At 51.5% G+C, this 50,481-nt stretch carries 45 protein-coding genes and 1 pseudogene; 4 read left to right on the top strand and 42 right to left on the bottom strand.

Features of this window, described 5'->3' with window-relative positions:
* From mutL to POTG_RS19620, 10 genes are all read right to left on the bottom strand, one after another.
* Window positions 1–1,086 (bottom strand): DNA mismatch repair endonuclease MutL (gene mutL, locus POTG_RS19665; protein WP_157273527.1); only part of this gene is annotated, 1,086 nt, incomplete at its 3' end.
* A gap of 371 nt (window positions 1,087–1,457) precedes the next feature.
* Window positions 1,458–4,313: a DNA mismatch repair protein MutS gene (gene mutS, locus POTG_RS19660; RefSeq protein WP_009226587.1), complete on the bottom strand. Its 2,856-nt coding sequence runs from the start codon at window positions 4,311–4,313 to the stop codon at window positions 1,458–1,460.
* A gap of 74 nt (window positions 4,314–4,387) precedes the next feature.
* Window positions 4,388–5,908: a putative amidoligase domain-containing protein gene (locus POTG_RS19655; protein ID WP_412836942.1), complete on the bottom strand. Its 1,521-nt coding sequence runs from the start codon at window positions 5,906–5,908 to the stop codon at window positions 4,388–4,390.
* Between the two features lie 145 nt (window positions 5,909–6,053).
* Entirely contained in the window at window positions 6,054–6,599 is a 546-nt protein-coding gene (cotE, locus tag POTG_RS19650) for an outer spore coat protein CotE (RefSeq protein WP_016312022.1), read from the bottom strand.
* Window positions 6,600–6,663: 64 nt separating this feature from the next.
* Window positions 6,664–7,659 carry an aromatic acid exporter family protein gene (locus tag POTG_RS19645; protein WP_009226584.1) on the bottom strand — a complete coding sequence of 332 codons (996 nt, stop codon included), beginning with the start codon at window positions 7,657–7,659 and terminating at the stop codon, window positions 6,664–6,666.
* A 384-nt stretch (window positions 7,660–8,043) separates the two neighbouring features.
* A complete protein-coding gene (locus POTG_RS19640; protein ID WP_009226583.1) occupies window positions 8,044–8,535 on the bottom strand; it encodes a hypothetical protein in 492 nt (163 codons plus the stop codon).
* 273 nt (window positions 8,536–8,808) lie between these two features.
* Window positions 8,809–9,555, bottom strand: a complete 747-nt coding sequence (locus POTG_RS19635) for an ABC transporter permease (RefSeq protein ID WP_085982556.1) — start codon at window positions 9,553–9,555, stop codon at window positions 8,809–8,811.
* A gap of 90 nt (window positions 9,556–9,645) precedes the next feature.
* Window positions 9,646–10,425 carry an ABC transporter ATP-binding protein gene (locus POTG_RS19630; RefSeq protein WP_009226581.1) on the bottom strand — a complete coding sequence of 260 codons (780 nt, stop codon included), beginning with the start codon at window positions 10,423–10,425 and terminating at the stop codon, window positions 9,646–9,648.
* 34 nt (window positions 10,426–10,459) lie between these two features.
* Window positions 10,460–11,461, bottom strand: a complete 1,002-nt coding sequence (locus POTG_RS19625) for an ABC transporter substrate-binding protein (protein ID WP_036646375.1) — start codon at window positions 11,459–11,461, stop codon at window positions 10,460–10,462.
* A gap of 198 nt (window positions 11,462–11,659) precedes the next feature.
* A complete protein-coding gene (locus POTG_RS19620) occupies window positions 11,660–13,177 on the bottom strand; it encodes a carboxypeptidase M32 (protein WP_009226579.1) in 1,518 nt (505 codons plus the stop codon).
* Window positions 13,178–13,319: 142 nt separating this feature from the next.
* Here POTG_RS19620 and POTG_RS19615 point away from each other — a divergent pair, with 142 nt between their 5' ends.
* Genes POTG_RS19615 through POTG_RS19605 form a run of 3 tightly spaced genes read left to right on the top strand, consistent with a single transcriptional unit; the run spans window position 13,320 to window position 15,490 of the window.
* Window positions 13,320–13,643 carry an iron-sulfur cluster biosynthesis family protein gene (locus POTG_RS19615; protein WP_009226578.1) on the top strand — a complete coding sequence of 108 codons (324 nt, stop codon included), beginning with the start codon at window positions 13,320–13,322 and terminating at the stop codon, window positions 13,641–13,643.
* A gap of 41 nt (window positions 13,644–13,684) precedes the next feature.
* Window positions 13,685–14,257: a beta-class carbonic anhydrase gene (locus tag POTG_RS19610; protein ID WP_009226577.1), complete on the top strand. Its 573-nt coding sequence runs from the start codon at window positions 13,685–13,687 to the stop codon at window positions 14,255–14,257.
* 54 nt (window positions 14,258–14,311) lie between these two features.
* Window positions 14,312–15,490: a MalY/PatB family protein gene (locus POTG_RS19605; RefSeq protein WP_036646379.1), complete on the top strand. Its 1,179-nt coding sequence runs from the start codon at window positions 14,312–14,314 to the stop codon at window positions 15,488–15,490.
* 68 nt (window positions 15,491–15,558) lie between these two features.
* Here POTG_RS19605 and POTG_RS19600 read toward each other — a convergent pair whose 3' ends face one another.
* The 5 genes from POTG_RS19600 to POTG_RS19580 all read right to left on the bottom strand — a co-directional run bounded on the left by POTG_RS19600 (window position 15,559) and on the right by POTG_RS19580 (window position 19,801).
* Window positions 15,559–16,374: an ABC transporter permease gene (locus POTG_RS19600; RefSeq protein ID WP_009226575.1), complete on the bottom strand. Its 816-nt coding sequence runs from the start codon at window positions 16,372–16,374 to the stop codon at window positions 15,559–15,561.
* Window positions 16,371–17,399, bottom strand: coding sequence for a daunorubicin resistance protein DrrA family ABC transporter ATP-binding protein (locus POTG_RS19595; RefSeq protein WP_009226574.1), 1,029 nt, complete (start codon window positions 17,397–17,399; stop codon window positions 16,371–16,373). Before POTG_RS19595 ends, POTG_RS19600 begins: the two co-directional genes overlap by 4 nt.
* A 124-nt stretch (window positions 17,400–17,523) precedes the next feature.
* On the bottom strand, window positions 17,524–18,264 hold the full coding sequence (locus tag POTG_RS19590; RefSeq protein WP_009226573.1) for a class I SAM-dependent methyltransferase: 741 nt from the start codon (window positions 18,262–18,264) through the stop codon (window positions 17,524–17,526).
* 35 nt (window positions 18,265–18,299) lie between these two features.
* The gene (locus POTG_RS19585; protein ID WP_009226572.1) at window positions 18,300–18,989 is read right to left on the bottom strand and encodes a glycosyltransferase; all 690 of its coding nucleotides are present in this window, start codon (window positions 18,987–18,989) and stop codon (window positions 18,300–18,302) included.
* A 122-nt stretch (window positions 18,990–19,111) separates the two neighbouring features.
* Window positions 19,112–19,801: a glycosyltransferase gene (locus tag POTG_RS19580; RefSeq protein WP_009226571.1), complete on the bottom strand. Its 690-nt coding sequence runs from the start codon at window positions 19,799–19,801 to the stop codon at window positions 19,112–19,114.
* A 232-nt stretch (window positions 19,802–20,033) separates the two neighbouring features.
* Between POTG_RS19580 and POTG_RS19575 the strand changes: the two genes are divergently transcribed.
* Window positions 20,034–20,744, top strand: a complete 711-nt coding sequence (locus POTG_RS19575; RefSeq protein ID WP_028537770.1) for a GT-D fold domain-containing glycosyltransferase — start codon at window positions 20,034–20,036, stop codon at window positions 20,742–20,744.
* Between the two features lie 38 nt (window positions 20,745–20,782).
* Here the strand turns inward: POTG_RS19575 and POTG_RS25265 are convergent, their stop codons facing one another.
* From POTG_RS25265 to POTG_RS19435, 27 genes and pseudogenes are all read right to left on the bottom strand, one after another.
* Window positions 20,783–20,989, bottom strand: coding sequence for an ATP-binding cassette domain-containing protein (locus tag POTG_RS25265; protein ID WP_442852593.1), 207 nt, complete (start codon window positions 20,987–20,989; stop codon window positions 20,783–20,785).
* A 289-nt stretch (window positions 20,990–21,278) separates the two neighbouring features.
* Window positions 21,279–22,550 carry an MFS transporter gene (locus POTG_RS19565; protein ID WP_050769821.1) on the bottom strand — a complete coding sequence of 424 codons (1,272 nt, stop codon included), beginning with the start codon at window positions 22,548–22,550 and terminating at the stop codon, window positions 21,279–21,281.
* 117 nt (window positions 22,551–22,667) lie between these two features.
* On the bottom strand, window positions 22,668–23,507 hold the full coding sequence (locus tag POTG_RS19560; RefSeq protein WP_009226567.1) for an ABC transporter permease: 840 nt from the start codon (window positions 23,505–23,507) through the stop codon (window positions 22,668–22,670).
* Window positions 23,504–24,688: an extracellular solute-binding protein gene (locus tag POTG_RS19555; protein ID WP_009226566.1), complete on the bottom strand. Its 1,185-nt coding sequence runs from the start codon at window positions 24,686–24,688 to the stop codon at window positions 23,504–23,506. The genes POTG_RS19560 and POTG_RS19555 overlap by 4 nt, the downstream gene beginning before the upstream one ends.
* Window positions 24,689–24,704: 16 nt before the next feature.
* Window positions 24,705–25,745, bottom strand: coding sequence for an ABC transporter ATP-binding protein (locus POTG_RS19550; RefSeq protein ID WP_009226565.1), 1,041 nt, complete (start codon window positions 25,743–25,745; stop codon window positions 24,705–24,707).
* Between the two features lie 30 nt (window positions 25,746–25,775).
* Entirely contained in the window at window positions 25,776–26,600 is an 825-nt protein-coding gene (locus POTG_RS19545) for an ABC transporter permease (protein ID WP_009226564.1), read from the bottom strand.
* 5 nt (window positions 26,601–26,605) lie between these two features.
* Window positions 26,606–27,640 (bottom strand): LacI family DNA-binding transcriptional regulator, encoded by a 1,035-nt coding sequence (locus POTG_RS19540; protein ID WP_009226563.1) that lies wholly within the window; start codon window positions 27,638–27,640, stop codon window positions 26,606–26,608.
* The gene (locus tag POTG_RS19535; RefSeq protein ID WP_009226562.1) at window positions 27,637–28,380 is read right to left on the bottom strand and encodes a glycerophosphodiester phosphodiesterase; all 744 of its coding nucleotides are present in this window, start codon (window positions 28,378–28,380) and stop codon (window positions 27,637–27,639) included. Before POTG_RS19535 ends, POTG_RS19540 begins: the two co-directional genes overlap by 4 nt.
* 16 nt (window positions 28,381–28,396) lie before the next feature.
* Complete coding sequence (locus POTG_RS19530) at window positions 28,397–29,419, bottom strand: CehA/McbA family metallohydrolase (RefSeq protein WP_009226561.1); 1,023 nt, start codon at window positions 29,417–29,419, stop codon at window positions 28,397–28,399.
* Complete coding sequence (locus tag POTG_RS19525) at window positions 29,419–29,886, bottom strand: hypothetical protein (RefSeq protein WP_028537764.1); 468 nt, start codon at window positions 29,884–29,886, stop codon at window positions 29,419–29,421. The genes POTG_RS19530 and POTG_RS19525 overlap by 1 nt, the downstream gene beginning before the upstream one ends.
* Before the next feature lie 242 nt (window positions 29,887–30,128).
* Entirely contained in the window at window positions 30,129–30,929 is an 801-nt protein-coding gene (locus POTG_RS19520; protein ID WP_036646369.1) for a hypothetical protein, read from the bottom strand.
* A gap of 289 nt (window positions 30,930–31,218) precedes the next feature.
* Entirely contained in the window at window positions 31,219–33,876 is a 2,658-nt protein-coding gene (locus POTG_RS19515) for a discoidin domain-containing protein (RefSeq protein ID WP_036646366.1), read from the bottom strand.
* Window positions 33,877–33,990: 114 nt separating this feature from the next.
* Window positions 33,991–35,661, bottom strand: coding sequence for an extracellular solute-binding protein (locus tag POTG_RS19510; RefSeq protein WP_009226558.1), 1,671 nt, complete (start codon window positions 35,659–35,661; stop codon window positions 33,991–33,993).
* Window positions 35,658–38,030: a helix-turn-helix domain-containing protein gene (locus POTG_RS19505; RefSeq protein ID WP_009226557.1), complete on the bottom strand. Its 2,373-nt coding sequence runs from the start codon at window positions 38,028–38,030 to the stop codon at window positions 35,658–35,660. The genes POTG_RS19510 and POTG_RS19505 overlap by 4 nt, the downstream gene beginning before the upstream one ends.
* A 252-nt stretch (window positions 38,031–38,282) precedes the next feature.
* Window positions 38,283–39,413, bottom strand: coding sequence for a glycoside hydrolase family 88 protein (locus tag POTG_RS19500; RefSeq protein ID WP_009226556.1), 1,131 nt, complete (start codon window positions 39,411–39,413; stop codon window positions 38,283–38,285).
* Between the two features lie 45 nt (window positions 39,414–39,458).
* Window positions 39,459–40,340, bottom strand: coding sequence for a carbohydrate ABC transporter permease (locus tag POTG_RS19495; protein WP_036646363.1), 882 nt, complete (start codon window positions 40,338–40,340; stop codon window positions 39,459–39,461).
* 10 nt (window positions 40,341–40,350) lie between these two features.
* The gene (locus POTG_RS19490) at window positions 40,351–41,274 is read right to left on the bottom strand and encodes an ABC transporter permease (RefSeq protein WP_009226554.1); all 924 of its coding nucleotides are present in this window, start codon (window positions 41,272–41,274) and stop codon (window positions 40,351–40,353) included.
* Between the two features lie 61 nt (window positions 41,275–41,335).
* The gene (locus POTG_RS19485; protein ID WP_009226553.1) at window positions 41,336–42,991 is read right to left on the bottom strand and encodes an extracellular solute-binding protein; all 1,656 of its coding nucleotides are present in this window, start codon (window positions 42,989–42,991) and stop codon (window positions 41,336–41,338) included.
* 582 nt (window positions 42,992–43,573) lie between these two features.
* Window positions 43,574–44,611 (bottom strand): Gfo/Idh/MocA family protein, encoded by a 1,038-nt coding sequence (locus POTG_RS19475; RefSeq protein ID WP_009226552.1) that lies wholly within the window; start codon window positions 44,609–44,611, stop codon window positions 43,574–43,576.
* A 13-nt stretch (window positions 44,612–44,624) separates the two neighbouring features.
* Window positions 44,625–45,593, bottom strand: a complete 969-nt coding sequence (locus POTG_RS19470) for a sugar phosphate isomerase/epimerase family protein (RefSeq protein ID WP_009226551.1) — start codon at window positions 45,591–45,593, stop codon at window positions 44,625–44,627.
* 25 nt (window positions 45,594–45,618) lie between these two features.
* Window positions 45,619–46,329: a ThuA domain-containing protein gene (locus tag POTG_RS19465; RefSeq protein ID WP_009226550.1), complete on the bottom strand. Its 711-nt coding sequence runs from the start codon at window positions 46,327–46,329 to the stop codon at window positions 45,619–45,621.
* An 18-nt stretch (window positions 46,330–46,347) separates the two neighbouring features.
* On the bottom strand, window positions 46,348–47,421 hold the full coding sequence (locus tag POTG_RS19460) for a Gfo/Idh/MocA family protein (protein ID WP_009226549.1): 1,074 nt from the start codon (window positions 47,419–47,421) through the stop codon (window positions 46,348–46,350).
* Window positions 47,422–47,583: 162 nt separating this feature from the next.
* Window positions 47,584–48,450, bottom strand: a complete 867-nt coding sequence (locus POTG_RS19455) for an AraC family transcriptional regulator (protein WP_009226548.1) — start codon at window positions 48,448–48,450, stop codon at window positions 47,584–47,586.
* A gap of 181 nt (window positions 48,451–48,631) precedes the next feature.
* Window positions 48,632–49,384, bottom strand: coding sequence for a sugar phosphate isomerase/epimerase family protein (locus POTG_RS19450; RefSeq protein ID WP_009226547.1), 753 nt, complete (start codon window positions 49,382–49,384; stop codon window positions 48,632–48,634).
* A 338-nt stretch (window positions 49,385–49,722) separates the two neighbouring features.
* A pseudogene (locus tag POTG_RS24995) lies at window positions 49,723–49,827 on the bottom strand (TetR family transcriptional regulator); the annotation flags it as partial.
* A gap of 114 nt (window positions 49,828–49,941) precedes the next feature.
* Window positions 49,942–50,169: a hypothetical protein gene (locus POTG_RS19440; protein ID WP_009226545.1), complete on the bottom strand. Its 228-nt coding sequence runs from the start codon at window positions 50,167–50,169 to the stop codon at window positions 49,942–49,944.
* Between the two features lie 35 nt (window positions 50,170–50,204).
* Window positions 50,205–50,456: a hypothetical protein gene (locus POTG_RS19435; RefSeq protein WP_009226544.1), complete on the bottom strand. Its 252-nt coding sequence runs from the start codon at window positions 50,454–50,456 to the stop codon at window positions 50,205–50,207.
* Between the last annotated feature and the right edge of the window lie 25 nt (window positions 50,457–50,481).

Here is a 50,481-nt window from a genome sequence, read left to right as displayed (position 1 = left end):
CGTGCCTAGAGGCGGCGCGAGGAAGTGGAACTGCTCCTGGATCACGGAGCGGTTCGGGCCTTTCCCGATCGTCTGACGCACGACTTGCGGGATCAGCACCTGCCCGGACAGCACAGCGCGCACGCTGTTCTCCACAAAACTGTTCAGCTCCGGCTCCTTGCTGAAGCGCACCTCCAGCTTGGACGGATGCACGTTCACGTCAACCAAGGATGGGTGCATCTCCAGCATGAGCACCACTAGCGGATACCGATTAATCGGCAACAGCGTGTGATACGCGCGCAAAATCGCCTGATGAAGCCCTTGATTCCGGATATACCGGCCGTTCACAATCGTCGACATGCCCGAGCGACTGGACCGCGCCAAATCCGGACGCCCAATATACCCCGTCACCCGGTAATCCAGATCCTCCGCTTCAATCGGCACCATTCCTTTGGAGGCATTCACGCCATAGACGGCCGCAATGACCTGCAGCAGATCGCCGCCTCCCGGGCTTTGCAGCAACGTATTGCCGTTATGCCGCAACGTAAAAGCAATCTCAGGATGAGCCAGCGCCTGACGATACATCGTATCAGAGATATGCCCCAGCTCGGTCTGGATCGTCTTCATATACTTCAGCCTTGCCGGTGTATTGTAAAATAATTCCTTGACCACAATATCCGTTCCTTGCGGGGCAGCGATGTCCTCATTGAGTTTCAACGAGCCGCCTTCGATTTCAATCACCCGCCCGAGCCCGGAATCGTTGCTTGAAGAGACCAGCCGAACCTTGGCGACCGCCGCGATACTGGGTAAGGCTTCACCGCGGAACCCGAGGCTCCGGATCTGGAACAGGTCGCGTCCAGAGGTAATTTTACTTGTCGCATGGCGGTAAAACGCTGTTTCACAATCCTCCGGTTCAATCCCCGAGCCGTTGTCGGTCACGCGGATCAGCTGCATTCCACCCTCTTCAACGGCGACCTCGATTTTGGTAGCCCCTGCGTCAATGGCGTTCTCCACCAGCTCCTTGACCACCGAAGCCGGGCGCTCGACCACTTCCCCAGCGGCAATCTGGTTAGCGATATGCTCGTCTAATATTGCGATTTTTGCCATAGCTATTCCCTCCCTCCTTGTTTGACCGATCTTACGAAATCTGGACAAATCTATATGAAATTTCATATATATTCCCGAAAAAAACGACCAAATCGCCGTTTCTATTCGAAATTTCATACATAATCCGGGGCATGTCCGGGATTTCGCTCCAATCTATTCGATTTTTCATATACATTCCGCTAAAACCGCGGAACTGAACTTCATTCTATTCGAAATTTCATACACAATGGCACCGAGCGGACAGTTTCCCAAGCCGTGGTGGTGCCCATGCATAGATATCATCATACATAAACCGTTTGGTTCCTCAAAATCATCGTACAACGTTGCCCCTGTTCCGTTCTGTAACTGACTTCCTAGTATCTACCGTACGTTTACAAATCCTTCGCCTTCATCTTCAGATCATTGACCAGCTGCATAGCCTGCAGCGGTGTCATGTTCACCAAATCGGCATTTTTAATCAGGTTAATGATCGTACGTGTTGCCGGATCTTCCGGCGCCTGAGCGGCTGGCTTTGCTTGAACCAGCGGCTCATCGTCGCCAAACATCGAAAGCTGCACGACCGGGCCAACTTCACCGGCAAGCGGCTCAGCCGTAGCCGCAGCTTCCATCTCAGCCACAGCCTCTGTTGCTGCCGAAGCTGCAGCAGCATCCGCTGAAGCCGTACCCACAGCTGTTCCTGCAGCTGCTGCCGTTACCCGCACAACTTGATCGTTCTGCTCCTTCGTCACAAGCGGCTGAGCCGCCAGCGAAGAAGCTGCGGCTGTTGCAGCCACATCCACCGTTGCTGTCCCAGAGGTTAAACCAGCCACCGCAACGCTGCCCCCGTCCGCCAACGGACTTTTCTCCTCCAGCTCTTTCAGCAGCCCGTACGCCCGGCCGATGATCTCATCCGGCAGGCCGGCCAGCCGCGCGCAGTAGATGCCGTAGCTGGTGTCGGCCGCGCCGGGGATCAATTTGCGCAGGAAGTGCACCTTGTCGCCGCTTTCCTGCACCGCCATGCTGTAGTTATTCAGCCCGCGAAGGCTGTGCTCCAGGTAAGCCAGCTCATGGAAATGCGTCGACACCAGCGCCTTGCAGCCAATCCGGTCGTGGACGTATTCGATCACGGCCTGCGCAATCGCCATCCCTTCGCTGGTCGAGGTGCCCCGGCCCAGCTCGTCGATGATGATCAAGCTGCGCGGGGTGGCCTTTTCCGTCATGATCTGAATATCGGCCATCTCCACCATAAAGGTGCTTTGCCCGCCAATCAGATCGTCTGCTGCCCCAATCCGCGTGAAAATGCGGTCGACCAGCGGAATCTCCGCTTTGGCCGCCGGCACAAAGCTGCCGATTTGCGCCAGGATCGAAATCAGCGCAACCTGCCGCATATACGTGCTCTTTCCAGCCATGTTAGGACCCGTGATCAGCAGGATGCTCGCCTCGTCCTTGCGGAGCTCCGTACTGTTGGCGATAAATGCTGTATCCTTCATCACCGCTTCCACCACCGGATGCCGGCCTTGCTCCACAATGAAATCGTAGCCGTCGGTCAGCTTCGGCTTCACAAAGCTGTTGTCCGAGGCTACCTGCGCCAGCGAGCGCAACACATCGATTTCAGCGATTTGCTCAGCCAGCTTCTGCAAGCGAGGGATATCCGCAGCGATCCGTTCACGCAGCTCGTTAAACAGCGTGTATTCCAGATCGACCATCTTCTCCTCAGCTTCGAGAATCAGCGCTTCCTTCTCCTTCAGTTCCGGGGTAACAAAACGTTCTGCATTCGCCAGCGTCTGCTTCCGTTCATACCGCCCTTCCGGCAATGCAGACAGATTGGCGCGCGTCACTTCGATATAATAGCCAAAAACTTTGTTGTAACCGATCTTCAGCGATTTGATCCCCGTTGCTTGCCGTTCAGCCGCTTCCAGCTCGGCGATCCAGCGTTTACCGTTAACGCTGGCTTCGCGAAGCTCGTCCAATCTTGCATGATACCCAGCCTTAATAAGGCCTCCATCCCGCACCGACACCGGCGGTTCGTCAGCGATCGCTGCATCAATCATGTCGGCCAGATCCGCACACTCATCCATTGCCGAAGCAATCCGCTTCAACGTGGTTGAGGCCGAGTCTGCGCACAGCGTCTTGATCGCCGGCACCTGAAGCAGCGACGTTTTGAGGGCGACCAAATCCCGACCGTTCGCATTGCCGAAGGCGACGCGTCCCACCAGCCGCTCTAGATCGTAGATGTCCTGCAAAGCGCCGCGCAAATCCTCGCGCAAAATAAACGCGCTGTGCAGATGCTCCACTGCCTCCAGACGTTCCTCGATCCGCGTCTTCTGCAGCAGCGGCTTGTCGATCCAGCGCCGCAACAGCCTGGAGCCCATTGACGTTTCCGTGCGGTCAAGCAGCCACAGCAGCGATCCTTTTTTCGAACGCTCGCGAACCGTCTCAACCAATTCCAGATTCCGTCGTGTAAACGGGTCCAAAATCATAAAATGCTCCGGCTCATAAGCCGATATTTTCGTAAGTTGTCCCAGCGAGCGCTTCTGCGTCTCGCTTAAATAACCGACCAGGACAGCGATATTGTCCCGCCGCTCCGGCTCCAGACGAATCCATTCGGCCTCGCCAAACAGCGATCGTGCCGTATCTTCCTTCGCTTTCGCCCAAGGCGTATACACGACGGGCTTGCTCAGCGGAGCAGCTTGTCCCGCAATCCAATCCAGCAGTTCCTTGTCCCCGATGATTTCCGCCGGGTCGTACAGGCCAATCTCGTCGCGCAGCCACTCTTTGTTCGCCGGCGCCGACGTCGCGTACAGCTCCCCCGTGGACAGGTCACAGGCAGCCAGAGCCATCATCCCCTGCCGTTCAGTGACCGACACGATGTAGTTGTTCGTCCGTTCGCCGACGGTTTTCCCTTCCATGATCGTCCCCGGGGTGATGACCCGGACGATCTCACGCCGAACCATGCCTTTGGTTTGCGACGGGTCCTCCATCTGTTCGCAGATCGCAACTTTGTATCCTTTTTCAATCAAACGATGAATATAATTGTCCGCCGAATGGTAGGGAACACCGCACATCGGAATTTTCTCTTCGGCGCCCCCGTCCCGCCCGGTCAGTGTAATTTCAAGCTCCTTCGCAGCCAGGATTGCATCCTCAAAAAACATTTCATAGAAATCGCCCAGCCGGAAAAACAGAAACGCATCCTGCGCTTCCGCCTTAATCCGTAAATACTGCTCAATCATCGGCGTGTAGGTAGCCATGATTCCCCTCCAATTAACCTAAGCACATTCAGGTCTTTCATAGAATCCTATTATACCAGAAAAGGGCAACCCGGTTATGAAGGATTTTGCAATTTCCAGGCGGGGCGAATATCCGCAGATTCGTCCCAGACATAGCCGGACTGAATGGCATTCAGTAAAGGTTCGATATATCCCTGATATCGCGTATAGTCGGGAACTTCATGGATATCGGCGATCAGGCGGGGTAACGCTTCGCGAAGCGGTTGCTTTCTGCCGGTGTAAAACGCCGTCCAAACCGCCTCCTTCTCCAACGGTCGTGCCTTTAAGCGTTCCGCATGCTCGATAATGAAGCGCGCCAATGCCACGACCCCTTTGGTGACGAGCGGAGAGATTAGGAAGCTAGGTAAGGTGCGATATTCGAAGCCGCCGTACTCCTTGAACCGAAAATCGCCGAGAAACCCGTACTTCGGTCTACGTGGCGCACTTCGGGGATCCTCCAGTAGAGCTAGCGGCAGCGCCAGGTAATTGTCGAGCGTCCGCAGCAACTCTGGAGTTAACGACACTCCGCTGAAATGCAGGTGTCCGCCCAACGGAAAACCGCGTTGCGGCATCGCCCCCGCCTGCCAGATCAGCCCTTGATCTTCGATGGAAGCTCGGGCTTCATGAAATGCGCGCAGCAAATGAACGACAACATCGCGCGGTTCCTTGCCGGGGCGCGGCCTTAGCTCTGCCAGCGGAAATATCCGCTGCCCGCGATATCGCAACACATCGCAGCCCGCTTCCCCATGAAAGTGCAAGAAACGGGAAGCCGGAATCACTTTCCCATGGGCACGATCAAACAGCAAAAACTCGGGGTCCATCCCAATCAACCGCTCTGTCGGTGAGTCCAGCAGCTTCTCCTGTTCCTCCAGGGTAACTCGCATCGCCTGGGCAATGGCCTTGGTTGCCGCGCTGCCGAGGTCCGAGATCGGGGTGATGGAATCCACCGTAAATTTCCCCTCTTCCCCGGCCGAGATCACCACTTCACCAAAATCAAGTCCCACGGCGTATAGCGCCCGAACCGCCGTGTTCCTCAGGCGTTTATAAAGCGGTGACTCCGGGGACAAGGCTTCCCCCAAGAGCGGGAGCGTTAGCCCCGCTTTACCAAGCGGACGTACCTCCCAGGCCCGCAAGTGGAATACCGTAACGGCATAGCGGCGGAGATATGACGCAGTAGTGCTTGCAGCTGTTTGAGCGGTTCTTGCCTCAGGCGTTGGCTTCAGCCCAGCGGTTTCGAGCCGGCGCCGCCAGTCTTCCAGCGAGTGTGTCGGCCGTCCCAACACGATTTCCTGGACCCGGCCGCCCCAATACGCTTCCTCACGTCCGTAGTAAATCCATTGGGAATCGTCTGCAGCGGTTCGTACGAGCCGCCTTCCCGAAGCGGCACCTGCCCCCGCTGACTTCCTGCCGAAACTCGAAGATGTACGCAATAACGCTCTGCTGGATGATTCCGGTCCTTTCAACACCCGGTAGGGTCCGCCCAAACGTTCCAACGCCTGCAGCAGCCGAGCTTTAAATGTGCTGGAGCCCAGACGCATTTTTAGTACGAGGTGCTCATCCTTCACCACTGAGTTCATCCCCCGTCTTCGATAGAGGTATTATTCAAAAATAAAAACAAAAAGAGGGCAGCCGCCCTCTTCGACGACGCCCCTGCCGCATATGCTACAGTGTACACTGAAACTGTTGATACTTACCCCTTTGCCTACTTGCTTCCTGATCGAATTACAGTTCGTCGTCGAGGAGATCCGGATCCAAATCTTCATAATCGCCGAGCTCGGAGCCGAAATCGTAGTCCTTGTCATCAATGCCGCTGTTCGGCACGACCAGCACGTTCAACTTCGTTTCGGCAACCAGTTCCACCGCGAATTCGCGTTCCACCCGAATGGATACGCGGCCGTCTCCCGATACGGTGGCTTCGACGGTGCTCGGTTCCTGCGTGGCTTCTGCGGACACTTCCACCGTCGACGAACGGTGTCTGGAATCCAAGTAGTTCAGCGGTACATTCTCAACATACGATACCGTTTCTTTAGCGACCTCGGTCTGCGAGTTCTTGTCGTACGAATACCAGATGTTAATATCGTAAGTACCAATAACTTCAATTCCGTCTCCCGCTGCGACCGCTTCGTACTGGTGGTTGATGATCCAGGCCCCCAGGATGCTCGACGGTTTATGAGGGGGAGTCACGGTATGTGTTACGGTAGAGAACTTACGACCTTTGCCGCAGATCGCTTTCGTGATGATCTCTCTACTTTGATATTTCAATGACATGTTAGAACCTCCTCCATACATCATTCAATACAAGTGTATGCAGGACATTCGTCTAGGGTGACAACTATTTTATTGACGCCTGTTTTCGTTTTGCTCCCCGTTTTTCCGCGATTCGTGGAATGGGAGCCTTGTTTTTTTTGGAGACAGCTAGATATAAGGAAAGTTCTCGGCATAACTGCAAAATGGCTGAACGCATTTCAAATTCCTCACGGGTTGAAGGCATTTCCATTTTCTTGAACTCCTCCTCCAGCTCCGTAAGCATCTGCTCCGTAATCCCCGTATATTCCTCTTGATTTACGTCCACGCTAAGCCGGTCAAACAACACGGCCACAAATTCGCCTTGCGGGATACGTTGATACACTTGCGAAATCAGCTCCAGCATCCCTTCGATCCGGCTTAACTGCTCTTTGCGCATGATAAAATACGCCGTCCACGCCTCGTTGGGCGAGATCATCTGGTTCTCGGCTGCCCGTTTCGCGAGCGCATAACCCTCGTCGATCTTTCGGGCCGCATCGGTGATCTCCTTGCCATCCCATAAGCGGTAGGGATCACGCAACGAAGCGGCAATCTCCTGAAATATGCCGGAAAACAAAGCATCCACCTCACGCCGAGTTTCCAGCAGCTTGTCTTCCGTTTTGGGCATGTACAGAAAATTGACAACCATGGCCGAACCCAACCCAATGATCAGCAGCTCCACCTGGATTAACAGCACGTGCCAGGAGATCTCCCCGCCGCTAAATACGCGGAACACGACAACGGAGCTGGTCACAATCCCTTCCTTGAAGCCCGCGCGAGCGATCAATGGGAAAGCGACGAGGATGTAAATGGCCAGCACCCAAATATGAAACCCAAGGAAGTAGAAGATGCCAAAAGCAAGCAACAACCCCAAAGTTGAAGCAAAAAAACGTGCCGTTATCGATGCCAGGCTGCGCTTGCGGGTGACGTCGACCCCTAAAATCGCCAGCAGTCCCGCCGAATTGGCACCAGGCACCCCTAAGGCATCCGCAATAAATATTGCCATTAGCGTGGCAATGGCCGTTTTGATGACTCGAAAACCCATGAATTCTCACCCTTTTTGTCGAAAGCGATCTATGAAAATATCCTACTTGATTTTCGGAATCCAAACAATCCCATTTCTCCTGATCTGATCGAACGGGATCATGCTGCAAAGCGGCCTTGCACAACAATGATCCGTGAAATCCTCATTCGAAATTCGAATGGTCGCAGGCCGTTTTGATCACCGACCACGGACCGGCAGGGTAACGTCAACACAAGTCGGACTCCAAGAGCTGCAAAGACTGTCCCTTGCTTGAGGAGTGCACCTGAACAAGCAAAAGGGCCTGACCCTACATGCCTGGCACAGGACAGCAAAGAAGAAGATCGCCAACTACCTGACCAAGCTGGCCGGATAGGGCGATCTTCCTGTTTTCTTAAATAATTAGAATCAGAACTGTCTTGCATTGATATTAAGATTGTATTTATCCCCAGTTTTATTATAGATATAAACTTCCCAATCTCCGGATAATCCATTACCTAACATATCTTCAAAGCTTATTGTTTTTTGACTTCCTACCTTTAATTCATAACCATCTGTAATTTTCAGACCATTACGGCTGATATCAATAAAGACAGATGAAGAAGCATTATTTTTAACCCAAACGTTCAAATAGATACCATTTTCGGGCGCTGTAGTAAATTTACCAGTATATGCCGAAGAACCTGTATGAGTGACATTATTAATGAGATGCGCATCCATTGGATAGAACATGTTGTCATCAATAATTGTAGGTTTAATGTTTGATACTTCTTCCGTAGCTGACAATGACACCACAGATTGAGCGGATACCGGAGCAACATTTTCAGACGCAGATGCAACCGGGGCAAGAGATAACAAAGCCGATGCGATCCAAACAGCTGATACCTTTGTTTTCTTCACAGACTTGTAAACCTCCGAAAAAAATTCAAATTTATGTAAATAAACGGTTTGTGTAGATATCATACAATATTAGCCAATTATGATGGTTACATTTTTTTCATTTTTAAGAAACCGAAGTTTATATTTTTCTATATTTCCCTCTTTTTTCTTAGTTTTGAGTTGTTTATTGACCAGTGAACTTGTTCCTAACGCGATAATTCAACATATGCCAGCCCCCGGTGCGCTTATTTTGACTTTTGATTTCCTGATAATGGGGAAATCTTGTAGGGAGCGTTACCGCTCCCTCACCAGCTTCCTTTCGATATAGACGACCAACTGATACATCGCCGTCGCCACGATGGCGATGATGACCAGGCTCGACAGCACAAGGGTGAAGTTAAACACTTGAAACCCGTAGACGATCAGGTAACCGAGCCCGATTTTGGCAACGAGGAACTCCCCGACGATGACGCCGACCCAGGCCATCCCTACGTTCACCTTCAACGTAGACACGATGGTGGGGAACGAGGCGGGCAGAATCGCCTTCATAAACACGGCGCGCCGCGTGCCGCCAAACGTGCGGATCACCTTGACCAAGTTCGCGTCCACCTCATTGAAGCTGTTGAACACGACCAAGGTGGTTACAATCACGGTGATCGACAGCGTCGTAACGACGATGGCGGTAAAGCCGGCGCCGAACAGGACGATAAAGATCGGGCCGAGCGCCACCTTCGGCATGCTGTTGAATACGACCATATAAGGGTCCAGTACGCGGGAGAGAAACGGCGACCACCAGATCAGGACGGCCAACAAGGTGCCGATCAGCGTCCCAAGCAGAAAACCGACTGCCGTTTCCCCAACCGTCATCGCCAGATGCGGCCATAATTCCCCGCTGACCGCATCTTTGACAATCTGCTGTCCAACCTTGGACGGGTAACTGAAGATCAGCACATCGATCCATCGCAGTCGGCCCGCGAGTTCCCAAAGTCCGACGAACAACACGAGGATCAAGGCCTGAACGCCCACCACGTAGTTGCTCATCCGCCGCTTGCGCTTGCGGTGCAGTTGCCATTTCTCCTGCAGCCAGGCTTCCTGAGGGGTATTCGGTTTGGTTCTGGGCTGTGCCAAGAGCTATCCCTCCTCCCTTTCTGACGTTTCCAAGTCCCGCCAGATTTCATGGAACAGTTCGTTGAATCCCTCGGCTTCCCGGGCGTAGAACGGCTGCGCGTTTCGGATCGCCTCCGGGATCTCGTACATGCTGCGAATTCGCCCTGGTCTGGGGGCCAGCACGATCACCCGATCGCTGACCGCGATCGCCTCCGATAGATCGTGGGTCACCAATACGCCCGTTTTCTTCCGCTGCTTTAGCGTCCCCCACACCAAATCCTCCAGCTGTAGCTTCGTCTGGTAGTCCAGCGCTGAGAACGGCTCATCCAGCAGCAGCAGCTCCGGATCGGTCGCCAGCGTTCGCACAAGGGCCACCCGTTGGCGCATTCCGCCCGACAGCTGATGGGGATACAATTTCGCGGTATCGCCGAGCCCCATTTCGGCCAGCAACGCCCGCGCGTGCTCCACACTTTCCGGCGTTAACCTTCCGGTCAGTTCCAACCCCAGTACGGTATTGCTCAGAATCGTCCGCCACGGGAACAAGTAATCCTGCTGCAGCATATACCCCACCTGCGGGGTGGGGCCCGTTACCGGTTTGCCGTGCAGGAGCACCTCTCCCCGGGATGGGGCCAGCAGACCAGCCATGACGGAAAGAAGCGTGGTCTTTCCGCAACCGCTGGGACCAACCAAACTGATGAATTCGCCAGGCTCTACCGCTAAATTCATCCCTTGCAAGGCGAGGACGGCCTCCCGGTCCGTCACGTAGACCAGATCTAGGTTTTTCAGTTCCACGACAGATGGCAAAAGCGCTCACGCTCCTTTTCCGTTCACGTTCATGTTATTTGACGGATTTGACGGCTTGCTCGGCAAAGCTGTTATCCACCAGCTTATCCGCTTCCACCCGTTCATTGAGTTCTCCGGCGCTTTCCATCACGTCAAGCAGGTTGTTCCAGGCGTCCTCCGCCAAAGCCGGCGTTTCTGCATAGCTTCCCTGCTCCTGATACCGCTTGATCGAGCTGACCAAGATCTCCATGTCCGTATCTTTAAAATAAGGCGCAACCGTCTCGGCAATTTCTTCCGGCGTATGCGATTGAACCCAGCGTTGGGCTTTATGAATCGCATTCGTAAACTTCTGGACGATTTCCGAATGATCCTTGATATAGCTCTGCTTGGTCATAAATACCGTATAGGGCAGCCTGCCGCTCTCCGTACCAAAGGAAGCGACGACGTATCCTTTCCCTTCCTTCTCCACGATGGAGGCTTGGGGTTCAAACAGCTGAACGAATTGTCCCGTTCCCGATATGAATGCAGCCGTGATGTTGGCGAAGTCCACATTCTGGATTAACTCCAGATCCTGATGTGGATCGATCCCGTGCTTGCGCAGGGTGAACTCGCCCGCCATTTGCGGCATGCCTCCCTTCCGTTGACCCAGAAAGACGCTCCCCTTCAACATCTCCCAATCAAATTCGGCGGAGTCCCGGGCAACCAGGAAGGTACCGTCGGTTTGCGTCAATTGAGCGAAGTTGATCACGGGATCTGTGGAGCCTTGCTGATACACGTAAATCGACGTCTCGGCTCCGACCAACGCCACGTCGATGGCCCCCGACAGCAATGCCGTCATCGTTTTGTCACCACCCGCCGTTGTTTGCAGCTCCACGTCCAGTCCTTCTTCTTTAAAGAAACCTTTTTCCAATGCGACGTACTGAGGGGCATAAAATACGGAACGGGTGACTTCCCCGATTTTGACCTTTTGTGCTTTGCCGCTTCCTCCACAAGCGCTTAGCGCTGCGGTCAGGAGGACGATGAGCGCGATCCATAACCCCTTTCTTACGTTGTTCATGCCATTCACCTCTCCTTCTAAATGGGGTTTCATAGCCAATCGATGTCTAGCGGTTGGCCAGAAGATACACTAAATACTATGCGATGGCCTAACAAAAGGTTAAGCCGTGCCGGGGCGTTCCAAGTTCGATGTACGAAAAAAAGCTGCCCCTAAGAGCGGATGAATCCGCCTTAGGGGCAGCTTTCGACCGGCATCGCTTTAGATGCCGTAAATGCTTTTGAATTTCTGTTCTAGATAATCTGCGAGATAGTCCGGGTTTAACTCTTCGCCGGTGACCGCAAGGATCAGCTCCGACGGTTTCCGGCTCTTGCCGTATTTGTAGATTTTGTCAGTCAGCCATTCCTTGATGGGCTGGAAGTTGCCTTCGGCGACGAGCTCTTCAAATTGCGGCAGCTCTTTCCGCAGCGTATTGGCGATTTGGGCAGCATACATGTTGCCAAGCGCATAGGATGGGAAGTACCCAAACAGACCGGCCGACCAGTGTACGTCCTGCAGAACGCCAAGCCCGTCGTTAGGCGGAGTCAAGCCGAGATAGTCGCGGTATTTCTCATTCCAGACTTTCGGCAGCTCGCTGACCGGCAACCCTTCATTAAAGAGCATCTTCTCAATCTCATAACGGATAATAATATGCAAGTTATAAGTCAGCTCATCCGCTTCAATCCGGATTAAGGAGTTCTCTACACGATTGATGCCGCGGAAGAACTGCTCCGGCGTAACCCCTTGAAGCTGTTCTGGAAAATGCTGCTGCAACTCGCCGAAATACCGTTGCCAGAATTGCAGGCTGCGCCCAACGAAGTTCTCCCAGAAACGGGACTGGGACTCATGGATCCCCATCGACGTTCCTTGGCCCAGCGGCGTTCCAGCCAGCTCTTTCGATACGTTCTGCTCGTAAAGCGCATGCCCGCCTTCATGCAAGGAACTGAAGATGGCACTGGCGACATCATCCTGCTTGTAGTTCGTAGTGATCCGCACGTCGCCATGGTTGATCGTGGTTTGGAACGGGTGAACCGTTTCGTCAATCCGTCCAGCTGCAAAATCGTAGCCGATTTGTTCGAGCAGGAACCGGCTAAACTTCGCTTGCTGCTGGTTATCATACAGCTGGTTCAGGAATGGAGCTTCCGGCTTATTCTTCGCTCCAGCTACCGCCTCAACCAAGGGAACGAGTCGATCGCGTAGCTGGCCGAAGACCTGGTCGAGTTTCTCGGTAGTCAGGTCCGGTTCATACATATGTAGTAACGTATCATAACGCGTAGCCTTCGGACCCCAGTAGTCGATAAACTCCTGAATCTTTGCCACGATTTTCGTTAAATAAGGTTCAAAGCCGGCGAAATCGCTGTTCTCCTTAAAGTCTTCCCACACCGTTTCGGCATGGGCTGTCAGCTCCGTATATTCGCGGAATTTCTGTGGCGGAATCTTGACGCTTCGGTCGTATTCCTCCTGCACATCGAGCACCATCCGGCGCTTCACATCATCCAATTCCTCCAGGACGGCAGGCTGGTTCAAATAAGCTAAGTACTCGCCCATCTCGGCTGACGTTTGCAGCTTAAAAGCTTCCGTGGACAACAATCCGATGGTCGCTGCCCGGGTCTCCGCCCCTTTGCGCGGTGCACCGGTGCGTAAATCCCAGTTCATCAGCGCGACCGCTTCCCCGTATGCATGAATCTTCTGCAGAAGCTCCCGAAAGAGCTCCCATTTCTCAACCGTTTCCTGTTTCATGACAACTCCCGCCTTTACTGGTGAAATATAGTTGCTACTCTTGATGATACTTTTAACTAAACGTATAATCAAATTTTAAGTAGACGAATTCGTTAATTTTTATTGAAATTTTATTTTGATGTAAAGGAGTTGCCTCTTCCTTATGAAAATCACGCTTAACGCAACGGCCAAAAAAATGATCGACGACAAGTTAGCTGGCCAGCCTGGCTTGCTCCGCCTCGTCTACGATACGGAAAACTGCGGCTGCGGCATGAGCGGTGTTCCCGTACTGAACATCGTATCCGAACCGGGTCCATATGATATTCCCATGGACAATGAAGCCTACCCATTTTGGATTGACAAAATGCAGGCTGTTTTTTTTGAAGAGGAGCTGTCCTTGAAAGGGGAAGAAGCAACCGGGACGTTCCGCTTGGATGGGCCGTCCCAGTTTTACAAATCCAATATTCCATTGGTAGACCGCCGGTAATTCGCCGTATTCGTGCCAACAACAAACAAGGAGGTAGTAACATGAATCAATTGCAGTCGATACTGGAGTTCAACCGTAAATTTGTCGAGGAGAAGGAATACGAGAAATATGTAACGGATAAATTTCCTGAGAAGAAAATGGCGATCGTGACCTGTATGGATACGCGGCTCGTCGAATTGCTCCCGAAAGCGATGAACCTGCGCAACGGCGATGTGAAGCTGATCAAGAACGCCGGCGCAATCATTTCCCAGCCTTTTGGGAGCGTCATGCGTAGTCTTCTCGTTGCGATCTACGAATTACATGCCCAGGAAGTATTCATCGTTGGTCATACCGGCTGCGGTATGGCTGCGCTCAATTCGGACCGGATGATTGGCTCCATGCGGGAACGGGGTATCAGCGACGACACGTTGAACACGATCGAGAATTCCGGCATCAAGCTAAACAAATGGCTGCGCGGTTTCGATAACGAGAAGGAAGGGATCATTCGGACCGTCAATATCGTTAAGAGGCACCCGCTCCTTCCTGCAGATGTTCCTGTTCACGGGTTGCTGATTGATTCCACGACAGGCGAGCTGGAACTGATTATCGACGGGTACCAGCCTCTTCCGAAATAAGCCCGACACGACTAGAGATAACCTGCATCTATGGGAAAGGAAAGGAACAAAGAGATGACGTATAATTTCGACGAACGTGTGCCGCGGAGAGGAACCTACTCCGAGAAATGGGATCTTGGAAAGGAGCTGTTTGGGAATCCGGACGTATTGCCTTTGTGGGTAGCGGACATGGATTTCCGTTGTGCGCCGGCCATTGTCCAAGCCGTCACGGAACGGGCCAGGCTGGGGATTTACGGCTACACCTCCCGGCCCAAAGAATACCTGGAGGCTATCACCGGCTGGCTGGAGCGCCGGCATGGCTGGAACGTTCATCCGTCCTGGTTGACCGACACTCCAGGCGTCGTGCCTGCGCTCAGCGTAGCCGTTCAGGTATTAACCGAACCGGGAGATCGGGTTATCCTGCAATCCCCGGTCTATAATCCGTTCTATGATGTCATTCGCAATAACGGACGCGAAGTTGCCGAAAATCCGTTGGTTCTCGAGGATGGACGTTACCGGATGGACTACGATCATCTGGAATCGTTGATGCAAGGCGGCGCGAAGCTGATGCTGCTGTGCAGCCCCCATAATCCCGGCGGACGGGTCTGGACCCGTGAGGAGCTGGAACGGGTTGGCGAGCTGTGCCTGAAATATGGAGTGAAGGTCGTCTCGGACGAAATTCACTGCGATTTGGTCTTCGCCGAATACCGTCATGTGCCGTTTGCATCGTTGTCTGAACCCTTTGCCGGAATCACAATTACCTGCGCGGCTCCTTCCAAGACGTTTAACATCCCTGGCCTCGCGACGGCTTATACGATCATTCCAAACGTGGCCATCCGCAAACAATTTGCCGAACGGATCAAAGCGCAAGCCATCGGTTCGCTGAACTTTTTCGGTCCTACGGCGACCATCGCAGCGTATACGCAAAGCGAGGATTGGCTTGACGCCGTCCTAGCCTATATTCGTGCCAACCGTGACTTCGCCGTCGCTTATCTCGCCGAGCATCTGCCAGCGGTGGCCCCCGTTCTATCCGAAGGCACTTACTTATTATGGGTGGATTGCCGTGCACTGGGATGGAAAAAAGCTGAGATGAAGCAAGTGATGTATAAGGAAGCCAAAATCGCCTTCACGGAAGGCTCCATCTACGGCGAGAACGGCGAAGGATTCCTGCGGATCAACCTGGCTTGCCCACGCTCGTTGCTGGAAGAAGCACTGGAGCGTTTCTGCGCAGCAGTTGCCGCTCATCAAGCCTAATCGCTGGGAACGAAATAACCAGCGAAAACACTCAAGCCGGAAGACCTCTCGTCTTCCGGCTTGTTTTTTTAAGTGCGACGCATGTAAGCGCGGACCGTAATCGGTGCAAAAACCGCTACAATAACGGCTGCTCCGATAAGAGAGCTCAGCATATCTCCACCAATGGTTCCATGATTCACCAGCTCCCGAACCGCTGTCACCAAATGCGAAATCGGATTGATGTTGGCAAACCATTGCAGCCATTTTGGCATCGTTTCAACCGGAACAAACGCATTGGACAGGAACGTCAACGGAAACAACACGATCATCGATATCCCTTGTACGCTGGATGCGGTTCGCGCGATAACGCCAAAGAAAGCAAAGATCCAGCTAACTGCCCAAGAACAAACGATCACCAGCAGCGCCGCAAGAGCGACATAACCAAATCCCCCATCCGGACGAAAGCCCATCATGTATCCCATAGCAAACGTCAGGACGGTCGCAATCGTATAGCGGACCGTATCGGCCAGCAAGGCTCCGGCCAATGGCGCGATCCGAGCAATCGGCAGCGACTTAAAGCGGTCGAAAACGCCCTTCTCCATATCCTCGCGCAGCTGTACTCCGGTAACGACAGAGGTGGAAATGACGGTTTGCACCAGAATCCCTGGAATAATGACCGGCAAGTAGCTCATCACATCCCCCGAGATCGCCCCGCCGAAAATATACGTAAACATCAGCGTGAAAATAATCGGCTGGAGCGTCACGTCAAATAGTTGCTCCGGTGTCCGCTTGATTTTTAACAATCCTCGATACGCCATGGTCAACGAGTGACGAAGCGATTGACGGAAGCTGGTTTGATTCTTTAATGGCCGTGCGGCCTTAGCGTTAACAACCGTGTTGCTCATGCGATTACCCCCTTCTGATCAAGAACATAAGCCTGAGGACCTGCGGTGTTCTCTTCAACGCCCCGCCCGGTCAGTGTCAAAAAGACTTCGTCCAACGTTGGTTTCTGAACGCTTAATTCCGCCAAATCCACATCCGCTTCGCGCAAGGCGATCAAGAGGTCGGTCACCAGATCGGCCTCCGCCATCGGGGCGGTAATTTTTCCTGCCTCTGCTGTGAGGGTGGAAGGCACTTTCAGCACCTGCTCCACAATGCGGCGAGTTTCTGCCAAATGAAGTGGATTCTTAATTCTTAACTGCAGCGACGAGGCTCCCACCGAGGTCTTTAACTCGTCGACAGTGCCTTCTGCGATGACCTGCCCGCGATCAATCACGGCGATCCGGTCTGCCAGTTGGTCGGCTTCATCCAGATACTGGGTGGTTAACAACACCGTCGATCCGGTCGCAACAAGACGGCGAATCGTATCCCACATCTGCGACCGCGTTCGCGGATCCAGCCCTGTCGTCGGTTCATCCAGGAAAATGAGCGGCGGCTGGGCAATCAGGCTCGCTGCCAAATCCAGCCGCCGGCGCATCCCGCCGGAGAAGTGCTTTAGCGGGCGCTTGGCCGCTTCCGACAACCCAAACTCCTCCAGCAGCTCCGCTGCTTTCCGGCGAGCCTCGCTACGCCCCAAGCCTAACAGCCTGGAGAAAATGACGAGATTTTCCGTAGCGCTCAGCGTTTCATCCACCGAGGCGTATTGTCCGGTCACGCCGATCAGCTGACGGACAATATGCTGCTCCTTGACGACATCGTGCCCAAAAATGCGGGCGGAACCCGCGTCTTTACGCAGCAATGTCGCCAGCATGCGGATCGTCGTCGTTTTTCCTGCCCCGTTAGGTCCCAGGACGCCATAAATCATCCCGCTCCCCACCTGCAGGTTCACTCCGTCTACCGCCCGGTTCGTTCCAAATATTTTCACGAGTCCCTCAGCTTCAATCGCCAGTTTAGTTGCGCCCCCCGTGAAGGCGGAAGTTTTCGTAATCATCTGTTAAGTCCTCCTATCCTTCAACCAATGTGATTTACAGTTAGGAGATTAACGGAGGTAGTTAAACTGAATTTAAACGAAAAAAAAACACACCCTTGTTCGGGTGTGTTCATCTCTTGGGGGCTTAATTGGGCTTCGTTTTACGCAGTTCTTTCAGTTGCTCGTAAGCCTGCCCCAGCGCTTTTTTTCGCTGCTCCATGACTTGCAGGTGCTGGCGTTCAATCTCAGTAAACCGCTCGCTGTCAAAAAGGATCCAGTTCTTCATCATGGAAGCATCAGGAAGGATTTGTCTCCGAATCTCTTTTTGTTTCACAGCCACGCAGCACAAATAATTATGCTGCACTTCCAATTTCGTGATCTCGAACCAGGGATCCAGGCAGATGCCTAGGTTCCCCGCATAGAAGGTCTGCTTATGATCGTGGAAGGGATGATATCCGTAAGGCACCGTTACGATGAGGGTTCCGCCGTCTGCCAGCAATCGATAAGCATGACTGATCAAAACTCCGGGATTCGCAAAATGCTCCAGAATTTGTCCTAGAATGACCGTATCAAATAGCTTATGACCTTGGAATTCAGTGACATCGGCTACTTTAAACTGAACTTTGGACCGGACAGGCTTAGATTCCCGGGACAACTCCCTTTTCGCATAATGGATAGCTCCTTCTTCCAAATCTAACCCTAGAACCCTGCGTCCTTCTCGGCCCAGGAGGATCGAAGTAATCCCTTGGCTGCACCCTACGTCAAGTACTCTTCTGCCAGTGACTTGACGGCAAATCCAGTGGATACGTGCTCTTGTTGCTTCATGGGACTTTTCCGAGTTTACCTGGCCATAATAGCGCTCGTTGACCCGATCTTGGTTTACCAAAATCCTTCACCTCCTCTATTTCGAGGAAACCGCGGTTAACTCATAAATTCTTTCAGGACTTTCTGGATTTCTGCCGGGCTTAGACGGTCTTTTTGCGGTACCTTCTTGACTAAGGTATTATTTTGATGGATGACATTCACATAATTTCGGGGAGCCAACAGTTCATGGGGTAAATCAATCACATTGCCATGTGTACCCCGCCCTGGAAGCTTCACGCGATATCCCTTCATATACTCGGCAGTCTTGTAAAGAAAAACATAGAATTGCGGGGAATAATGAAAGGTTGGTGCCATTTCTCCATTGACCGTGTCCCATAAATAGCCGTTTTGATTGATCAAAGCAATCGTTCCTTGCTTCGGTTGATAATCGTACAGCTGCTGGACATACGTTTTATGATACAGGTCGTCAGAATCCAAACGTGCGATATATAAATCCTCGCTATTTCCGGCGTATGCTTTCATTTTCTCGATACTGTTGCGTTTCGTTCCAAACCAGATATTGTTTGGCAGCGGCGGATATTTTGACAGGATATCTGCTACAATCACTTCGCTTTCTTCGGCAATCTTAAATATCGCCAGAAAGTTTTGATTCGTTTGGGCTCTTAATGATTTCAAGGTAAAGTTACGAAAGATCGCGATGCGCTTCTCCAACCACGGCCGAGTCAGCCGATCTGGCGATAACCCGAACGTATTGAAATTGCTTTCAATCACTACTTTTCTAGTCATGCACTTCCCTCCTTGTCATAATAGCCCGTATGGTTACTTTTACTTTCGTGTAACGGAGCTACCGATCTTTCACTATATGTTGGACGTGAGGAGAAGGACAGGGCCGTCTTCCAATAACGCAGTTACCCCATGAATTCTTTTAGCACTTTTTTCTGCTCCTCTTTCGACAGTCGTCCTCTAACCGGGAGCGTTCTCGGGATCGAATTATAGCGGTGAATAACTTCGACAAAGTTACGAGGAGTTAAGATTTCATGAGGTAATTCAATCACGTTCCCGTGTGTGGCCCTTCCTGGCAGCTTGATGCGATATCCGGATGTAAATTCCGATGTCTTATACAAGAACACATAGTATGGAGGAGATTTTCGAAACATCGGTACCATTTCTCCATGGATCGAGTCGTAAGCGTAACCGTTTTGATTAATTAAAACAAGGGTGCCTGGCTTCGGTCGATGGTCATGCAGCTGTTGGATATAGGATTTATGGTACATATCGTCAGATTCCATGCGAACTAAATACAAATTCTCGCAGGATCCAGCATAGGTTTTAATGCGCTCCATCCCTTCTTGATGGGTTACAAACATGATGTTTTTCGGTAGACGAGGGTATTTAGCCAAAATCTCGTTGATCATTTTCTCTGTCTCGGGTACGACCTTGAAGATCGCCATAAAGTCTTGATTGGTTTGAACTAACAGCGACTTCAGTGTGAACTCGCGAAAAATCTGAATTCGATTCTCTAGCCAGGGACGGGTCAGCCGGTGCGGACTAAATCCAAATGTATTAAAATTGCTTTCGATTACGATCCTTTTTGACATCTACAATCCTCCTTGCTTATAGCCGCTCACTCAGCTTAATCTAGTTCTGGAAAACAGGCCTTCTACTTTTTACTATATGTTTGTGATAACGAACGGACAGGACGGATTCCATTGCTTGCTGAAAATAGTCTTGTACCCTCCTCTACTACTTGGCAGTACAAGCACACAATTCATTCCGTGCTCGCAATCATAGACTGAAATGATTAAGCATGCGAAAGGAATGAATTGTCGGATGCAACAAATCTATTTAGATACTAAAGACTTGCTAAAGACAATCGAAGACGCACTCAAGAATCAGAAGGCATTTTCCTTAGTAAGGATTGGTGACGGGGAGAATTTGGTCATGTCTCAACATCATGTCTGGCCTGTGTCTAAAGTGCTTCAGGAACGGTGGGCCATCAAAGCCAACCGAGGGGAAAAAGGCCTGACCCTACCAAATTTACATCTGCGAAACGCCGTGATTTCTTCTGTAAAAAAGGCGACCGTTGTTGGAATCCTTCCTCCCGGAGACAACACGATTAAAGCACCGGATTATTTAAAAAGACCCTTAACGGACGAAGTGTTCTCCTATTACAAGATTGAGCCGCCTTTGATTTGCCATGCCGGAGTGAACCGGGAGTTGGCCAAAATGGAGGAATTCTGGTCCCTCCTTTCCGGCCGGAGAATTCTGATCATCACACGGGAAGCTGCAAAGCTCAAGGAACGGCTTGAACAAGAACCCTATAATCAAAAGATCGTACATGCACTGCCGTTTGACCAATGGTCGGAGTATCGGAATACGATGAAGTGGGTTATCGCGCATAAGAACAGCTTTGACGTGGCTCTGATTTCCTGCGGAGTCAGTGCAGTAGTTCTCGCGGAACAGATTGCGGCGAAATCGGGCAAAGTCGCTCTCGACTTTGGCAAAGCTAACAATATCATATTGAAAGGGCGCCCCAATTAACCTGTGGGCGCCCTCGTTAGGTTCTAAACTTAGCTGTCTTACTTTCCAATCCGCATATAGTCCCGGATCGACATCGCCCCCGGAACTCGGGCATATTGATCCAGGTGTCCTAGCCGCAGACGTGGCTGCCATTTGATGAGGCCTTGATCCGGAATCAACTCGCCGATAAGCATGCGGATCAGCGTACTTTTTCCTGCACCGTTCTGTCCGACAAGCCCCATATGCTCACCCGCATGTAATTCCAGAGAAGTTCCTTGTCTCCAATTCGGTGCGTTACACCGCTTATTTCTAATAACCTCATAGCTAACTCCCCTTATCGCTGAAAAAATAAAAAAGCAGAGAAACTAGCGCCTGTCGGCGCCGGCCCTCTGCTACGGGAACTCCCTTAAAAAACGCAAAGGACCAAGGACAAAACATTGTCCTTGGCCCATCCATTCATACACCGGTTTCAAGCACACTTAAATAAGCCTAGGGATTATATGCTTTCCGAGTTGCGCTGTCACTTAACATGAATCGATTTCGAGGCTACGTTTGTCACGGCAGTGCGCCTTCCTGGATGACCGGTTTGCCGGCTTCCAGCAATGCTTGATTCCGTCCAAGAAAGATCGAAAGAATTAAGATGAGAAGGCCGGTCGCAATCAGCAGCCATTCGATCGCGATCACATCGGCGATCGGCCCGAAGATCAACATCCCGATCGGCATCATCGACGTGGAAATCATGCTGAACACCCCGAAAATCCTTCCCAAATAGCTCTCATCGACTTTTTCCTGAATCATCGTCATCGTTGGCGTATTAAAAGCCGGCATGGCTACCCCAAACAAGGCCATAAACGCCAGATAGATCCAAAAGACGGGAATGACGCCGAGCAAAAACGTGCATGCCCCCATCAGAACGGTAGCCAGCGTCATCGTATGGACTTTATTCTTAAAGCCGCCCCATGCGGCAATCAATCCCCCACCCGCCATCATGCCGACAGAAAAAGCAATTTCAATTGCAGTAAGCCGCCAGACTTCCTCGCCGTAAGTTCGAGTCACCTGAAGCGGGGTTAAAAATGCGGCGGGGGCCATCAGAATAAAGAAGACCGCCATGAAAGCGAAAAAGGATTTTAAGTACGCTTGCCGACGAATGTAGAGCAGCCCCTCCTTAAGATCGCTGAAATAGCTGGACGACTGCTGGTCGGTGGCACGTTGATGCGGCGGAATCCGGAAATAAAGCAACAGTGTCAAAATTGCGATCGCCGCCGTAACCACATCGATGAAGAAAATGGTTTCGATCGTAGCCACGGTAAGCAGTGCAGCGCTGACGATAGGGGACACAAACATAATGACGGCTTGAATGCTTCCGTTAATTCCGTTCACCTTCGTTAATTGGTCGGACGGTACGATTTGCGGCAAAATTGCCCCAACTGACGGCGTCTGCACACCCGAGCCAAGCGCACGAATCGCAGCCATAACAAAGAGCAGCCATGCTTCCTCATATCCCATCAGGAACAGGAGCGCGAGGATCAGGGTGGCCAAAGCGATCATGCCATCTGACAGCATAATTAACCATTTTCGGTTGTATCGGTCCGCCCAAACGCCCGCCACCGGGGATAACAGGAACGTGGGAATAAACCCGCAGATGATATATAACGTCATCATAATCCCCGACTTCGTATTCAGCGTAATATACCACATGATGGCATACTGCACCAGCGAAGAACCAAACAGTGAAATGGTTTGACTGCTCAGGAACAGGATGATATTTCTTTTCCACTGCTCTTTTGTTGTCGCTTGATTTGACCTGTCTACGTTATTCACGGACATCCCCTCTCGATCTGAAAATTACAGAATAATTATACTGTAAGCGACTCCAAATCACCAAATCAATGGAAAAGATGGTTATAAAAAAGAACCCCGAATCCCGGGGTACATCGAGCCTTGTTATAATTTGGCGTTCTCCTCTTTGGCCATGGAACGAATGTAGAACACTCCCAGCACGGAACAAAGCAGAAACGAGAAGAACGCCATCGCTGCTGCCTGCTCTCGCTCCTGAAAGACACTAAACACCTGCTGCATGGACACGCCCAGCATTTGCGGTGAGTTAGCCCCCAGCAAGAATGGAGCCGTAAAGGAGCCAATAGCCCCCATAAACACGAAGGTTAGCGCAACGAGAAACGTTTTGTAGGACAACGGTAAAATAAATCTCGCAAACAATCTTAACTTCCCTGTTCCGACGTCTTTGGCGCTTTCGATAACCGATGAAGGAATTCCGGCCAGCGCCGAGCTGAGCAGCATGGTCGTAAACGGAATATTGAACCAGAGGTTCGCAATGATGATCCCCTTCTCATCGAAAATAATCCGCGGCAGCGTGACGCCGATGTGCGTAAGCAGGCGCGCCAACCAGCCGTGGTTCCCGAGCAGATTGATCAGCCCATAAGTCGCGATCACCCCTGGAATGAACAACGGGATCATATACGTCTTGCGTATCAGCTCGACGATGGGGCCCTGATTAAAACGCATGTAGATCGCCAGCGTATAGCTGATTAGCAGCACCAAGGCACAGGTAATGAGGGTGATCCGCAAGGTAAACAGTAAATTCGCCCGCATCCCTTTATCCGCAAACAGGTAATGGTACCGGCTCAAATCGTATCCCCCAGCCTCGTTCGTGAGACTTAGCACCAATGATTGGATGATAGGGATGATGACGACAACCAATAAAATGGCGAAGGAGGGGAGGACCATTGCCAGCCCCGCCATCGCTTGTTTCCACTCTTTACTCATTGTGCAGCAACTTCACTTTGCCAACGTTTGTTGATTTCTGTGCCGAGGTCGCCAATGTTGAAGGTGCGGAAGCCTTCGGCCACCCCTTTGAATTTATCCTGTGTTTCCTGCGGCATATTGGACAATTCGATCCCCGGGAACCCGTTCATTTTCTCGACGATGACGTTTTGTGCTTCTGGCGACAGGACAAAGTCGAGGAACTGGTAGATTGCTTCTTTTTTATCGGACTCCCCGTTGACCATCAGATACGTAGGCCCGCCGTTAAAGCCAGGCGTGATTTGCTGCATTTTGATCGTATCGGGAAGCAAGCCTTCGTTAATTTGCTGCAGCACCATATCCGACCATGCCGGAATCAGCGATACCTCGCCGTTCATCAGAAGATCTAAGGTGCCTTGGTTCTTCTTAGGGTAAATCCCATCACCGTAAACGTATTGACCCAGCTCTTTGAGCGTTTGGAATCCAGGATCCCATTTGGCCATCACGGATGGATCGGAATTGTGAATATCTTCCTCTGGTAAGTCCTTGTAGATTACCGTATGAACAAAGGAACTGCCCGCACCGCCGGTGGACGGGTCATTATAAGCAAATTGTCCAGGGTTCGCCTTGATCCAAGCCAACAGCTCGTCCAACGTTTTTGGCGGGTTGGAGATTTTCGTACTGTCGTAAGCTAGAACAACGGCGGAGGAACGGTAAGGAATTGCGTAGTTATCCACGTCTTTCATAGTATCGGGATTGACCTTGGCCAGATTCGGGATAGCGTTCGAATCTAACTGCTGCCACACTCCGTCCTTCGTGCCTTGGGATACAACGCCGATTCCGTCTTCATACAAATCGATGTCCCCCGAGCCTTTGCCAGCCTGCTTGGCAGCCAGAATCCGATCATAGGTCGGCTGCGCACCGGTTCCGGACGGGATATAAACGGGGTTCACGTCTACTTGATTGTTTTGCTTCTCGAACATCGGAATCAGTGTATCCCACAGATCCTTCACGTTTTGCGAGCCTGTAAAGTAAAAGTTAAACTTCACCGGTGCATTCGCCGTTGCCGGCGTTGTCGTTGATTCGCCCTGTGCTCCTGTATTTGACGCCGCTCCATTTATACCCGCACCCCCACATCCGGCAAGCAAGGTCATTGACAACAACGCAGTAGACAATAGAGTTAACCACGGTTTCTTGGATCTCATGTTCGTTTATCCTCCCTTAGTTGGGTTCACCTGACGGAAACCCGATCAATTTGACAATCTTGACGCCAACGTCCTTCCCAACCGACAAGTGCTGTGTTGCTTCCTTCGATTGGAACGTACGCAGCGTCCCCCATCCCGGCAGCTCCACGGTCACTTCGGCATAATGCCCTAGTACCATCACTTGCTTGATTCTCCCCGCCAACCTCTCTTCATTCTCCTCTGCCTCACTTAACACGACATCCTCCGGTCGGATTGCTGCGGTAACTTTGCCGCTGAGCCGCTTCTCATTCGGAAAGCAGAGCGCGCCGATCCGGATGCTTCGTTCATCCGCCACCCCCTCCAAAAAGTTCATCTTGCCGATAAAGCTTGCCACATATAAAGTCTCAGGCGCATCGTAAATTTGTTGCGGGCCTGCGATTTGCTCGATTCGCCCGTGATTCATCACCACGATCCGGTCGGAGAGCGACAAGGCCTCCTCTTGGTCATGCGTTACGAACACCATCGTAAGTCCGGTTTGCATTTGGATTTCACGGAGTTCCTCACGCATCTCGTGACGTAGCTTCGCATCCAGCGCCGAGAACGGCTCGTCCAACAGCAGCACAGCCGGCTTCAGCAACAAGGAGCGGGCCAAGGCGACGCGTTGCTGCTGTCCGCCCGACAATTCAGCAGGATACTTCTTCTCGTAACCCGATAACCGGACCAGCTTCAACGCGTCAGCGACGGCAGCACGGATTTCCAATTTGGGCATTTTACGGATCTTCAGCCCAAACGCCAAATTTTCGTACACAGACATGTGCGACCATAAATTGTAACTTTGAAACACCATCGACGTAGGGCGCTTCTCCGGCGGCACCCCGATAACGCTACGGCCTTCGATCAGGATGTCCCCCCCATCTGGTTCGAGAAAGCCGCCGATACTGCGCAGCACCGTCGTCTTTCCGCATCCCGATGGACCCAGCAGGGTCACGAGCTCACCTTGCTTCACGGTTAAGTTGATATCGCTGACTCCGTCCCCTGTCTTATAACGTTTCGTCAAATTTTGCACCACTAATTGCATGCGGTTTACCCCCTTTTCCCTTGGGTCGGCTTATTTCGTTTGGAACCCGCTCGCCAGCACATCTGCGCTGACCAGACGTTGTGCAGCAAGCAGCAAGATAATGGTCGGCAAGGTTAAAATGATGGAGAACACCGCTCCTGCGCTGCTCGGAAAGTCCGAAATAATGGAGTACATCACGATCGGCATTGTCTTGAAATCCGGAATCCCCACAAGGAAGGTCCCTTGCGCCTCATCCAACGAGTTGAGAAAGGTAAAGACCGAAGCAACCATAATGCCGGGCATCGCCATGGGCAACGTGATACTCCGAAACACCCGAAATGGAGTTGCCCCAACATCCCGTGCCGATTCCTCCTGCGCCCGATGCACATTACGGAAGGCAGCCGTAGGAATCCAAGTCATGAACATCAACACATTAATCATATGAATCAAGACGACACCCAGCAGGGTATTCATGAGACCAATTCGATAAAACAACACCGCAATCGAGACATATAACCCCATCTTCGGGAATGCATGCGTCAGCAGGAACGAGAACAAGAACATTCGCTTCAGCGGAAACTGGATTCTCGCGAATGCATACGCAGCTGGAATACAGATCAGGATGGATAACGCCGTTACGATCACTGCGATCAAGAACGACAATGAAATCGAGGAGACGATGTCGTCCTTGGCTAATACGAAGTTCCACCATTTGAATCCCCAAGTCGTCGGCAAGACGTCCGGATAGTTCCACTTCTCACTGAACGCCAGCACCAGCAGGTTCAAGAGCGGGCCGGCGAAAAATATCGCAAACACGGTAAGCAGCACAAACTCGATAATTCGCCTTGCCCCTACTTTTTTCCAATACCATCCCATTCAGGTCACTCCTTCCCTTCCGTTGATTGACGTTTGACCACATAACTCTCATATTCCACCAGCTTCGGCAAATCGGCTTCGCCGCGGATCAGCTTGTCCAACAGCTCCACCGCATCTCGTCCGATCCCGACGGCATCTACGGTAACCGTTGACAGCGACGGTGAGTACATGCGGCCAAGCTCGATATCGTCGTACCCCAAGACAGCAACTTCCTGGGGAATCTGAACGCCTCGATCCAGCAGCAACTTCATGGCGCCCAGCGCCAGCATGTCGTTGGTCGTGAACAGCGCGGTATATCCGTATTTCCGAAAGTCCGAGAAGTGCTTCTCCATCCGTTGGAAGCCGGTATCAAAGCTGGACTCCGGAGAAGGAATCACCCTTACAGCGCCGGATTGCTCCGAGAGGCCTAATTGTTCCAGACGCCGGAGGAATCCCGTTAAGCGGAGCGAGTGACTGCGATGCTCTATGGGTCCGGCGATGACGAAAAATTGACGATGTCCCAGCCCGTATAGATATTCGGCTGCCCGCGCGCCGCCAGTTTCATCGTTGCTGACGAGATGAATCACATCCGGATCGTCGGTCGAACCGTTGACCATGAGGTAAGGCAGATGAAATTTTTTGACGTAATCGATCACGTTCTTCTGCAAACGGCTGACCAGAATCAATCCATCCACCCGCTGTTCCAGTAAAAAATCGGTGGAGCGTAAGCTCATCTCTCGATCCGTCTTCAAGAAGACAGAATACCCGCGGGCTTCGGAAGCGAACAGAATTTCGTCAATGATTTTGCCGTACAGCGGATGAGAGACGATCGGCGGCTTCTCACGAAATACGATGACCCCAAGATTGTAGGTGCGTTTGGTCACCATCGCCCGGGCGACAGCATTCGGCTTGTAATGGAGAGCTTCCGCCGCTTGCAGCACCCGTTCCTTCACCTCCGCACTGGCATATCCGTTGCCGGAGATCACCCGGGAGGCGGTGGACTTGGATACTCCCGCCACCCGGGCAATCTCCCGCAAGCCATGGTTCGGCTTCCTAGTCAACGTAGAGTCTCTCCTTCACTTGCGATCATTTCGTTTTTCACAGCGATCAGCTCGGCAACATTCCGGGATGTGATCGAATCTACGCCCAAGCCAGCCATTCGCCGCATAACGTCTGGCTCTGCGACCGTCCACACATAGACCGCCAGCCCTACTTGTCTCGCCGCGGTTATGAGCTCCGGTCGAACCAACTGGTACGGAACGTTTAACCCGAAGCATCGCGCCGAACGGGCTTCATCACAGGCCTGGGCAACAGCCTCTGCATATGAGCTCAATCGAAAGCTGTCGATATTGACGTTCAGCAGCTTACGAATGGACGGGGTGAGACGTTCAGCTTCCATGGCAACCGCATACCCACATCCGCTGAAGAAGGCTTGATTCGTCATTCCCATTTGGAGCAGCGTCGCAGCCGCTGGTTCCAGGCAGGCCGCTGATTTGATATCAAGGTTCATCGTTTTTCCGGTTTCTTTGATCCAACGCAGAACGGATTCCAGAGGGAGACGCTCCTCCTTCGAAAATTCCTCCAGCTCCGCCAGTGTAATGTCTGATAATCGGGTCTGCCGTCCATCTGCAAGCACCACCTCGTCGTCATGAGCCAACACCAACTTTGCGTCTCGCGTAATCCGAATGTCGTCTTCATAAACGTCCACTCCAAGGGCCAATGCAGCATTAAATGAGGCTAAGGAATGATCGGGGTGCCCCATGCACCCGGTATGAGCTGTGATCAAAGGGAATTGCTTCATGTCATGAACTACCTCCTTAATCGAAATAAACCGGATTGGTAAAAGCAATTAACGTATAAATTTCGCGCACCCTCCCCCAAAGCTCGGCTCGCAGCCATTTTCTCGGCTCAGACGAGAGCGGCAAACCGGATAGACGGATGACATCGTCGCCCGGTTTGCCGCCGTTCCACATCACCTCGGTATCCAGCTCCTGGCCCCGGTCCGAGCAGAGGATCAGCTTGAAATTTTGATCGGGCAACGACCATAACCCCGGCCGAACGGAGAAATCAATCGTGATCTCCGCTTGCATATCCCTGTCCTCTTCCGGTTGCAGAGGTGACGGAATGACGGAACCCAGAGCGTAGCTTTCGCCGCCGCAGCTCACCGAGAGCAGCAGCAACGGGCCGATCGTCACCGAAGCTTTCCCTTCTCGAAGTGCGTTGACCAGATGTTCCTCCTTCGGCAATTCGTCTTCCGGGATGCCGAGATAGGTCACCGACAGCGGCTCATCCGTCTCCTTCTGCACATGCCAATCCCGGCCAGATGTCGCTGAGATCCGCAAGCCTTCACTCAGCTTGTCGGTCCAGAGGGCATACGCTCGTCGGTTGTTGGTGCGAATGGAAGCAAACGTCTCAGACCAAACCTCAATATAGTCAACAACGGACCAGTCCTGAATCTCATACTCCCAGAAGCATCCGGTGCAAGCCGGACTTCCGATCCGGAACGGATGAGCCAAACCGGCAATCCCGCCGAGTCGATGCACCGCTTGAATCCCCTCATCGATCTTGCTGCGGTCGGCTTTCCGCCAATCCGCATATTCGCTTAATCCGATCGTCACCATATGGCCATAGAATGTCGTCCACTCCATCCCAGGAACGATGAGCAGTCCAAACTTTTTGGAGATCGTCTCCTTCCCTGCGAGCCCGGTCATCGTATTGTGATCGGTAAGCGCAATTGCATCGAACCCAAGTTTTGCCGCGCCCTCTGCTAACTCTTCCAGCGTCTGGGCGCCGTCGCTATGCAGCGTATGAGTATGCAGCTCACAAGCCAACCACTTCATTACGCCTCATTCTCCTTTTCCGCCCAAACTTGGAGCAAATAATTACAGGTATCCGTGACGATCGAGTGAACGCTTAGCGTGACTTCCCAATCTCCGGCGGGTAGAGGGCCTGGAAGTAACCCAGGGGAAGCTTCCCTTGCCGAAAGCGCCAGCTCCTGTACCGGATCATGACGATGACAGGCGCCCCGATAACCTAGCGGATCATCAAGCGAGAGCGTGATCAGGTTTTTTAGGGGGATATATTTGTCTGCTTGGGCTAATGCCGGTGCCTTCTGTTCCGGCAGCAGATATGCGTCGAAGCTTTGACTTAGCAGTTCCAAAGATCGTCCGCGCTCTTCCAGCAGCTTCGGAGTATATTCAAATTTCAGTCGCAACCGGCTGCAATCCTCATCCAATTGAAACGGAATACGAATATGCGTCTTGTTATTGTCCGGCGTCACACGCCCCATCACATCGAGTACTAGCAATACGGCTCATCGCCTTTCTTGTTTTATAGAATCATCACAAAGCCTAATGTCCTATCTTGAAGTGGGAACGGTCCCACATGTTCTCATGGTACTGCTCGAACATCAAGGCGGTATCATCCGCGTGTTAATCTTGTGTAAAAGCAAAAGAAGGAAGCGAACAGGTTCGCATCCTTCTTTTTTCATCCTTATTCATGTTCAGTTGTCCGTATGCGTACAGATAAGCCTCACCCGCCGATTGCTTCTTACCGGTCTTGCAGCATAATTCGGTAAGCAGGGTATTGATGGATGGCGATGCCGCCAAACCCGGCATGCTGCGCAAAATAAGCGTTGATGGCCTGAATCTGTTGGTTCATGTAAACTAAGCCTTTATTATAGTACGTAATCTCACTGGGAATCGTAGAGCCATTAGGCGGACTGGTCTCTGCACCGATATAAACCTTCTTCCCCAAGCTTGCGGCATAATCGGCTTCCGCCAATGACGCGCGAATCTGCCGGTCAGCCGTGTCGCGGTAAGCCATTAGGGATACGGTATCCACGATATCCAATACGAAGTAACTTAACGGCTTCCGTTGTCCGCCTGTCTCCACCATCACCGGATTTTCCCCTGTCGCATACCAGCAAGGAATCGCCGCATTAAACTCGAGCGGATCGCCGCTGGTGCGAATTTCTGCCGCGATTTTCTTCAACACCTGCAGGTATTGATAATTGACAGAACCTCGCTTCGTTTGGTATTCCGGCAAGACATGCGGTTCAATATCAAATTGAATGCCGTCAAAGGTGCTGTCCGGGTGGGAAGCATTAAACGCCAGCACCTGACGAAGCTCTGCGAGCGCATCGCGATGTCGTCCTTCCAAGGCCCACTCGGCTCTTCCGACCAGCGCAAAGACGCGGATCCCCTCCGCATGTGCACGATTGATCAGCTCCGTATAGGTTGCCGGTTGATCCGGCAGCGTTCTGCTTGTTCCAATAAACAACAGGTTGATGTTCTGGTCCTTCAAAAACTCCAGCAAAGACGTAATTTTTTTGTGAGTTGGAAGCCGCATCATAGAAATCCCATGCCCAAATGGCTTTGGTTGATCTTGCCTCTGCTTGGGCCGGAGTGGTGACTCCCATAATTCCCGCCAAACAGATTGCCAACAACAGCAAGATTGCCTTGTTCTTCACTCGTTCCTCTACACTCCATTCCTTCTCTGATTTCCCTGTGATGCGATCCTCAAATGTCCGTACTTCTTCCAGGGCGATTTGATTCAGAATGAGATTAACATAAAACGGAGGAGCGCAAATGATCTGTTTGGCCTATTGTAGAGGGATTCCAGCCCTGATTATTCGACATTATTCAGCGTGAACCCAAACTTCAAGCAAGCTGTTCCACGTATTGATCTCGTTACCTTGCCCCACATATCGGATAAATTTTGCCGGCGTCGGCGTAAACTCAAACGTCTCCAGCTCCGTTTGTTTCTTGCTGGCCATCCCCGTTAGAACGGGTTCGAAATGCACGCCATCCACGGAGACCTCCAGATCAAAATAGTTCGAACGGGTGTGACCGTTATAAAACCACAGGCTCACCCCATCTACCGTCGTGACCTCATCCAGCTCTATCTGTAAATATTGGCCTTTCCCATCCGCCGACCAACGGGTGTCCGGATCACGATCCAGCGTGTTGCTCGGCACATTGCCGTCATCTGCGCTGGCCGATACTTTGGCAATTGCGGCTAAGGGTCCCTCCGGCTCAGGGATAGGTTCCAGCACCTCAAAGGTCTGGCGCGCTTCAACAATCACGCCTTGGAGCTGGCAGCTGGCAATGATATCAACGACACCGGGCCGTTCAGCGTAAAATGTATTCCCTTCGATATAGCCCACCTGTTCGTCACTAACCCGGTACGTTACCGGGATATTCAACTCGGAAGTGTTCACGACTTCTCCATTATCGAGCGTCAGGAAAGATTGCAGACGTCCGGTCTTGCCTGCACTGATCGCATAACCGGCGGAACGCCAGCCCGGTACGCTTTTGTCCGGAGCAATCGTAATATTCTCCGGCAGCACCGGCGTCTTCGCCACGCTGAACTTCACCCGAACCGTTTGTGTCTTTCCACGCCGTGTAATCGTAATTACACCAGTTCCGTCGATCCCTTTAGGTTGATCGATCTTGAGACGGGCATCCTCGGAAACCGCCTGTGCAGAAAGGACTGGGGTTTCTGTCGTGCCAAAGGGCAGTACGTAATCATATTGCGTTCGCAAAAATTGCACGCCCGCTACGGCTTCCCCGTTGACGAGGATCGACTGGAGACCTAAGGCCTGAAGATCCAACCGTTGCTTCGTTTGATCCTTGTACAAGCTTTGCGGGAATAGCCGCTCCCCTTGCCCAACGCCTTCAACCCAATCAAACGGCGAGGTATCGGCATCCGGGATCGAGCCTACAATATCGACCTTCACCCCGTTCACTTTCCCTTGGGTACCGATGATATACCCGTTGCCAAACTGCTCCGATTCGATAATGACCCCAGGTTTACTTGAATGGGCAGCGATGCCTCTCGTATTCCAAAATACGCTTTCGGTTGTCACTACGCCGTGCCGGTTCGTCGCGGACGAGCCGTAATCCCTTGTAATCGCGGATATCGCGTCCCCGTTCACCGTGAAATTATCAATCAAATTGGCCATGCTCAAATACATGTGGAAGTCCGTGAGGTAAAAAGAGTTCTCAGAATACGAATCGAGCAACACATTGCCATTTGCTGAGAAATTGGCATAGGTGAAGCTGTGTCTCGCCCCAACGGCACGGCTGTTCTTAATCAGGTTATCGTTTCCGATGAATTGGTACAGATAGCCGTTTCCGTTGGCTCCCCGGTATTGCGGATACTGCATCGTGACGTTGTCGACGGTGATATTTTTTGTCCGGTCTAAAATAATGCCCTTCGATAAAATATGGTAGGTGGCATTCCCCGGCGGCTTGTACGTGCTAACATTGCGGATCCAACTGTTAGCCACTGCAATCATGTTGATCGCTTTAGCATTATCAGATTCGTACCCGGCGGTTCCTTCCACTTTGAAATCATCTTCCCCAAGCCCCGGCTTCGAGTTCTCAACGTTCGCGATCGAGAAGTCCTCCAGGCCAACTTCCGTAATGGGCGCTTCCGTCTTGGTAATCGTAATGTCATCGCGAAGCTTCAGAGGATATCGGGTAGGAATATCTAGGGTCAGGGTTCTGGCCTTGGGATCAACCGCCACGATCTGCCGATAAAATATCGGCTCCACCTTACCTAGACGGGAAGCCCATTTATTCTGCATCCCATGCTCCTTCAGGAAGCCTTCCGTCGTCTCAAAGGTGATCACGACAAAGTCATCCACTTGAAAGTCATCCGTGCTTTCTACGGGCAACAGAACCGTAGGTTCGGACACCGTTTTGCGCAGCTTGGTCACCGTGCTGGTCCGTTTCCAATCTCCATTGCCAACCCGGATGATGTCCTTTTGTTTCATAAACTCCTGAGTATTGTAAATATGCGTCTGTTGCTGCCCGTCCCCCTTAAGCACCACCCCGCTGGAGTGGATATTCAGAGCATAATCCTTCCCTTCCTGGGGTGTCACACGGTACGTCCCTTTGGGAAGGTAGACCACGCCTCCACCGCGCTCCGCCGCATCATCAATCGCTTGCTGAATGGCGCGTGTGGAGTCTATACGCCCCGTAGGGTCCGCGCGGTACGGAGATTTCGTTACATTAATGCCCCGGTGCTTGTTAACGGAAGGGATCGGCATCTCACCTCTCCGATAGCCTGCATAGGAGAAGTCATGCAAGAATTCCCCCTCTTCCGTCCGGTATCCCGGATACCACCCCTTGGGATAAAGCAGGCTTCTCCCATCACGACCAAGGGACGGACCTTGATTAGCTGTAGGATTCGCTTCTTCAGCTGACACCGAGACAGCACCTCCTCCCGGAACAGCGAATCCGGCGACAACGGCGAGGGCGAGCAGCAGAGCGGGCCATCTTTTGCGCATCACATCATCTTCCTCCTTTGTATATGGGATTCACCCCCGATTGTAGAGCGAGAAAGCTTGTTTATCGATGCTCAATAACGCCACTCGCGTTGCCATTTTATCCAAATCCAACCATCATCTCGCAGATAATGCCGCGTTATACCGATCAAGGGACTGTTGTTGGATTTGAATCGCCCGGTCGATCCCCATGGCGTGGATTTGCTCCACGTAACCTTCAAACGCATCCAGCGGCTCCATCCCATAGATGATCTTAAGCGACATCTCATCCACGAGGCGGTTCACGTCCTGCATAATGACCGAAAACTCCGTACTCTCCTCCTCGGTCTTCGGCAGTACCGGCAAGATGTGCAGCGCAGCGTCCGTGTCGGACCACAGCCGGGCAGCCTCCTGCTGCTCTGGCAACGCATAATACTGCTCCATATACCGTACATCTTGCACGAACGGACCAAAATAACTAGCCCGTGTATACATCGCCAGCGCTTGTGATGGAGCCCACTGGTTCGGATTGTTTAAAATGAGGTCGGTATAAGCTGGATAACCGTCCTTCATTTCATAGCTAACCCCTTCGATCCCAAAGTTGAACAGCATATGCCCCTCAGGGCTGTAACCATAATCCAGCATCCGGGCCGATTCCTCCACATGCTGATTGCTTGTTGAGATCGCAACACTGCCGCTGACTCCCGCGACCGGAGCAAGTTGACCAAATTTCGGACGATCCCCCTTTTTCAGTACCGGATAAGGCGTCGGCGCCAGTTCGACCTTCGGGTCCCGGGCTCGCATCACCGGCAACCAAGTCCCGATTCCCGCCCCGGCGTTCCAGATGCTGGCGCCGCTGCGCCCGAGAATCATGCTTGTATCCTGGGTTTCCGAGTCCACTGCAGCAAGGTTGGGATCGATAAGCCCTTCCTGATACCAGTCGCGGAACAGTGCAAGAAACGCCTTGTACTCCGGCTCGATGGCGCCAAATTTGACCTTCCCCTGCTCTTGATAGAAATCCTTCTTAATCCCAAAAGCGCCAACGAATCCCCCGCCTTCGATACCAAACAACGGATTGGGTACGCCAAGGAAGGTGAGCGGAGCCTCTGCTCCCTTCCGTTCTTTGAACGCCTTCAGCACATCATGCCATTCCTCGATTGTCTCCGGAATCTCAAGCCCAAGGTCATCCAGCCAATCCTTGCGGATGATCGGGCCTTGGTAAGTGCGAAGCCGCGGTTCACCCTGAATAAATGGGAAGGCGTAGTAACTTCCGTTTGCGGTACGAACCTGGAGATCGATCTCGGGATGCGCTTGGAGATATTTTTTCAAATGAGGGGTATATTGGTCGAAGATTTCATTCAGCCTTAGAATATACCCGTCGTTGATCGCCTTCTCCGGACCGCCCGGATAATTGATCCATTCATACTCGATCAGATCCGGCAGCTCGCCGGAAGCGAGCAGGACGCTAATCGCCTCCTTCCCTTGATTGGCGGGAGGCTGGATGAAATCGAGCTGGACCCCGGTTCTCCGTTGCCATTCTTGGAAGAAAGGAACCTCACTGAACTTGGATTTAATGCTGGCTGCATTTCCGTTGAGCTCAGCCCAGTAAGTGAGCGTCAACCGTTGATCCTGCGCATGATTTCCGCCCGGTTGTACCTCCTGCGGATTCGCTGCCGAAGCGGCGGATGACCCGCGGAAGGGTCCCGCACTGGAATCACAAGAGCTCAGCAGGACAAATAACGCCAGAATCAACACCGTCGCGAGCCCCCGGTTTGTAAGAGTCCGAACCTTTTTTCGATTTCCACTCATACCGTAACCTCCTTCCCATTCATGCCGCTGATCTCTTTATATCTGCCAGGCGTGATGCCTTCGTACTTCTTAAATACCCGAATAAACGTAGCTGCATCGTTATATCCCACCACTTTAGACAGCTCGCTGATCGATTCCGATTGCGTCCGCATGAGCTCCTTCGCCTTCTCAATTCGGCATCGGTGGATGCTGTCCAGCAGGCCTTCTCCCGTCTGATTCTTGTAAAGCTTGGAGAGGTAACTGCCTTTCATCCCAAAATGATCGCCAATCGCATTCACATTTAAGTTGGCGTCGTTGTAACGTGCCGCGATATACGCCGTCACTTTCTCGATCAGGCTGCGAAGCGAGTCCTCTCGTTCTCTCAACAGATGGCTTGCACGTTTGTCGGCGGCAAATGCGCAGACCTCATGCAACAAGCCTTGCAGAGCGCTTTGCATTTCCTGTACCGTATCGCAGGCCAGCACCTCGTCGATCCACAGCGGATAATCGGCCAGCCGGCAATCATCCTCATGTCCGCCTAGTTCATGGATGACCTTGATCATCGTACTTACCAAATTAAACATGAGGCATTTGGCCACGTTAAGCGACATCACCGGCTTCTCCAAATTCCGCTTCATGATCTCATTCATGTAATGACCGGCCTGTTCGGCATCGCCGGCTTTGATGAAGTTAATCAACTGCTGCTCGGTTTGCAGCGGATAATCATACCCGTACATGCCATTTGCCGTCTCACGATGGATCTCGCCGTAAGCAATAATCCCTTTCTTCCCCAATACCATCTTGTATTCCATCGCATCCACCGCTTCTTGATACGCCTCATGAATACCAATCCATGATGGATGCCGGCCGCTGAACGAAATGGTCAGCTCCATCTCGTAACGCTCCAAGAACCGCTGGGCTTCCGCCGCAATCGCTCTCAAATCCTCGCTCCATGTCACGGAATCCGCCTGCAAATTCACCAGGCATACGATCATCTCGTCGACCTCCGCAACATAGCCCACATGTCCTCGCGTGGCAACCAGTTCCTCGACCACATTGGAGATGATCAGCTGAATCAGTTTGCTCCGTTCGCTTAATCCCACGCCAGGCAACTTGTCATAGAGCCGATCTTCATTTTCGATCACAAATAAAATAACGGCAAAATCCCGCGAATACAGCGGCATCTGAAAGGAACGGAACGATTCCTCATAAGGAACAAGCGGGTCGGTCTTCCCCTTCAGCAGTCGATAAATCAAATTCGAACGAAGCACCTGCTGATGCTTCTGGAGTTGCTGGGCAATCTCATTCTTCTCGCTCCCGGCCCGCTGGATCATGTTCTGGATAAACCGGAGCTCATTGGGTTCTCCAGGTACAGACTGCGACGTTTTGTCCTTCAACGACTCCACCAGCTGTTGGATCGGAGAATAGTTGCGACGCATGAAAAACCACGTCAGCACGCCGGCGCCAAGCAGGCTGACCAGAATGCTGATATACGTAAAATTGCGGACGTTCACGGCTTTTTCCCAATACAACCCGCTCGGGATGATCAACGCATATTTGAGATCGGATACCGCGGAATCCATATAGAACAGCTCCGATTCCCCGACCTTCGCCCGATCCAGCCTTACGCGGTTGCCATCCATAAAGGGAAGCAGCTCATCGGCAGGATCCCGATTGGTCATCAGCACCTCGTCATTCTGATTTAGGATCAGCAGCAGACCATCACTGAAGCCGGAGATCCCCTCAAGGGCCTGTTGGAACCGGCTCGTATCCGTCATCACCACGACCGTCCCTGTCTCTTGCCCGTTCAGATCAGCTGGCAGCTGCGTGACATAAGCGATGGAGGATTCCGCGTGCCCCGCATTGAGGTGAGGGAGCACAACAAAGTGTTTTGTATCCGCTTCCAAAACTAGGCGTTTCCAAGTCTCTAAACTGATGGCCCCGGTCTCGTGAATGGTATGAAAGGCGGTGGGGATATCCCGGATATTCCCCGCCCGGAGAACCGCATCCCCTTTTTTCCAAACGACGTAAAATTCATCGATCGTGGCGTACGACGTCTTGAACAGACGAAACTCCTTGACGAGCTGGTAAGCGGTGTAAGGTGCTTCGGCGTCAGACTGACTTGAATACATCAAGGTCTGCAGGTTCGGACTCCAAGTCATCTCCATATTGAGCCGCTTCATCAAATCGATTTGCGTATCGATCGTATAGCGCATTTGCTTCAGCAACGAATCGTTCGCCCGGTGAATTTCGCTCTTTAACGCTGTATTGGCCTGAGCGTAAATGATGAGGCTGAACAGAATCGGCACAAACAACACTGCACTGTACGAAACGAGCCAGGTTACGATCACGCTTTCCCGTTTCCGCCACAAAGATTGAATGTTCAACATCCGTTCCTCCCCCGTATCCTTCTGATTTGTAGATAAGCAGGTTAGTGGGTTAATCGGTTCGTCGGTTTTGTTGGTTTGTCGGTGCATCAGATCAAGACCTAATTATAACGTGTTTCCCCGGCCCAAGCCTATAGATAAAAAGTTCAATTCGATTGACAATTCCCGCTTGCGAGCAGTCCTGCGACCTAACAAAACGCAAATAGCCCGAGGGACTAGGTGGTCCTTCGGGCTAAATTTCGAGATAAAGTTTTTTTAGAAAATACGCCGCTTCCATCCTTGGAGCTTCGCCAACGCCTCAACGAAGTAATAATCCCCGTAGATCAGCGAAACGTTCACGTTCTGATTAGCTGGCTTGTGGCCCGTACCTTGAAGCAGGATGGCCTCATGCTTCGGATCGTCCCAAGTGGCATAATTCGTAGCGAGTGAGCTTAAGATTCGCTCGGCGGCAGAGCGGTACGGTCGGCCAATCGGTTCATCCAGTTGGTCGGCAAGTTCTAGCAACCCGGAGGCAGCGATCGCTCCGGCCGAGGTGTCACGGGGAATCTCGTCGTCCCCAGCTTCCAGTATGGCCCGGAAATCCCACGGCGGGACGCTGTCCTCAGGCAAGCTAGCGATAAAGAAATTTGCCACCCGCTGGGCTGCACTTAAGTACACTGCGTCGTTGGTATGACGGTACGTATTCGTCAGGCCGTAAAGCGCCCAGGCGTTCCCCCGGCTCCAGGCCGAGTCGGGACCCGCGCCTTGTCCGCCTAACGCCCCCACGCGTTCGCCCGTTTCGGGGTCAAACACCACGATGTGATGGGTGGACCCGTCCGCCCGCACGAATTGCTTCACAACCATATCCGCATGAGCCTTGGCGATATGCGCAAACCGTGGGTCGCCGCTTTCCTCGGAAGCCCAGAAGAGCAGCGAGATATTCATCATCGTATCGATGATCGACCAGCCGGTTTGCTTGCTGCCGTTCCAAGCCCGGAGGTAGCTGCCCTTCGGGTTGAAGCGGCCGGCCAGGAAGTTTGCCGCAAACAAGCCTCGCCGCAAGGCGTCTTTGTCGCCGGTCAGCTTATACTTAAAGACCGCCGTCGGCAAAAAATGAAAACCTACATCATGATCAAAAGCATTCTCCTGCTGGAACAACGCAAACAACCGTTCATCCCAAGACCAGGCTGCCTCCCGCCATCCTTCTTCACCCGTCATGTCGTACATCAGCCATAGGATCCCCGGCCAGAATCCGGAGGTCCACCAGTCCAGCTTCGTATCGTCATAAATTCCGTTTTGTCCTGCAACATGCGGAGCCTTAGATCCCAAGGAATCCCGCATCAGCGACACCTTGGACTCCAACCGCGGCCAGATCTCCTGGCTGATCGTTTTTAAGGTCGTTGTCATGCTTCTCCTCCTCTACCTTTACTCGTGGGACTTCCCCCTCATCCATTACCCCTTCAACGATCCGACCATAACACCTTTCACGAAATAACGCTGTAAAAACGGATATATGCACATGATCGGAAACGTCGCCACAATGATCGTCGCATATTTGATCGTCTCCCCGATCTGGAACCGGTCTCCGGCGGAGGCGCCGATCGACATACTGTCCGTCGAGTTCGAGATCAGGATTTCGCGGAGCACGAGCTGTAATGGGAACAACTCCCGGCTTCGGATGAACACCGAGGCATAGAACCACCCGTTCCATTTGTCTACCGCATAATACAAGATCATCACGGCAATCACGGGCATGGAGAGCGGGATGATAATTCGGAACAGGATCGTAAAGTGATTCGCCCCATCGATCTTCGCCGACTCCTCCAAGCTGTCCGGGATGCCCATAAATGACGTCCGCATGATGATCAGATTAAACGTGCTGACTGCAAACGGGATGATCGTGGACCATAACGAATCCAATAGACCTACGCCCTTGACGATCAGGTACATCGGAATCAAGCCGCCGCCAAAAAACATCGTAAACACGATGATGAACATAAAGACCTTGTTCCACATCACGTTTTTGCGGGACAATACGTAAGCGCCCAGGGCAGTCATGAAAATATTCACGGTCACTCCAAACACGACGATAAACAACGTATTACGAAACCCGATTCCGATCCCTGGGTTGGCGAGCACGGCCCGATAGGCTTCCAGGCTGAAACCCACCGGCTTCCAAAGCAGTCCTTTATAAGCCAACAGGCGCGCCGGATCACTAAGGGAGGCTAACAGAACATAGACCAACGGATACAAGGTCGCGATCACGAGCAAAATCAGCAGGGTATAATTCACCACATTAAATAATCGATCCATCCAACCGCTTTCCGTCTTCATCGCTTCCACCTCACCATAAGCTGTTTTCATTCACTTTGCGGCTGATGTAGTTCGCGGAGATGAGCAGCGCGAGATTGATCACCGAGTTAAATAATCCCACGGCCGAGCTATAGCTCCAGCCGAATTCCAGCAACCCTTTGCGGTACACAAAGGTGGAAATAACATCCGCCGTTTCGTAGGTGATCGGATTGTAGAGCAAAATGATTTTTTCAAAACCAACGTTCAGCAAGTTCCCAATCCGCAAAATAAACATGATGGTGATGACAGGTACCAGGCCGGGTAGGGTGATATAGAACATTTGCTTCAGCCGGCTGGCCCCGTCAATTCGAGCGGCTTCGTATTGCTCGAGATCGATGCTCATCAACGCGGCAATATAGATGATCGATTCCCAGCCGATGCGTTGCCAGATTTCCGACAACACGTAGATCGGCCGGAACAGCTCCGGCTTCTGCAGCATCGCTTGACCATCGTACCCAAGCAGCATAAACAGCCGGTTAATTAGGCCGTCCGCATTCGTAAAGTCCGTAATGATGCCGCAGATCACAACTAAGGAGATAAAATACGGCATATACGTAATGGTCTGCACGACCCGTTTGAAGCGGCGGCGGCGCACTTCATTGATCAGCAAGGCCAGGATGATCGGCGCGGGGAACTCAAAGATCAGCGTATATAAGCTGATGAGTACGGTATTTTTGAGAACTCGCAAGAAATAGTAGCTCCCGAAGAACTCTTCGAAATGCTTGAGACCCACCCAGTCGCTCCCCAAGATCCCCTTAACCGGGGAAAAATCCTTAAAAGCGATGATTGCGCCATACATCGGACCGTAATGAAAAATCACGTAGTAGGCGATGACGGGAATCATCATGAGATACAAATATTTGTTTAACCGAAAGTCCCGGATCAACCGGCGTTTGAAGGAAACGGGTTTATTCATGCGCTTTAGGGGTTCACCTCATTTCAAATCGGGAGGGCCTATACGCCCTCCCGTATGCTCCTTATCGATTGTTGTAACGCTCCAGCGCTGCAGTTTGAATCTCGATGGCGCGGTCCAGGCGAAGCGACTTCATTTTTTCTACATAGCTTTCAAATTGGTCCACGGATTCTTCCCCTAAAATGATCTTGATCGTCATCTCATCCACCAGCGTGTTGACGTCGTTCATAATCGTGGCATATTCCGAGCTTTCCTCCGGCGTTGGCGTAATCGGCGGCAATTGGTATTTCGCGACATCGGTGTTCTTCCAAATTTCGATCGCATCCCGCTGGGTTTGCAGGGCGAAGAATTGCTCCGCATACCGTTTGTCTTGTACGAACGGTCCGTTGTAGCTGCCGCGGGCATATAACGAAATCGCTTGCGCCGGCGCGAGTTTATCTGGATTTTTCATGAGCAAGTCGGTGTATTTCGGATATCCGTCCACCAACTCGTAGCTGACGCCTTCTTCCCCAAAGTTGAAGAACATATGGCCTTCCTCACTGTACCCGTAATCCAGCATCCGTACTGCCAACTCCGGATCCTTGGCGGCCGTTGTAATCGCGACCGTGCCTTCAGAGGAGTACGGTTGGTTCCGCTGCCCGAATTTGGGCTTCTCGCCCTTGTTCAGCACCGGATAAGGAGCTGCCACAAGCACTGCTTTCGGATCGTTCGCCTCGATCAACGGCTGCCATTTTCCCATCCCGCCGCCAGCGTTGCCGATCGTGGCACCCGTTGCTCCGGAAGCAAGGTTGCTGTCGAGCGCTTTACCATCGACCGTCGCGATATTTTTATCGAGCAGCCCTTCCTTATACCAAGATTGGAACAATCTTAAATACTCCTTGAATCCGGGTTCCGCAGGACCAAACTTGATCTTCCCGTCTTCTTGGTAAAACCCTTGAGTCACCCCATATGCACCCAGGAACGCTCCGTTGTAGGATTCATTAAAGAAGCGCGGCTTGCTGACCAGCGAGAGCGGAGCGGCAGCTCCCTTTTTCTCCTTAAACGCACGGAGCGTGGTCGTCCATTCGTCGATTGTTTCCGGCACCGGCAGTCCAAGTTCATCTAGCCAGTCCTTGCGGATCATCGGCCCCTGGAAGACCTGCAGATACTCATCGCCCCGGATAAACGGAAAGACGTAGTAACTGCCGCTGTCGGTTTTCACCATCTTATCGATATCTGGATGCTCCTCTAAATACTTCTTCAGATTGGGCGCGTACTTGTCGACCAGATCGTTCAGACGCAAAATATACCCGTCACTGATCGCTTTCTCCGGGCCGCCGGGAAAACTCATGAAGTTGTATTCGATCATATCCGGCAGATCGCCTGATGCCAGCATGACGTTCAGCGCCTCGCGGGCTTGACCTGCCGGCGGTGCCGTAAATTCGAGCGGAACCCCGGTTTTCTCCTGCCATTTCTGAAAGAATGGAACATCGTTATGGGAATTCACAATCCCGATCAGGTTCCCGGTCAAATCCCCCCAATACGTTAGCTTCTTATCGGTTTGGATTGGATAAGTCGCCCCCGTTTCGGTGACCGAGGTGTTGCCGCCAGCATCTGTTCCCCCTTCATTGGATTTTGCGCTGTTTGTCTGCCCCCCGTTTGAGCATGCCAGCAGCATGGTGCTAAGCAAGCCGATGGCTAGGCCGGTTGAGACCCAGCGGGCTAAGGATTTTGTCTTCATATACCTTCCCCTCCATGAATTGTGATGGGAGTTAACCCATCCTCAGCATACGAACAATCCACAGGGCGGCCTATGGGCAAAACCTCCAATGGCATGTTGATTTCGTTTAGGGCAGATTGATGATTTATGAAATGCGGTTGATGATCTATGTAAAAAAGCCCACCGAACGCTTAGGTTCAGTGAGCTTCTACCTTAATTTTGTTCCCCACAATATTTCTTAACAAAGTTCTCTAACACGCGATCCAAATTCACTCGGCGGTAACCAAAATCATCTGTTGAGCTTGGGATGTCTGATCACTGCCCAAGGCTTGAACTACGATACGGTCATGCATACTGCGACTGCCAAAGTCCCACGTGAATGACCAACCGTCGCTTCCGTCAAGATCATAACCGATGAGTTCCCGTTCTCCCCACGTTTCCGTCCCTGTTGGAACGACCCAAAACAATACGGTTTCGACGTTTAAGGCTTTTTTCTCCCTCTTTAAAGACTTGAACCGCTATTGAGCATTCGAGAACTTGCGAGATGTATTCAAGCAGCAAAAGGCTAACCGCGAACGGCTAGCCTTTAGTGTTGTTATATGGTCATCCCTTATGACAGGACTGTAAAATATCATCCATCAGCTTCATCACCTTGCGAACTTCCTGATTCTTCACGATCGGCTCAGCGCCTTCGCGTACAACTTCATAGAAGTTCTGATAGAACGGTACGAAATCTGCCTTAGGTTCAGGGAAAGCCAATTTCTCCGTAGCTTCCTCCGAAGGAGGCGCCATCGTCTTGGTGAGTCCCACGCCCGCTTGGATTGGGGTTGGAGCCGCCACATCCTCACGGCCAGTAGCCGCGATGATTTCGCCGGACAAATCCCAGTCGTTAATCTTCGCAGTCCCTTCAAGGCCTTTCACGTACCAGCGCGGAAGCTTGGTATAGTTGGTGGTGCCGACTTCGACCAGCGCCTTCACGCCATTTTCAAAAGTAATGTAGCACATGAATCCGTCATCGACTTCATCACCTAAGATATAGCTCAAATCGGAAAATACACTTTGCACAGGGCTATCGACCAGCCACAGCAGTTGGTCCAGCAGATGGACGCCCCAGTCCAGGAGCATGCCGCCGCCATGCTTTTTCAAATGACGCCAATCGCCTGGAATGCCGTTCGCCCCCTGAACGCGGGATTCGATTTGAAAAATCTCCCCAATCGTCCGGTTCTGATACAACTGGCGAATGATAAGGAAGTCCGGGTCCCATCGCCGATTTTGGTGAACCATAAAGACCTTGCCCGTCTCTTCAGCCACCGCCAAAATGTCATCCAACTCTTCGGTATTCATCGCCACCGGCTTTTCGCAAACGACATGTTTGCCGGCCCGCATCGAGCGAATCGCAATTTCCTTGTGGGAATCATTAGGGGTCGCGATTAAGACCGCTTCGATGTTGTTATCGGCTAATACTTCCTCCAGGCTGCCATAGATATGCAGGCCTTTGCCCTTGGAGATTTGCTGTCTTTCTCCGGAAATATCATAGGTTCCCACGACATGAAAGCGAGAGCTTTCTGCCGGAATGAGGTTGTGGGCATGGTAAGAGCCCATCCCGCCATAGCCGATGACGGCAAAGTTGATCTTCGACATCTTGCTTGCTCCTTTACGCCCACCACATGGCAGAAGGCTGCTCATGGATCATGATGGATTTCAAGTTAGTAATGGCACGAGTGAGGCCTTCATTCACCGACATGATCGGATCTTCATGCTCGATGCTGAGCACATAATCATATCCATATACGCGCAATGCGGAGATGATATCCGACCATACCTTCAGGTCATGGCCGCAGCCTACCGAACGGAACGTCCAGGCACGCGTCTTCACATTGCCGTAAGGCTGCATATCCGTTAACCCGTACATATTAATGTTATCCTGATCCAGATACGTATCCTTCGCATGGAAGTGGTGGATCGCACCAGCCTCCCCAAGGATCTTAACCGCAGCAACCGGATCAATTCCTTGCCACCACAAATGGCTTGGATCCAGGTTACAGCCGATCGCTTTACCGGTTGCTTCACGCAATTTCAACATGGTGTATGGCGTATGAGCCAGGAAGCCGCCATGGAGTTCGATCCCGATTTTCACGCCGGCCGCTTCCGCTTCCTTGTTGATCTCCTTCCAATACGGGATCAGCTTCTGCTCCCATTGGTAATTGTAGTTGTCATCGTATTCCGTTGGCCAAGGCAAGACCGGCCAGTTCACTTGGGTATCCCCCGGTTTCCCGCCCGATACGCCGGAGAATCCGTTGACGACCGGAACGTTCAGCAAGCTGGCCAGTTTAATCGTTTTGCGCAGCAAGGTGTCCGCCTCGGCAGCCACTTCTGGGATCGGGGAGATCGGATTGTTGTGGCAGCTAAGCGCAGAAATTTCGAGGCCTTTGTCCGCTAATTTGGCGAGATATTCTTTTCTCGCATCGCTGCTGGCCAGCAATTGATCAATATCCAAATGAGCGTTGCCCGGATAACCGCCGGTCCCGATTTCAACCGTCTGCAATCCTTTCTTGGCCACTTCCTCAATCATCTCTTCAAAGCTTAAATGATTAAACAATGGTGTAAATACACCCAGTTTCATCGCTCTTCACTCCTAATGGTTTACCTTATTTTTCACGTGCTTCATAGTGGCCGTAAACGGGATACAGATTTTGGGTTGGAGCGCACCAGCGGATCCCGTTCTTAATGACCTTCTGCACTTTCTCGTTATAATAGCTCGGATACGTTTCATGGCCAGGTTGGAAATAGAAGATCTTCCCGTTCCCCCGCCGGAACGTACAACCGCTGCGGAACACTTCGCCTCCAGGGAACCAGCTGACAAAGATCAGCTCGTCCGGTGCCGGAATATCAAAATGCTCCCCGTACATCTCTTCCTTCTCCAACTCGATAAAATCGCCGATACCTTCGGCAATCGGGTGGCTCGGGTTCACGTTCCAAATGCGGCTATGCTTCCCGTCTTCCCGCCATTTCAGGTCGCAAGAGGTTCCCATGAGTCTCTTGAAAATTTTGGAGAAATGTGCCGAATGCAGCACAACCAGCCCCATACCTTCCAGCACCCGCTTATGCACGCGTTCCACGATTTCATCCTGGACTTCATCATGGGCCATATGCCCCCACCAGATCAGGACATCCGTATCCTCTAATACTTCTTCCGTCAAGCCATGCTCTGGTTCGTCCAACGTTGCCGTCTTCACTTTGAATTGGTCCTCACGGAGAAACTTTGCAATTTGCCCGTGAATCCCTTCCGGATATACTTCTTGAACGACTTTATTGGTCTTCTCATGCCGATATTCGTTCCATACGGTGACTTGAATCATGGATATCGCTCCTTGATCTTATAGGTATACCGGCTCGCCGGTCTTCGAGGATTTGTAAATCGCCTCTAGAATTTCCGTAACCACCAAGGCTTCTTCCGGTTTCACGACAGGCTCGGTATCATTTAGGATCGCCTGAATCCAGGATTGGGCTTCAAGCACCTCCGGTCTTTCGCCTGCACCGTCGTAGAAAGCAACGCCGCCGGTTTGCAGCTCGATCTTCTTCTCATACAGCAGGCTGTGGTCTTCCCCGTTGATGGTCAGGCCATTGTTCATATCGGCGCCTGCTTTGGTTCCGCACAGCGTCGTTTTTGCTTCCTTTACGTCCAGGCTGTTTAACGCCCAGCTGGATTCCAGGAAGATGGTGGCCCCGTTTTCCATCACGACAAAACCAAATGCGGAGTCTTCTACAGTGAATTTTTCCGGATCCCAAGGTCCCCATGCATTCGCTGCATTTTTCGTTTGGGACAATTTATGATACGTTTTCCCCACCACGTACTTCGGCTTGTAGTTGTTCATCATCCAGAGCGTCAGGTCAAGCGCGTGGGTACCGATGTCGATCAATGGACCTCCGCCTTGCGCTTCCTCATCCAGGAATACGCCCCAAGTTGGTACCGCACGGCGACGAATCGCATGAGCTTTAGCAAAATAAATTTCACCCAAACCGCCCTCTTCACAAACTTGGTGCAAATATCTCGAATCCGTCCGGAACCGGTTCTGATAACCGATCGTTAATTTCTTGCCGGTCCGCTTGGACGCTTCGACCATGCTTCTCGCTTCTTCAGCCGTCTTCGCCATCGGTTTCTCGCACATCACATGACAGCCCGCTTCCATCGCTGCAATCGAAATGACCGCATGCGAAGAGTTTGGCGTACATACATGAACGACATCCAAATCGGTATTCGCTAACATCGTTTCATAATTATCAAAAACCTGCGCATCCGCAGTACCAAATTTCTTCTTCGCTTCCTCCGCACGTTCCACGACAATATCGCAGAAGGCTACCATTTCTACTTCTTTCACCTCGGAAAGAGCCGGCATATGCTTGCCGTTTGCAATCCCACCGCATCCGATAATACCAACTTTTAGTTTCATCTTATCCCTCCTGAAAGCGTTTCTATTGTCGAATTCATTATAGCCAAATTTATAACTGCTTTCTTCCCAATTTCCTCGCATGATACTCCCGAATATTGCCCTCCGGTTCAAAAAACAAACAAGGGCTTCTACCGAGAATAAACTCGTAAAAGCCCTTGATCTTTAAGACTCTATTAGATTTTTGCGATACTGCAGCGGCGATTGTCCAACCTCATCTTTAAACACATGATGGAACGTTTTGACGCTGGCGAAGCCGGCTTTATCGGCGACTTCCGCCATAGGGATATTTTCGTTGGCCAAAATAAACTTTGCTTGATTGATCCGATACTCCGTCAGGAACTGCATGAACGTCTGCCCCGTATTCGCCTTAAAGAATCGAGTGAAATAGTACGGACTAAAGCCCACGAATTTCGCCACGTCTTCTAGGGTAATCACTTCCCGATAACGATTTTCCACATATTCAAAGACTTGATTCAGCAAATCCAAGGTTTCTTTGTGCTGAATCGTGGATCGCTTGCTGGGCAAGTTCGAAGTTTGGCGTCTTGGCAAATGCAAATAAAACTCGCCGATTAATTGGTACAGATATCCGAGGGTCAAATAATTCATGCCCATCGGTTTCGTCTGTTCGACTTCATATAAATGAATTAACAGCTCCGTCGCCTTCTGGGCTAACCCCTGCGGCCAGTTGCGGCTAAGCGGCTCGCCGGTTTCAAAGAGATTTAATAAGGAGTCCTCTGAAATGCGCAGGGTTCTCTCATCAAACAGTTTCAGATTAAACTGATAGACATACCGTTCACTCTCTGGCGAAGCCAAGAAATAATGAGCCTCCCCGCTAGGGAAAAAGAAGATCTCCCCTTCCTCCAACTGGACGATCTCTTCCCGAACGCCGATGTTCACCTTGCCTTTGCGGGAATAGATGATTTCAATTTCTTTATGCCAATGCGGATAGACAATCGTCATTCCGTCATTTAGGAACGTTCGAAACAAAATGGAATCCTGAAACTCCGGGATTTCCAAGTACTCGCTCATAAACCTGATGACTCCCTGTACGTTGGATTTTGTCGTGTTCAGTATGATTATAAGGGGCTTCCCTGATCCGGACAACCCGAGGTGGAAATCTATCTTGTCTTTTTACACTTCTTGTTAGAGAAGTCCATGAAAAACCCACCTTTCGCTATATGCTTCGGGTGGGTTGCTGGTTCTTCCTCTATTATTCTGAATGAACCTCATCTACCATCGCCCGAAGACGCTGGCAATCAATCGCAGTAGCTTCTAACGGCGGATAGTTCTGAAACTCCTCTTGCTCCACAATTAACCAAGGGATTTCATTCTCCTTGGCGAATTGGACGAACTCCTTCATCGGCAGGACACCGGAACCAATTTCCGTGCTTTCCCGAGGAGAATCCTGCATATCTTTCATATGAAAAAGACCAATCCGATCTTTATGCGTCTCTAGCCAAGAAAATGCGTCCAAGCCGGCATCCGCCAACCAGTATAGATCCACTTCCAGGTCGATCTGTTCGGTACGTTGCACCATTTCAGCAAGAATATCTACGCCAGGGATCTCCGTGAATTCGTTCGCATGATTATGGTAATAAAATTCGAAGCCTCCAGCTGCAGCCTTTTTCGCGACCTCCTCCATCTTCGCAATGAAGGTGTGCCAAGCTTCTAAGGTCTGGAAGCTGGCATAGGGGATCACAATCCGAGAATTTCCAATTTCCTTCTCGAAGGCCAACGTCCCCTCGAAATCCCGTTCCAAAGCCTCAAAAGAAAGATGCGAAGCCGCGACCTGCAATCCCAGTTCCTCTAAGTAACCTTTGACTTCAGCAGCACTTTTCCCATGATAACCGGCAAATTCAACGCCGTCATAACCGCTTTCTTTTACTTTTTTGAGCGCTCCATAAAAGTCCGCTTTACATGCATCCTGAATACTCCATAATTGCAAGGCAATTTGGGGTTTCATCGAACCTCCTCCTTTCACGAGTCCATGATAGCGAAATCACCTCCCACATTCTTCCCGCTTTCTTCCGAAAAGCTCCTGAATAATGCGCTTTCATAACCGACATGATAAAAGGCCACAACAAGAAATCCTTGTTGCAGCCGAATATCATGAACTTCCTTATATTAATTTTGTTGGAATAATTGGGGATACAAAGCTTGTACGCCGCCAGCAAAGTCACGTTGCACGTTACTGCTAAATTCATCGGCGACAATTTCGTAGTTGTCTGCTTCAACACCGTCGATGGCAATCTTCGCAATATCCGCAGGACTTGCTTTTGGTGCTTTTACATTTGCAGTCCGATCGACCAAATCCTGAATGGAGGTTCGCTCAAATCCTTTCTCCCAGAACAATTCCATCGCTTGCTGCAGTGCGGTCTCCTGATCAAATTCCCTTGGTCGCTCCATTCTAAGCTCCTCCTTTCTTCTTCATCATACAAGTTTGAGAATGATTAATAAAGAATGATCGATTAATGAATACTATTGTTCCGACGACCGTCAAAAACAAAAAAACTTCCATCTTTATTGCAGACGAAGTTCTAAGGTGTTTAGGTCAATTTTGAATTTTCCTTCCATTAATATATCAAGTCCTAGTAATCCATTAATGTGCTCGTATGGAAACGACATAAAGTCAATGAATGCATTCTCTATTTTAAGTTCAGCTATCTGAATGGAGTCTACTTTCTTAACATAAGAATGCTCTTTTCCACCAATTCCATAGCTGGTATATATCTCATCCCCAGCCTGCACTCGAATGCCTAAATCATCAACAGCATCCTGTGAAATTAATGTGTGACTCGCTTGCTCCTTAACCCAATACTTTTTCTAATCCTTACAATAATCTTGTCATTGGATGTATGATAAACCAAAGTATTGTCCTTGCTATTTAGTAGTTCATAAGTAGCATCTTCGTCACGAACAGGTCCAATTACAGCTACTTCAGAAACAACTTCTTTATCGTCAATTTTATTGAATTGGAGAACTTCGAATTTAACAAATTGATTTGGATAAATGGCTCTAACTTCATCCCATTTCATAAGTTAATTCCTCCAATAATTTTTC

This window comes from Paenibacillus sp. oral taxon 786 str. D14, assembly GCF_000159955.1.
Classification (GTDB): Bacteria; Bacillota; Bacilli; order Paenibacillales; family Paenibacillaceae; genus Fontibacillus; species Fontibacillus phoenicis.
The sequence above is the reverse complement of the archived record's forward strand: the minus strand, read 5'-3'. Positions and strand labels throughout refer to the sequence as shown.

Bases quoted from the DNA above. Each gene is read 5' to 3' on its own strand.
- POTG_RS19615 (WP_009226578.1), top strand. From the start codon at position 13,320: ATGAAAATCACGCTTAACGCAACGGCCAAAAAAATGATCGACGACAAG.
- POTG_RS19655 (WP_412836942.1), bottom strand. From the start codon at position 5,908: ATGAACTCAGTGGTGAAGGATGAGCACCTCGTACTAAAAATGCGTCTG.
- POTG_RS19610 (WP_009226577.1), top strand. From the start codon at position 13,685: ATGAATCAATTGCAGTCGATACTGGAGTTCAACCGTAAATTTGTCGAG.
- mutS (WP_009226587.1), bottom strand. From the start codon at position 4,313: ATGGCTACCTACACGCCGATGATTGAGCAGTATTTACGGATTAAGGCG.
- POTG_RS19585 (WP_009226572.1), bottom strand. From the start codon at position 18,989: ATGACTAGAAAAGTAGTGATTGAAAGCAATTTCAATACGTTCGGGTTA.
- POTG_RS19565 (WP_050769821.1), bottom strand. From the start codon at position 22,550: ATGTCCGTGAATAACGTAGACAGGTCAAATCAAGCGACAACAAAAGAG.
- cotE (WP_016312022.1), bottom strand. From the start codon at position 6,599: ATGTCATTGAAATATCAAAGTAGAGAGATCATCACGAAAGCGATCTGC.
- POTG_RS19605 (WP_036646379.1), top strand. From the start codon at position 14,312: ATGACGTATAATTTCGACGAACGTGTGCCGCGGAGAGGAACCTACTCC.
- POTG_RS19495 (WP_036646363.1), bottom strand. From the start codon at position 40,340: ATGAAGACGGAAAGCGGTTGGATGGATCGATTATTTAATGTGGTGAAT.
- POTG_RS19510 (WP_009226558.1), bottom strand. From the start codon at position 35,661: ATGAGTGGAAATCGAAAAAAGGTTCGGACTCTTACAAACCGGGGGCTC.
- POTG_RS19635 (WP_085982556.1), bottom strand. From the start codon at position 9,555: ATGAGCAACTACGTGGTGGGCGTTCAGGCCTTGATCCTCGTGTTGTTC.
- POTG_RS19465 (WP_009226550.1), bottom strand. From the start codon at position 46,329: ATGATTCAAGTCACCGTATGGAACGAATATCGGCATGAGAAGACCAAT.
- POTG_RS19555 (WP_009226566.1), bottom strand. From the start codon at position 24,688: ATGAGATCCAAGAAACCGTGGTTAACTCTATTGTCTACTGCGTTGTTG.
- POTG_RS19475 (WP_009226552.1), bottom strand. From the start codon at position 44,611: ATGTCGAAGATCAACTTTGCCGTCATCGGCTATGGCGGGATGGGCTCT.
- POTG_RS19520 (WP_036646369.1), bottom strand. From the start codon at position 30,929: ATGCGGCTTCCAACTCACAAAAAAATTACGTCTTTGCTGGAGTTTTTG.
- POTG_RS19560 (WP_009226567.1), bottom strand. From the start codon at position 23,507: ATGAGTAAAGAGTGGAAACAAGCGATGGCGGGGCTGGCAATGGTCCTC.
- POTG_RS19500 (WP_009226556.1), bottom strand. From the start codon at position 39,413: ATGACAACGACCTTAAAAACGATCAGCCAGGAGATCTGGCCGCGGTTG.
- POTG_RS19450 (WP_009226547.1), bottom strand. From the start codon at position 49,384: ATGAAACCCCAAATTGCCTTGCAATTATGGAGTATTCAGGATGCATGT.
- POTG_RS19620 (WP_009226579.1), bottom strand. From the start codon at position 13,177: ATGAAACAGGAAACGGTTGAGAAATGGGAGCTCTTTCGGGAGCTTCTG.
- POTG_RS19490 (WP_009226554.1), bottom strand. From the start codon at position 41,274: ATGAATAAACCCGTTTCCTTCAAACGCCGGTTGATCCGGGACTTTCGG.
- POTG_RS19545 (WP_009226564.1), bottom strand. From the start codon at position 26,600: ATGGGATGGTATTGGAAAAAAGTAGGGGCAAGGCGAATTATCGAGTTT.
- POTG_RS19535 (WP_009226562.1), bottom strand. From the start codon at position 28,380: ATGAAGCAATTCCCTTTGATCACAGCTCATACCGGGTGCATGGGGCAC.
- POTG_RS19625 (WP_036646375.1), bottom strand. From the start codon at position 11,461: ATGAACAACGTAAGAAAGGGGTTATGGATCGCGCTCATCGTCCTCCTG.
- POTG_RS19645 (WP_009226584.1), bottom strand. From the start codon at position 7,659: ATGGGTTTTCGAGTCATCAAAACGGCCATTGCCACGCTAATGGCAATA.
- POTG_RS19515 (WP_036646366.1), bottom strand. From the start codon at position 33,876: ATGCGCAAAAGATGGCCCGCTCTGCTGCTCGCCCTCGCCGTTGTCGCC.
- POTG_RS19575 (WP_028537770.1), top strand. From the start codon at position 20,034: ATGCAACAAATCTATTTAGATACTAAAGACTTGCTAAAGACAATCGAA.
- POTG_RS19435 (WP_009226544.1), bottom strand. From the start codon at position 50,456: ATGAAATGGGATGAAGTTAGAGCCATTTATCCAAATCAATTTGTTAAA.
- POTG_RS19460 (WP_009226549.1), bottom strand. From the start codon at position 47,421: ATGAAACTAAAAGTTGGTATTATCGGATGCGGTGGGATTGCAAACGGC.
- POTG_RS19530 (WP_009226561.1), bottom strand. From the start codon at position 29,419: ATGAAGTGGTTGGCTTGTGAGCTGCATACTCATACGCTGCATAGCGAC.
- POTG_RS19580 (WP_009226571.1), bottom strand. From the start codon at position 19,801: ATGTCAAAAAGGATCGTAATCGAAAGCAATTTTAATACATTTGGATTT.
- POTG_RS19600 (WP_009226575.1), bottom strand. From the start codon at position 16,374: ATGAGCAACACGGTTGTTAACGCTAAGGCCGCACGGCCATTAAAGAAT.
- POTG_RS19595 (WP_009226574.1), bottom strand. From the start codon at position 17,399: ATGATTACGAAAACTTCCGCCTTCACGGGGGGCGCAACTAAACTGGCG.
- POTG_RS19455 (WP_009226548.1), bottom strand. From the start codon at position 48,450: ATGAGCGAGTACTTGGAAATCCCGGAGTTTCAGGATTCCATTTTGTTT.
- POTG_RS19505 (WP_009226557.1), bottom strand. From the start codon at position 38,030: ATGTTGAACATTCAATCTTTGTGGCGGAAACGGGAAAGCGTGATCGTA.
- POTG_RS19550 (WP_009226565.1), bottom strand. From the start codon at position 25,745: ATGCAATTAGTGGTGCAAAATTTGACGAAACGTTATAAGACAGGGGAC.
- POTG_RS19470 (WP_009226551.1), bottom strand. From the start codon at position 45,593: ATGAAACTGGGTGTATTTACACCATTGTTTAATCATTTAAGCTTTGAA.
- POTG_RS19485 (WP_009226553.1), bottom strand. From the start codon at position 42,991: ATGAAGACAAAATCCTTAGCCCGCTGGGTCTCAACCGGCCTAGCCATC.